At 40.0% G+C, this 57,671-nt stretch carries 58 protein-coding genes (1 of these 58 running past the window's edge); 10 read left to right on the top strand and 48 right to left on the bottom strand.

Annotated elements, in window-relative coordinates; translation table 11 throughout:
* The 3 genes from J7E37_RS09880 to J7E37_RS22260 form a co-directional block, all read right to left on the bottom strand.
* Nucleotides 1-163, bottom strand: the 5' end (the start) of a protein-coding gene (locus tag J7E37_RS09880) for a DUF350 domain-containing protein (RefSeq protein WP_192471644.1). The gene continues 236 nt to the left of window position 1, outside the view; 163 of the gene's 399 nt are visible here — the first part of the coding sequence; it begins with the start codon at nt 161-163; the stop codon falls past the left edge of the window.
* Nucleotides 164-178: 15 nt separating this feature from the next.
* Nucleotides 179-622 carry an aminotransferase yhxA gene (locus tag J7E37_RS09875; RefSeq protein WP_214779310.1) on the bottom strand — a complete coding sequence of 148 codons (444 nt, stop codon included), beginning with the start codon at nt 620-622 and terminating at the stop codon, nt 179-181.
* Between the two features lie 212 nt (nt 623-834).
* Complete coding sequence (locus J7E37_RS22260; protein WP_285290316.1) at nt 835-960, bottom strand: hypothetical protein; 126 nt, start codon at nt 958-960, stop codon at nt 835-837.
* An 87-nt stretch (nt 961-1,047) separates the two neighbouring features.
* On the opposite strand from J7E37_RS22260, the gene J7E37_RS09870 reads away from it, so the two are divergent.
* Entirely contained in the window at nt 1,048-2,022 is a 975-nt protein-coding gene (locus tag J7E37_RS09870; protein WP_214779312.1) for a LacI family DNA-binding transcriptional regulator, read from the top strand.
* 38 nt (nt 2,023-2,060) lie between these two features.
* Here the strand turns inward: J7E37_RS09870 and J7E37_RS09865 are convergent, their stop codons facing one another.
* The 9 genes from J7E37_RS09865 to J7E37_RS09825 form a co-directional block, all read right to left on the bottom strand.
* Nucleotides 2,061-2,627 (bottom strand): MEDS domain-containing protein, encoded by a 567-nt coding sequence (locus tag J7E37_RS09865; RefSeq protein WP_214779314.1) that lies wholly within the window; start codon nt 2,625-2,627, stop codon nt 2,061-2,063.
* A 238-nt stretch (nt 2,628-2,865) separates the two neighbouring features.
* Nucleotides 2,866-3,864 carry an NAD(P)H-dependent flavin oxidoreductase gene (locus tag J7E37_RS09860; protein WP_214779316.1) on the bottom strand — a complete coding sequence of 333 codons (999 nt, stop codon included), beginning with the start codon at nt 3,862-3,864 and terminating at the stop codon, nt 2,866-2,868.
* Nucleotides 3,865-4,243: 379 nt separating this feature from the next.
* Nucleotides 4,244-4,429 carry a hypothetical protein gene (locus tag J7E37_RS09855; protein ID WP_214779319.1) on the bottom strand — a complete coding sequence of 62 codons (186 nt, stop codon included), beginning with the start codon at nt 4,427-4,429 and terminating at the stop codon, nt 4,244-4,246.
* 82 nt (nt 4,430-4,511) lie between these two features.
* Nucleotides 4,512-4,580 (bottom strand): phage holin, encoded by a 69-nt coding sequence (locus J7E37_RS22475; RefSeq protein ID WP_353050008.1) that lies wholly within the window; start codon nt 4,578-4,580, stop codon nt 4,512-4,514.
* 632 nt (nt 4,581-5,212) lie between these two features.
* Nucleotides 5,213-5,788, bottom strand: a complete 576-nt coding sequence (locus J7E37_RS09845) for a glycerol-3-phosphate acyltransferase (RefSeq protein WP_214779321.1) — start codon at nt 5,786-5,788, stop codon at nt 5,213-5,215.
* Between the two features lie 630 nt (nt 5,789-6,418).
* The gene (locus tag J7E37_RS09840; RefSeq protein WP_214781581.1) at nt 6,419-7,687 is read right to left on the bottom strand and encodes an MFS transporter; all 1,269 of its coding nucleotides are present in this window, start codon (nt 7,685-7,687) and stop codon (nt 6,419-6,421) included.
* 214 nt (nt 7,688-7,901) lie between these two features.
* Nucleotides 7,902-8,135 carry a group-specific protein gene (locus tag J7E37_RS09835; RefSeq protein ID WP_214781529.1) on the bottom strand — a complete coding sequence of 78 codons (234 nt, stop codon included), beginning with the start codon at nt 8,133-8,135 and terminating at the stop codon, nt 7,902-7,904.
* 123 nt (nt 8,136-8,258) lie between these two features.
* Entirely contained in the window at nt 8,259-8,990 is a 732-nt protein-coding gene (locus J7E37_RS09830) for a ZIP family metal transporter (RefSeq protein WP_214781579.1), read from the bottom strand.
* A 90-nt stretch (nt 8,991-9,080) separates the two neighbouring features.
* Nucleotides 9,081-9,464: a VOC family protein gene (locus J7E37_RS09825; protein ID WP_214781527.1), complete on the bottom strand. Its 384-nt coding sequence runs from the start codon at nt 9,462-9,464 to the stop codon at nt 9,081-9,083.
* Between the two features lie 88 nt (nt 9,465-9,552).
* On the opposite strand from J7E37_RS09825, the gene J7E37_RS09820 reads away from it, so the two are divergent.
* A complete protein-coding gene (locus J7E37_RS09820) occupies nt 9,553-10,065 on the top strand; it encodes a CBO0543 family protein (RefSeq protein WP_214781525.1) in 513 nt (170 codons plus the stop codon).
* 165 nt (nt 10,066-10,230) lie between these two features.
* Nucleotides 10,231-11,181, top strand: a complete 951-nt coding sequence (corA, locus tag J7E37_RS09815) for a magnesium/cobalt transporter CorA (protein WP_214781523.1) — start codon at nt 10,231-10,233, stop codon at nt 11,179-11,181.
* A gap of 222 nt (nt 11,182-11,403) precedes the next feature.
* On the opposite strand, the gene J7E37_RS09810 is transcribed toward corA, so the two are convergent.
* The 3 genes from J7E37_RS09810 to J7E37_RS09800 all read right to left on the bottom strand — a co-directional run bounded on the left by J7E37_RS09810 (nt 11,404) and on the right by J7E37_RS09800 (nt 13,854).
* Nucleotides 11,404-11,598 (bottom strand): hypothetical protein, encoded by a 195-nt coding sequence (locus J7E37_RS09810; protein WP_214781521.1) that lies wholly within the window; start codon nt 11,596-11,598, stop codon nt 11,404-11,406.
* Complete coding sequence (gene spoIIP / locus J7E37_RS09805) at nt 11,591-12,721, bottom strand: stage II sporulation protein P (RefSeq protein WP_214781519.1); 1,131 nt, start codon at nt 12,719-12,721, stop codon at nt 11,591-11,593. Before spoIIP ends, J7E37_RS09810 begins: the two co-directional genes overlap by 8 nt.
* A 194-nt stretch (nt 12,722-12,915) precedes the next feature.
* Nucleotides 12,916-13,854, bottom strand: coding sequence for a magnesium transporter CorA family protein (locus J7E37_RS09800; protein WP_214781517.1), 939 nt, complete (start codon nt 13,852-13,854; stop codon nt 12,916-12,918).
* Nucleotides 13,855-14,177: 323 nt separating this feature from the next.
* Between J7E37_RS09800 and J7E37_RS09795 the strand changes: the two genes are divergently transcribed.
* Nucleotides 14,178-14,573 carry a hypothetical protein gene (locus J7E37_RS09795; protein ID WP_214781515.1) on the top strand — a complete coding sequence of 132 codons (396 nt, stop codon included), beginning with the start codon at nt 14,178-14,180 and terminating at the stop codon, nt 14,571-14,573.
* Between the two features lie 712 nt (nt 14,574-15,285).
* A complete protein-coding gene (locus J7E37_RS09790) occupies nt 15,286-17,403 on the top strand; it encodes a transglycosylase domain-containing protein (protein WP_214781513.1) in 2,118 nt (705 codons plus the stop codon).
* A 287-nt stretch (nt 17,404-17,690) separates the two neighbouring features.
* Here the strand turns inward: J7E37_RS09790 and J7E37_RS09785 are convergent, their stop codons facing one another.
* From J7E37_RS09785 to J7E37_RS09775, 3 genes are all read right to left on the bottom strand, one after another.
* Complete coding sequence (locus J7E37_RS09785) at nt 17,691-18,248, bottom strand: GNAT family N-acetyltransferase (protein ID WP_214781512.1); 558 nt, start codon at nt 18,246-18,248, stop codon at nt 17,691-17,693.
* Nucleotides 18,249-18,317: 69 nt separating this feature from the next.
* On the bottom strand, nt 18,318-19,262 hold the full coding sequence (locus J7E37_RS09780) for an ABC transporter permease (RefSeq protein WP_214781510.1): 945 nt from the start codon (nt 19,260-19,262) through the stop codon (nt 18,318-18,320).
* Nucleotides 19,259-20,203 carry an ABC transporter ATP-binding protein gene (locus J7E37_RS09775; protein ID WP_214781508.1) on the bottom strand — a complete coding sequence of 315 codons (945 nt, stop codon included), beginning with the start codon at nt 20,201-20,203 and terminating at the stop codon, nt 19,259-19,261. Before J7E37_RS09775 ends, J7E37_RS09780 begins: the two co-directional genes overlap by 4 nt.
* A gap of 209 nt (nt 20,204-20,412) precedes the next feature.
* Between J7E37_RS09775 and J7E37_RS09770 the strand changes: the two genes are divergently transcribed.
* Entirely contained in the window at nt 20,413-20,568 is a 156-nt protein-coding gene (locus tag J7E37_RS09770; protein WP_192471666.1) for a YpzG family protein, read from the top strand.
* Between the two features lie 162 nt (nt 20,569-20,730).
* Here J7E37_RS09770 and J7E37_RS09765 read toward each other — a convergent pair whose 3' ends face one another.
* The 5 genes from J7E37_RS09765 to J7E37_RS09745 form a co-directional block, all read right to left on the bottom strand.
* The gene (locus tag J7E37_RS09765; RefSeq protein WP_214781506.1) at nt 20,731-21,558 is read right to left on the bottom strand and encodes an undecaprenyl-diphosphate phosphatase; all 828 of its coding nucleotides are present in this window, start codon (nt 21,556-21,558) and stop codon (nt 20,731-20,733) included.
* 125 nt (nt 21,559-21,683) lie between these two features.
* A complete protein-coding gene (locus J7E37_RS09760) occupies nt 21,684-22,178 on the bottom strand; it encodes a GtrA family protein (RefSeq protein WP_214781504.1) in 495 nt (164 codons plus the stop codon).
* Entirely contained in the window at nt 22,135-23,169 is a 1,035-nt protein-coding gene (locus J7E37_RS09755; RefSeq protein ID WP_214781502.1) for a glycosyltransferase family 2 protein, read from the bottom strand. Before J7E37_RS09755 ends, J7E37_RS09760 begins: the two co-directional genes overlap by 44 nt.
* 18 nt (nt 23,170-23,187) lie before the next feature.
* The gene (locus tag J7E37_RS09750; RefSeq protein WP_214781499.1) at nt 23,188-24,858 is read right to left on the bottom strand and encodes a DUF6044 family protein; all 1,671 of its coding nucleotides are present in this window, start codon (nt 24,856-24,858) and stop codon (nt 23,188-23,190) included.
* A 220-nt stretch (nt 24,859-25,078) separates the two neighbouring features.
* The gene (locus J7E37_RS09745; RefSeq protein ID WP_214781498.1) at nt 25,079-26,323 is read right to left on the bottom strand and encodes an MFS transporter; all 1,245 of its coding nucleotides are present in this window, start codon (nt 26,321-26,323) and stop codon (nt 25,079-25,081) included.
* A 324-nt stretch (nt 26,324-26,647) separates the two neighbouring features.
* Here J7E37_RS09745 and J7E37_RS09740 point away from each other — a divergent pair, with 324 nt between their 5' ends.
* Nucleotides 26,648-28,390 (top strand): AAA family ATPase, encoded by a 1,743-nt coding sequence (locus J7E37_RS09740; RefSeq protein ID WP_215023768.1) that lies wholly within the window; start codon nt 26,648-26,650, stop codon nt 28,388-28,390.
* A gap of 64 nt (nt 28,391-28,454) precedes the next feature.
* Here J7E37_RS09740 and J7E37_RS22255 read toward each other — a convergent pair whose 3' ends face one another.
* The 3 genes from J7E37_RS22255 to J7E37_RS09725 all read right to left on the bottom strand — a co-directional run bounded on the left by J7E37_RS22255 (nt 28,455) and on the right by J7E37_RS09725 (nt 29,854).
* Nucleotides 28,455-28,637, bottom strand: a complete 183-nt coding sequence (locus tag J7E37_RS22255) for an STAS domain-containing protein (RefSeq protein ID WP_215023766.1) — start codon at nt 28,635-28,637, stop codon at nt 28,455-28,457.
* A gap of 2 nt (nt 28,638-28,639) precedes the next feature.
* Nucleotides 28,640-28,915, bottom strand: a complete 276-nt coding sequence (locus tag J7E37_RS09730; protein WP_214781493.1) for a YkvA family protein — start codon at nt 28,913-28,915, stop codon at nt 28,640-28,642.
* 177 nt (nt 28,916-29,092) lie between these two features.
* Entirely contained in the window at nt 29,093-29,854 is a 762-nt protein-coding gene (locus J7E37_RS09725) for a MerR family transcriptional regulator (protein WP_215023764.1), read from the bottom strand.
* 205 nt (nt 29,855-30,059) lie between these two features.
* Between J7E37_RS09725 and J7E37_RS09720 the strand changes: the two genes are divergently transcribed.
* Nucleotides 30,060-30,797, top strand: a complete 738-nt coding sequence (locus tag J7E37_RS09720; RefSeq protein WP_215023762.1) for a uracil-DNA glycosylase family protein — start codon at nt 30,060-30,062, stop codon at nt 30,795-30,797.
* 27 nt (nt 30,798-30,824) lie between these two features.
* On the opposite strand, the gene J7E37_RS09715 is transcribed toward J7E37_RS09720, so the two are convergent.
* The 10 genes from J7E37_RS09715 to J7E37_RS09675 form a co-directional block, all read right to left on the bottom strand.
* Entirely contained in the window at nt 30,825-31,460 is a 636-nt protein-coding gene (locus J7E37_RS09715; protein WP_215023760.1) for a hypothetical protein, read from the bottom strand.
* Nucleotides 31,450-31,974, bottom strand: coding sequence for a sigma-70 family RNA polymerase sigma factor (locus J7E37_RS09710; protein ID WP_251009590.1), 525 nt, complete (start codon nt 31,972-31,974; stop codon nt 31,450-31,452). The genes J7E37_RS09715 and J7E37_RS09710 overlap by 11 nt, the downstream gene beginning before the upstream one ends.
* 312 nt (nt 31,975-32,286) lie before the next feature.
* Nucleotides 32,287-34,572, bottom strand: a complete 2,286-nt coding sequence (locus J7E37_RS09705) for an ATP-dependent DNA helicase (protein ID WP_215023758.1) — start codon at nt 34,570-34,572, stop codon at nt 32,287-32,289.
* Nucleotides 34,573-34,685: 113 nt separating this feature from the next.
* Nucleotides 34,686-34,814: a hypothetical protein gene (locus J7E37_RS22250; RefSeq protein ID WP_285290315.1), complete on the bottom strand. Its 129-nt coding sequence runs from the start codon at nt 34,812-34,814 to the stop codon at nt 34,686-34,688.
* Between the two features lie 352 nt (nt 34,815-35,166).
* Nucleotides 35,167-36,399 carry a helix-turn-helix domain-containing protein gene (locus tag J7E37_RS09700; RefSeq protein WP_215023757.1) on the bottom strand — a complete coding sequence of 411 codons (1,233 nt, stop codon included), beginning with the start codon at nt 36,397-36,399 and terminating at the stop codon, nt 35,167-35,169.
* Nucleotides 36,400-36,579: 180 nt separating this feature from the next.
* Nucleotides 36,580-37,860 (bottom strand): S8 family peptidase, encoded by a 1,281-nt coding sequence (locus J7E37_RS09695; RefSeq protein ID WP_215023755.1) that lies wholly within the window; start codon nt 37,858-37,860, stop codon nt 36,580-36,582.
* Between the two features lie 430 nt (nt 37,861-38,290).
* The gene (locus tag J7E37_RS09690) at nt 38,291-38,842 is read right to left on the bottom strand and encodes an STAS domain-containing protein (protein ID WP_215023753.1); all 552 of its coding nucleotides are present in this window, start codon (nt 38,840-38,842) and stop codon (nt 38,291-38,293) included.
* Between the two features lie 181 nt (nt 38,843-39,023).
* Nucleotides 39,024-39,686, bottom strand: a complete 663-nt coding sequence (locus tag J7E37_RS09685) for a cobalamin B12-binding domain-containing protein (protein WP_215023751.1) — start codon at nt 39,684-39,686, stop codon at nt 39,024-39,026.
* Nucleotide 39,687: 1 nt separating this feature from the next.
* Nucleotides 39,688-40,056, bottom strand: coding sequence for a hypothetical protein (locus J7E37_RS09680; protein ID WP_214781479.1), 369 nt, complete (start codon nt 40,054-40,056; stop codon nt 39,688-39,690).
* On the bottom strand, nt 40,053-40,358 hold the full coding sequence (locus J7E37_RS09675) for an antibiotic biosynthesis monooxygenase family protein (RefSeq protein ID WP_214781477.1): 306 nt from the start codon (nt 40,356-40,358) through the stop codon (nt 40,053-40,055). The genes J7E37_RS09680 and J7E37_RS09675 overlap by 4 nt, the downstream gene beginning before the upstream one ends.
* A 172-nt stretch (nt 40,359-40,530) precedes the next feature.
* Between J7E37_RS09675 and J7E37_RS09670 the strand changes: the two genes are divergently transcribed.
* Nucleotides 40,531-41,316 (top strand): GNAT family N-acetyltransferase, encoded by a 786-nt coding sequence (locus tag J7E37_RS09670; protein WP_214781475.1) that lies wholly within the window; start codon nt 40,531-40,533, stop codon nt 41,314-41,316.
* Nucleotides 41,317-41,354: 38 nt separating this feature from the next.
* On the opposite strand, the gene ltaE is transcribed toward J7E37_RS09670, so the two are convergent.
* A complete protein-coding gene (gene ltaE / locus J7E37_RS09665; protein ID WP_214781473.1) occupies nt 41,355-42,380 on the bottom strand; it encodes a low-specificity L-threonine aldolase in 1,026 nt (341 codons plus the stop codon).
* Between the two features lie 134 nt (nt 42,381-42,514).
* On the opposite strand from ltaE, the gene J7E37_RS09660 reads away from it, so the two are divergent.
* A complete protein-coding gene (locus J7E37_RS09660) occupies nt 42,515-42,940 on the top strand; it encodes a CBS domain-containing protein (RefSeq protein ID WP_214781471.1) in 426 nt (141 codons plus the stop codon).
* A gap of 37 nt (nt 42,941-42,977) precedes the next feature.
* On the opposite strand, the gene J7E37_RS09655 is transcribed toward J7E37_RS09660, so the two are convergent.
* The 11 genes from J7E37_RS09655 to ccpN all read right to left on the bottom strand — a co-directional run bounded on the left by J7E37_RS09655 (nt 42,978) and on the right by ccpN (nt 56,685).
* On the bottom strand, nt 42,978-43,448 hold the full coding sequence (locus J7E37_RS09655; RefSeq protein ID WP_214781470.1) for an STAS domain-containing protein: 471 nt from the start codon (nt 43,446-43,448) through the stop codon (nt 42,978-42,980).
* Between the two features lie 126 nt (nt 43,449-43,574).
* Nucleotides 43,575-43,712, bottom strand: coding sequence for a hypothetical protein (locus J7E37_RS09650; protein ID WP_215023749.1), 138 nt, complete (start codon nt 43,710-43,712; stop codon nt 43,575-43,577).
* Between the two features lie 862 nt (nt 43,713-44,574).
* Complete coding sequence (locus tag J7E37_RS09645; RefSeq protein WP_214781468.1) at nt 44,575-45,183, bottom strand: hypothetical protein; 609 nt, start codon at nt 45,181-45,183, stop codon at nt 44,575-44,577.
* Between the two features lie 290 nt (nt 45,184-45,473).
* The gene (locus J7E37_RS09640) at nt 45,474-47,147 is read right to left on the bottom strand and encodes an ABC1 kinase family protein (protein ID WP_215023747.1); all 1,674 of its coding nucleotides are present in this window, start codon (nt 47,145-47,147) and stop codon (nt 45,474-45,476) included.
* A gap of 15 nt (nt 47,148-47,162) precedes the next feature.
* Nucleotides 47,163-47,546 (bottom strand): phasin family protein, encoded by a 384-nt coding sequence (locus J7E37_RS09635; RefSeq protein ID WP_214781464.1) that lies wholly within the window; start codon nt 47,544-47,546, stop codon nt 47,163-47,165.
* A gap of 166 nt (nt 47,547-47,712) precedes the next feature.
* Nucleotides 47,713-48,978 carry a LysM peptidoglycan-binding domain-containing protein gene (locus tag J7E37_RS09630; RefSeq protein WP_214781462.1) on the bottom strand — a complete coding sequence of 422 codons (1,266 nt, stop codon included), beginning with the start codon at nt 48,976-48,978 and terminating at the stop codon, nt 47,713-47,715.
* Between the two features lie 232 nt (nt 48,979-49,210).
* Complete coding sequence (locus J7E37_RS09625; RefSeq protein WP_215023745.1) at nt 49,211-51,787, bottom strand: helicase-related protein; 2,577 nt, start codon at nt 51,785-51,787, stop codon at nt 49,211-49,213.
* 186 nt (nt 51,788-51,973) lie between these two features.
* Complete coding sequence (locus J7E37_RS09620; protein ID WP_214781458.1) at nt 51,974-52,354, bottom strand: hypothetical protein; 381 nt, start codon at nt 52,352-52,354, stop codon at nt 51,974-51,976.
* Nucleotides 52,355-52,532: 178 nt separating this feature from the next.
* A complete protein-coding gene (gene ppdK / locus J7E37_RS09615) occupies nt 52,533-55,205 on the bottom strand; it encodes a pyruvate, phosphate dikinase (RefSeq protein ID WP_215023743.1) in 2,673 nt (890 codons plus the stop codon).
* 5 nt (nt 55,206-55,210) lie between these two features.
* Nucleotides 55,211-56,023: a pyruvate, water dikinase regulatory protein gene (locus J7E37_RS09610; RefSeq protein ID WP_214781454.1), complete on the bottom strand. Its 813-nt coding sequence runs from the start codon at nt 56,021-56,023 to the stop codon at nt 55,211-55,213.
* Between the two features lie 14 nt (nt 56,024-56,037).
* Nucleotides 56,038-56,685 (bottom strand): transcriptional regulator CcpN, encoded by a 648-nt coding sequence (gene ccpN, locus J7E37_RS09605; RefSeq protein WP_214781452.1) that lies wholly within the window; start codon nt 56,683-56,685, stop codon nt 56,038-56,040.
* Between the last annotated feature and the right edge of the window lie 986 nt (nt 56,686-57,671).

The following is a 57,671-nucleotide window of genomic DNA, read 5'->3' as shown; positions in this document are numbered from 1 at the left end:
CTAGCATTTTCCCTCCAAGTGAAAGAGCAGCTGTTATATTTCTTTTGCCAATCAGTTCAAACTCCTTAATTTTTGGAGTAGCCAGCACGAATAAGCCGACACCTGCCGTTAGCAAAAGCAATCCAAGTCCTAAATAAGCGGCAAAATTCAAATATAAATTCATCTTTGTTTCTCTCCCTTAACCGCCAGTAGTGCTTCTTGACCCGCTGCCGAATCCTGAACTGCCCTTTGGCGAAGTATTTTTATAATTACTGTCCAGTCTTGCTCCTTTGAATGAAGTACTGTTCTTGTACTTCATATAATCATTGCTCTTATAGAGTAATGATCGGTTCGCAAAGAACATACCAGCGAAAAAGTAATGTCCAAAATATGGAGAGTTGTTATCATCACATTCCCAGACACCATCTTCATTGTCCCATTCCCAGTCTGAACAATCGGTCCCTTCTGGTACGGGAGGAATATCTTCGTCCTGTTCAGAATTCCAATCCTGCCCTTCATCGCCGGATACATCCGGTTCCCAACCCCGGTCCGGAATGGCCTGTGGGTTGTTATTGCAACCCGCGAGCCCCACCATCAAAGCCGTAGCAGATATACTCGCGATAACCTTTTTTGTTTTGCCCATTTATTTCACCTCTTTCTTATTGACGTAAATATTTACGGAAGACCTGGGAAAAAGTTTCAAATTTCTTCTTACTTTCCAGATAACAACCTTCCTTTTATTGTAACACTTTCCTCTTGCAGTGATGCTGAATTCTTAAATTACTATGGCACTTCCTTCCTGCGCTGCACGATTAAAGTGTAAATGATCAGGGTTCACTTTTTTCCTGTTAACAATCAATCTTTCCCATAAAAAAATTCCTCGAAATTAAATTCCTTTATTTCCGCGTTTCCTAATGCGATTTTTGCTAAAATAATTTCAAATAGGCATAAGCCTGCTAACATAATAATTCCTGCAACCATAATGACAACTCCTTTGTAATATGTTTGCATATGCAATAATTTATGGAACGCGTTTCAGGTCAAGAATAATCTTTGCGAGGTTTTTAAATGGCTAATATCAGAGAAATTGCCCGACTGGCAGGAGTGTCGGTTTCCACAGTGTCACGCGTGCTGAATAACCATCCATATGTCACCCCGGATAAACGGGAAGCAGTATTGAAAACCATAAAGGAACTGGATTACAGTCCAAATATTAACGCTGTCCATCTGTCCCGAGGAAAGACAAATATGGTTGGAGTCGTACTGCCAACGATCAATCACCCATATTTTTCTGAACTCCTGGAAGGAATTGCCGAAGAAGCGATAAAGCATAGTATCCAGCTGGTTATCTTCCAGACAGGCTATAATCTTGAAAAGGAATTTGAAGCATTAGAACAACTTCGAGGCCACCTTATTGATGGAGTTATTATTGCTTCACGTGCTATTCCGTTTGATTCACTTATGAAGTATAAAGATACAGGACCGATTGTGTTATGTGAGGATTCTGATTTAGAGGAGTTTCCTTCGATATCAATCCAGCATGTTGCTGCATTCAACCTTGGATTGGAACATTTACTTTCCAATGGACATGAGAGGATCGCCATCTGTCTTGGAAGACTTGAAGGAACAAATAGCAAGAAGCGACAGCAGGCATATGAGGAAAAGATGAAGATGATTGGCCAGAAAGTTCATGGAGAGTGGATTATTGGTAACTGTTTACTTATTCAGGATGGAAAAAAAGTGGTGAATCAATTTCTAAAAATGAAAGAAAAGCCAACTGCCTTTCTAGTCGGTAATGATCAAGTGGCAGCCGGAATTATCACGGAAGCCATAAAACAAGGCCTTGATGTACCTGGGGATGTAGCTGTATTGAGCTTTGATAACCATCCAATATCTGAAATTTTGGGAATAACAACAATAGACATACCCACTAAACAATTAGGTACAGCTGCCTTTAATGCATTTATCAAGCGAACTGGCGTTGATACATATGCCAAGAAGGTCACTCTGCCATTTAAATTAATTCAGCGACAATCAGTTTAGAACCAAAAAACCTGCCATCTTTGGCAGGTTACTTGATACTATATTCTGCTTTTACGATTGATCTGCTCAACGGTATCGTCTGTCATATAATAATCGTGGCAAACCAGCAAAGTCTCTTTTAATGAATCAGGGACCCTCTTTGAGTCGTACCCACAAATGGTGATTAAATTTGTGGCCTGAAGCATTAAGTCCGCTTCTTTTTCGTATTCCCCAAGATTCTGGAAGATTTCCTTTTGGTCTCGCCATTCAACATGGGCCCAAGTCTGAATAGGAATATTATTTTGTAAAAAAGGCGCAATCATATTTTCTAAATAACTTAAAATTGTTTCTTTATGGAAATTGCCGCGATAGCAATAGAAGTCATAATTATTGATTGTGTGAATCATTTCCTGTTGTTCCTCTCCAAACTCGGCCTGGATTCTCTTCTGGATTTCAGGCATAATCCGGTCATTTTCTATGATCATGATGTGGTTGCCGATTCCGATAGCCGCCGTAATATATACTATCAAATTATCAACATATTTCTCTTCATTTTCGAATGTATAAAAAATATGGGCACCAGTTTCTTTCACACTTTGGAGCAAATCCTCGATTTGTTTTTGCATTGTATCAGTCTCCTCCTGAATTCAAGGGAAACAAACAATGAATTCGCATATTCGAAATATACCCTTTATATTAACATATTTCTTGTTATTAATCGATTAAACTTGTTTATGATTCAATCGAGCCCTGTAATATATATTTAAATCAGGAATTAAATATCCTATCACTTTCACAAGAATATTATACCATGGGGCCTGCAAAAAACTCACCGAACGTTAAATGTCCGGTGAGTGAACTTAGTTAGTCCATAACGAAAGTCTTTAGTTTACTGGCTTTAGTGTTCAAATCACTTAAAGCTTCTTTGTATTCTGTTTCTAACTGGCTAATAATTTCCGATGCGGACTGGATCTTTTCAATGGCTCCAACTCCCTGCCCTGCTGACCAAATGTCCTTCCAGGCTTTAGCATTTGTCTCTCTCTGCATCGTATCAAAATTAACAGTATCCTTTTTCTTGAGAGTTTCTGGGTCAAGCCCGGCCCTAACAATACTTGGCTTCAGCATATTCGCTTTGACACCTGAGAAAGCATCGGTGAGAATAAGGTCTTCTTGTGTTGCATCGACCACCATTTGACGATATTCATCATTCGCCATACTCTCTTGTGCCACTATGAATCTTGTCCCCATATAAGCAAGGTCTGCACCTGCTGCCTGGGCAGCAAGTACCGCTTTTCCAGTGGTGATTGAGCCTGCCAGAACAATGATCCCATCCCAGAACGTTCGTACAGAATCCACAAAAGCGAAGCTATTCAGTTCCCCAGCATGGCCACCTGCTCCATTCGCGACCAAAATCAGACCGTCAACCCCTGTCTCTGCGGCTTTCTTCGCGAACTTCACATCACTGACATCAGAGAAAACAAGGCCTCCATATTCATGGACAATATCTACTACTTTCTTAGGACTGCCAAGTGACGTGATAACCAACTGAGGTTTATGCCTTTTTATCAAAGCAAGCTCTTCTTCAAGCCTGCTGTATGTACTATGTACTACCATATTCATAGCCCAAGGTGCCACTTTCCGTTCTGGCTCTTGTTTTTTCGCTTCTGCTAAATCGGCATTCAACCTTCCCATCCATTCGTCAAGAACTTCAATTGGTCTGGCATTCGGAGCTGGAAATGACCCAATTACTCCGTTTTTGCAGCAGGAACTAACCAAATCAGGACCTGAAACAAGGAACATTGGGGCAGCTATTGCAGGAACAGAGAGTTGGTCCCACCAGTTTTCCGGAATAACTTTACTCATTGTATCACCCCTTCTACATTTCTAAATTTTCTGAATACCTATATCATAGTTTAACTTACAGCTTTTTTCAATCTTGATCAAAATTTATTCTTTTTAAAATGCTCTTTTCTCAAACTTTGTTGCTATTGACTACAAAATAGGATTGAATGGCCTATTGTTATTCGCAAAGTTACCTCTTTTGTGATAAAAGAGCATGCAAACTAAATACCGACCTGCAAAATGGCACATTACCTTAAAATCGGCTTTAGGATTTTAACAACAATCTTTACGATTTTAAAAACAGGCTGTTTTCGCCTTGATTGTTCCTGTTCATTCACGTACATTCTGTTTGAGCAAGCAATAAAGTTAACGAAAAGAAGCTTAAAAAAGAATCCCCACATCAATGCGAAGGATCCTTGCGATATTTCTGCTGAAGTTTTTTAAAGCTGTTATGAATCCGGTTTAAAATGGCATTGTTTCCCTTCTTCGGGTTTTTTAAATACCATCTCCAAATAAATTGACTTCCTTCTTCTATCAGCAGCAAAACAACGATTGGCAGCAGCAAGAGCCAAATCCAGTTCCACATATTTCAGGCTCCTTTCAAATGGATACAATATCCTATTCAATTCTTTACCTCAAAATGTGCGAATCCTAAACATAAACTGGTTTCAGTTTGGGTGCTTGTATTGCATTGCCCTTTTATTGTCTCTGCATCCTTTAGTGGTTGGGTCTTGGATGATTCCTAGCTAGGCAGGAATCATGAATACTCCGTTCACCAATATTGTTGCTGTTAATCATTAATTGCTTATTCAATGTATATAATCGAGTAAAAAAGCATCCGATTTTTGAAGAAAAAGATTACTAGAAACATTATTCTCTTAATGAGCACCGATAATTACCCGATCTTCCAGCGCAATCTCCCAATCAAGCGGAATAATCTCCCGAAAAAAGAGCGGAATTGCCCGAAAACCAACCATAATCATGCCGTCAACCATATTAAGGAAAAAAACAGAGTTATTTGGACAGGAAAATTCAAGCAATAAAAACATTTTTTTGTGAGTAAAAATGATAACTGGAAAAATCACTCCATCATATCATTAAAAACCTGGTAGATGTGCATCTTCATGCTTTACTACTTGCCAAGATTTGCGAGATCAAGGGCTGTTTTACCATCAAGTAATAGTGTAAAGAAAGCTGCCTTCCCTAACTTTTTCGAACCGAAATATTAATAAGATTAAAACATTAGCCCAGGAGTATTTCTGAAACTGACACTCCAATCAAAAAAATCCACCACTCCTTCCAACTTTTCCTTTCTATTTAATTAAATTACTCGCAGCTGGAATTGGTCTTCTGCTTTGTCCCTCTCGTATTAATTTTTCCTTTTTTTATCTAATCTTTCGGAAATATCTTCACGGTGAATGAATATTATGATCATTACGAGTATGGCTGAAACTAAAATGGCAAGTTGATGGATTGCCAGGAAATAAAAAAATACAGGAATTAAAACAAAGGAACCCAGTCCTGCAAATGTAAAACTCTTTAAAAAGGGATAAAGTAAAAGAAAACCCGAAATAATAACCAAGGCTGTTAACGGTTCGAAGGCGAGCATGCCTCCTATAAATGTAGAAATCCCCATTCCACCTTTAAATTTTAAAGTAATTGGCTTAACATGGCCAAGTATTGCAAATCCCAGTCCAGTTATTGTTAATTCAGGCGGCAGTTTTAAATATTCACCAAGAATGATTACTAATACCCCTTTTAGCGCATCACCAAGAAAAGTCAAAATAAATGATAGCTTTCCATGTACCCGGCCTGCATTCCTCGCCCCAACGTTACCGCTGCCTTCAACTCTTATATCCTTTCTCCCAAGGAACCTAACAACGAAATAGCCAGCCATCAAGCTGCCAACAAGATATGAAATTAAAAGGTAACTAAAAATAACCATGGCGACACAACCTGTCCTAATAATATTAGTAGAGTTTATTCGTTAAAAAGCCAATAAATTCCTTCAACTAAAATCCCAGAACAAAAAGCGCAAGCGCCTCGTTAAGCCCCGACAAGCGCTGCCCTCCTATGACGCCACGTCCTCCCAAAAGCTACCGCTTTCGGTCGTGCGATGATTCGCTTCGAAGCTTTCCTTATCCTGCGGCTGGAGGGTCTAGCACATCGTGTGCCTCGGAGGGCCTGACAGTGAAGTCGTTCTTTGCCTCATTGGCAGGACCGAACTCGAAAAGTATAGCCGACTGCTTAGAAACGCAGAAACTGGAGACTCCGACCCTGCCGGCGGAGTTGAAGTTTCGGAGTTTCTAGGAGGCGACACTAGACAATTCGAAAAGCGGAGGCGACTGCCCAACTCCGACAAGCGTTGGAGGGCCTGACAGTGAAGTCGCTCTTTGACTTCATTGGCAGGACCGAAACGTCTCGAGGAGTTAGGAGCCGCAGCTAGACAAGCGACTCGAGGGGCTAGGCGCTGGAGCTGGATTAAGAAAACTTCAGAGAGTTATCCACTACTCAATAACTTTTATAAATTCCTTAACCATAAAAAATCCCGGCCAGAAGAGACCGGGAATGATTTCTATCCTTGTTTTCCTATTTGAGTTGCCTGGTCCAGCAGATGGCGGTCCGCTTCCCTATCAATTTTCATATAGATATAGAATAGTAAAAATACAGCGCCAGATACCAATCTTAAGACTGCCGCAAGATTCATGGCCGTATCAATTGAACTTAATTGAAGCAGGTAAACCCCAACCTGCGGTGCAATAAAACCAATTATCGCTAACAGGATATTGTATTGTGCGATAAAGCTTCCCCGATTCTCCTCCTTCGTCACTTCCAGCAGCTGATTAAATAACAAAAGCACGGTTCCCGAAACAAACAGACCAGAAGTAAAGTTGACGAAGGTCAGGTAATACATATTTGTTGAGAGTATCGTTAGGAATGGGGCCGATGCCATTCCTACCGCTGTAATCGCCAGCATTTTTGCATTGCTGTGCTTGTCAGCCATCCTTCCCCACCACTTAAAACTGATGATCTGGCCAACTTGATTCGCCACAGTTATGATGCTGATCCAGAACCCAGTCATATGAGCGACTTTGATGTTGTAAATATTAAACAAAGGCCAGGCCAGCTGCCAGGCAAAGTTGAAGAACAAGCCGCAGATCAAGAAATAAATGAATGGTTTATGTTTATAAGCATCCCAGCCAAAATTAAATCGTTTCTTATCTCTAACAATTTCTTTCTTCTGTTCTATATGTCTATTTAAATACACTACTTCTACTATCCCAAAGAGGAATGCGAGAATGAAGAGGATTTGATATGGCAGTGGATCCGACTTATCAAACCATTGCAGCCCTACTCCAATCATCAATGTCGTAAACATACCAGCAATGGTCAGTATCCTGTTCCTCTCACTAAAAAAACTGCTCCTGCGGCTGTCTGAAATAAGGTCTCCGATAAATGACTGCCAGCTAAGCATCGCGAAGGAACCGGGAAGATTCATAAGGCCAATCAGTAATACAAATGTCCAGGCCCTGTATTCTTCCGGCAGGTAAATGACCAAAAACATTCCTGGCAAAAATAAACGAGTAAACAAAATCGAGGTACCAGTAAACCTCTTTTTTTCTCTCAGCCTGCCCATGATTACGGTAGCAAGGATCATAGCGAACATGCCAACTATTTGAGGCAGAGAACTGATTAACCCAACCTGATAATTCGTGGCACCAAGAACACTAATTGCAAATAATGCGAAGTAGTTATTGCTCATACTTGTGACAATTGTTGAAGCGACACCATTTATAATGCTATTCTTTTCATTCCTCTTAGTTATTTGTGAAGGACTTTCCATACATTCCTCTTCTTTCGAATCATTCAAATTATTTTGGATATCGAAATATCCACCTAATTTTACTCCTTCTGGTTTTTCCTGACAATATGTTTTTCTTTTACAAAATAAACAAAGAATCTTCTGGAAATTCATGTTTGCTTTCAATTCTTCTTTTGAGTTATTAACTCTGAATTACTCCACAAAAAAAAGGAGCACATGGCCCCTTTGCACTCAATTATACATTCTTTAGAACTAAGTTCAATCTATTGTTCCGTTCGCTTCTTTCTTCCTCTGTCGCAAGGTCATACTTCTTTAACAAATGAAATACCTCGTTCAAGATGTCCTGGGTATGTTCTTCCTCAAAAAATCGGTTGAACAATGGATGCATGTCCTGTGGAAGGAATTCCTTTTGTGATTGATATTTTTCCTGGACATCCGTTTTGCTGTGGTCAATATTGCATTCTCCCATAAATGATCCCTCCTAGTATATATACCATTAGAATACCAGACTCTCTTCGTTTTACCCAAAATTTTTATTCCGGCCATTTCCTGTCTAATGGAAGTTTTATGGCCTCGAATTCAAGGTCTTTTACTAACCGAAATGTATAGTGAGGTAGAGCATTGAAATCAAGCCGAGGATAAATGAATACGTTGGAAATTTCACATGATGATCTTCCTGGCTTTCCGGGATCAGTTCTTTGTATATGACGAAGAGCATTGCCCCCGCGGCAAAACTCAATCCATAGGGTACAAGACCTTCCACTTCAGAAGCGAGGAAATATCCAATTGCTGCCGTTACTATTTCTACAGCTCCCGTAAAGGTAGCAATCAAAAGGGCCTTCATCCTAGACATTTTCTGATGGATTAAATAAAGTCCAACGAGAAATCCTTCAGGTGCATTTTGCAGGCCGATTGCAAAGGCAATGATTGAACCAAGATTTTCTTCCCCGGTACCGTAACTAACTCCGACTGAAAGCCCCTCGGGCAAATTATGCAGTGTTATTGCTGTAATGATGACTAATGTTTTTCGATTAACACCTGATAAAAATTTAAAGTCACTTGTGTCCAGATCTTCCGTCTTCGAATTAATAAAATTTAATACAAATGTCCCTAATAACATACCGATGGATAATACCCAGATATTTGATGATTTCAAAGATTCTGGTATCAAACTGAAGGTTGTGGCCGCCATCATTATCCCCGAAGCATAACCAAGGAGTAATGATTTTAACCTTGATGAGACATTATTTAGAAACAAAACTGGAAGTGCTCCGATTCCTGTTGCCATTGCAGAGATGACAATCCCTAAAAATGCTTCTGCCATAACTTTTTCCAATGCCTCCTAATTTACAAAAGTAAAATACTTTTCCCTTAAATCAGGAAGTTACACTTGGAAAAAATTTATCAATGTCGTTCATGGTGCAACCAATTCAACCTTCATGCGATCAGGTCCTTCAAAAAATACTGCATAGTGATCTGTTCCCCCTGCAAAAGGGTGTCTATCTTGATAAAGGATGGTAAGATCTCTTTCCTTAAGTTTTGCCGTCATTTGATCCACCTGTTCTCGTGATTCTGCATAAAAAGCAAGGTGATTCAAACCCACGCGGGATCGGTGATATCCAGATTTAATAAACTTTTCTTCGGCTTGTACAAAAACTATATAGGTCGTATTAAACTTCCAACTTATGCCCCTATCCCATTCCTGATAGACTTCATATTTCAACTCACTTAGAAACCAGCCCCAAAATTCACTGGCTTTATTTAGATCTGTTACATTGATTTCAACATGGTGCAGCATCTCAAACATCCTCCTGGCAAAACCTTGTTTTGTATTTTGAACCCTGCAATTGGAAAGACTATGACAAAATAAAAAAGGAAGTCATGTTATGTTTCTTGCTATTACTGTGGCGGTGGTTCTGATACTTGCTTATTTTTTGGTTGACTGGAAACGATGGGAGAATTTCTATCCAACGATTCAATTTTATATAATATGTAATTTAATGTATAACTTTATATTCTTCAATCATACGTTATGGGCTTATAAGCCAAAATCACCTTGGCTGAATCATACATTCATTGAGTTGGCATTTAGTTTGATCATCATCCCCATCGTGTTAATGATCTATCTAAAACATATCCCAAAAAAGTTTAAAAATACTCTATCCTATCTAGCTGCATGGGTAACTATATTTACTGTTGTTGAATACTTTTTCCAAAGGACTGGAATGTTTATTTATGAAAATGGATGGGGAATAATTAATTCGGCTCTCTTCAATGTCATTATGTTTTCTGTTCTCGGTATCCACTATAAACGGCCTTTATATGGCATATTGCTTTCTATTCCCATTATAGCAATACTGCTTTTTTTCCATCATCCTTCATTCGGTGACTTGAAGTAACCTTCCTGTCTCTGCCAATTAATATGCTCATGGCTTCTGCTTTGATTCCTGGACATCATTGCTAATATAATAGAAAGAGGTTATTAACATCTTTGACGATTGCTTGCTTTGTCTAATAAGCAATCATAATAAAATGGCCTAGATTACAGTTTTCCGGGAGAATTTATGATACGTACAATTTCTGTTAGTCCTTCAGGGGACATCCAAACTGGTCTAAGCATCGACGCATTGCTATCAGACACTAATCATTGGTATTGGATCGATTTCAGTGAACCTACTGATGAAGAAATCCGATTATTGAACGCGCCATTACAGTTTCACCCTTTATCCATTGAAGATTGTATCCATACACTTCAAAGACCTAAGCTCGATTATTATGATGATTATCATTTTTTTGTTTTTCAGGCATTGAACGGGGAGTCTATGCAAAAAGAAGAGGTTGATTTATTCCTTGGACAGAACTACATTGTTACATACCATAGCGTCCGCACAAGTGAAGTAGAAGATGTCTGGAAGAGATTAGAGTTTGCAAAGGCACCTGGTGAATGGAACCCATCGATTGTTCTCTATCATGTTTTGGATAAGATAGTCGATAATTATTTTCCTCATGTATATCGAATAGAGGATTTATTGAATGATATTGATGAGAATTCAGCCGACCGGTCAATGGAGGAACTTCTTGAAGACTTATTTGATACTAGACATGAACTGCTCTCATTAAGGCATACCATCACTCCAATGAGGGATTTGGTATACAGGATGATTAATTCTCATCGTCTATCAGGAGTGCTTGAACAAAAAGAATATTTCGCCGATATTCATGACCATTTATTGAGACTGGCAGAAAAGGTGGAAGCAAGCCGTGAACTGACAACAGATATGCGGGACAGCTACTTGTCAATCAATTCACATGAAACCAATAGGGTAATGAAAGTGCTGACTGTGATTACAACCATTTTCATGCCCCTCACCTTCATAGCGGGAATCTACGGGATGAATTTTGAGAATATGCCGGAACTCTCCTGGCAATTTGGATACTTTGGAGCATTGTTTGCCATGTTTGTCATTGGAATGACCATGTTCTTCTGGTTCAGGAAAAAGGGCTGGTTTAAATAAAGGGCTCTTTTCTCAAACTTTGTTGCTATTGACTACAAAATAGGATTGAATGACCTATGTTTCTTCACAAAATAAAAGCATCTTATGAGAAAAGAGCTTGCACACTTAATACCGACCTACAAAATGGTTTTTTATCACGTTAAAATCGGCTTTAGGATTTTAGCAGGCTCTTCACGAAAACAGCCAAATAATGCAAAAACCATTGAAGCCACAGCACAGGCTTCAATGGTTTTTTTCGTTCTGCTTTTCATCGTCCTGCTGCAGGTTTATAAAATCCTCGATCAGGCATTTACTGCTTACCATGATTCCTGATAAGAAAAATGTAAGTGTAACCGTGAACGGAAAATAATAATACGATAACAGCGAAGTGGCTATCGTCCATACGAGCCAGAGATATTTTTCATGATATTCAGCCATTGACTTCTTCCGCCTCCCAGTAAAGCTGGCTGATCGCATCTGCTAACGCTTCTATTGTATTCTTCAATTCCCTCATATTGTTGTCAACACCGCCAACCTCTACTACCAGTGTGTTTGCATGCAGATCCTGATTGTATATTCCATCTACGCCGATTCCCTTTTTGGGTAATACTCCCTTGCTGATGCCTGGATAATTCTTATTAAGGATTTTATGAAGGTCGTTTGCGAACTTCAGGTTCTTCTGAAAGTTCTTATTTTCCTCGCCTATTACAAAAACTAATCTGGCATAAGGCTCATTATTGATCGTTGTTGTGGTCGAATCCTTCCTTACAGAGTCTCGGTGAAGATCAATAAAATATTCTAATTTCTTATTGCCAGCCATTGCCTCTTGAACCAATGACCGAGAAACTTCGTATGACTTATGTGTCAGCCATCCTTTTTTATCCAGCTCCTGGCCTATATTGGTCTTATCTACGCTTGCTCCAATCCCTCGCTTCTCCAATTCCGTTCCGAGCAAATCACCAACAATGGTGATATTCGTCTTTCCATCAACAGCTTCATTTTCATTCTCTGCCCCTTCCAGTCCAAGCAATGGCAGGTAGGATTCCCAACTATGAGTATGATAAATGAATACCGATTTTTCTGTTGGTGATGAACCGGTATATATTTTCCCGCTGTTCAGCTCCTTCAATTCATTCGCTGCCATATTCCTTTCCTGCAGCAGAACCTCCATTGGAGGAGCAGATTCGATTGGGATATCCGTAAAATCAACACCTTCATCGGCAATTAGAAAGTTTGAATCAAATGCCATAAACCCTGGGATTCCAGTCCTGACCAGACTCCTAAGATCATTCATCTCAATGTTTGTAAGCAATTTGAATCCAGTAGAAAATATGGGTAAATCAGCATTGGACCCTGTCAATGCATGTCCAATCAATGGGTTCTCATAACTTATGATCCTCAGGAAAACTTCTGCTCCAATATCTCCGTTTACTTTGAATTTAAAAATGCTGATGTTCGAAGAAGAAATGAAACCGGCTATTAGAAAAAAACTGAATGTGCAAACAATAATAATTAAAGTTGAAACCATTTTTCTATAAAGATTGACCCATATTCCAGCCATTCAATCACCCTTTTGCATGTGATACCAATTTGCAAGTACACTCTCTGTTAATCCATAGATATGTACAAATGAAGATTTTAGACTAAGGCTCTTTCTCAAATTTTGTCGCTAGCGACTAAAAAATAGCATTGAATGACCAATTTTTACGAAAAGCCTAGACTAAAAAACGCCTGGACAGATGTCCAGACGCTCAGTTAGAAATATTTCTTTTTCCAAAAAACAAATGCGGTTAATCCGGCTAATAAGACGGCCATACTGATTGCCAGGATAAACGCATACGGATTGTGTTGAAATGGAAGATCAACGTTCATGCCGTAGAAGCTTGCTACCATAGTCGGAAACGATAGAATAATAGTAATGGATGTAAGAAACTTCATTACCATATTAAGATTATTTGAAATAATAGAGGCGAATGCATCCATCATTCCGCTTAAAATGGAGCTGTATGTCTCAGCCATTTCAATGGCCTGAGTATTCTCAATGATGACATCCTCCAGCAAATCTTTATCCTCTTCATACATTTTCAAATAATTGAAGCGCATGATTTTGGCAAGCACGACTTTATTGGATTTAAGTGATGTGGTAAAGTAAACCAAGCTTTTCTCTAATGCGAGAAATGCATACAATTCCTTATTTTTCATAGATTGATGCAGCTCGCGCTCAATCTCATTTGTCTTTTTATTGATTTGTTTCAGGTATCGCAAATAATAAATTGAAATCACATAAAGGATTTGCAGGGCAAATCTCGTTTTCTTAAAAGTATAAAATTCCTTTACTCTGTTTGTCTTGAATTCATTCAATACAGGTGTCTCTTTTAGAGAAACAGTTATGATACAATTCGGTGTTTGAATGATTCCAACTGGAATGGTTTCATAGATCGGGAAGCCAGATTCATCGTGAGTGATGTATGGATAGTCAACAATTATATAGACAATTCCGTCTTCCTTTTCAATTCTTGGCCGCTCTTCATCATCAAGGGCATCCTTTATAAAATCAACTGCGACTCCTGTTTCATTCGCCACTTTGATGATTTCATCTTCAGAAGGGTGTACCATATTAACCCAACAGCCTTTTATAATTTCTTCAACACGTGTTAAATGTCTTTCTTCACTGCTTTTATAGATTTCAAGCATTCGATCAACCTCCTCTTCAATTATTGAGGAAGCCAACTACCCTTTTTCAGAGTTGATAGTCTTGCAGCATTCAATTGTATCAAATCTAATAGATGATCGACTTCCCCGCACCTTTCGGGATCAGGTTCTTTTGAATAACCCAAAGATACCAACTCCTTTCTTTTTTCGCCTCTTACATCTTACTCCTGACAGGGTAAAACTACAATGAGAACTTTAAATGAAAAATTAAATTTTGATAAAATAATTTACATAATACCCAATAGGGTATATATTAATAACACAAGAAATACCTGTTAGGGTATAAAACAGGAGGAAGATTTGATATGTTAAATAAAATGACAAAATCATTCATTGCTTTTGCAATGGTTTTATCTTTACTTGCTGTTGGTATTCCAAAGCAAAAAGCTGAGGCTGCAACTACAGCCGCTGATGTTCTGGTAACTGTAGGGCAGATGGGTGCTGATTCTTATTCACAAACATTGGACGGAGTTCTTTATACAGTTGACCAGATTGGCTTCATGGCTGACAGGATCCTTTGGACTCAAGAACAAATTGCCTTTATGGCCAACAGGATTGTATACGTAACAGAGTTTTCTCAGAATAACACTGTTAAAGTGATCTATATGGCAACAGCTTTATGGCCAACTGGAACAGAGGATGGCGGATACACTTATAAGGTATCTCTTATGCCGGTTGCGATGCTCCCAGCTGGTTGGTAAATAGTAATGTAAAAAGGCGAATCATAGGTTCGCCTTTTTATTTTTAACTAAAAACCTTCTTGTACAGCTTTCCGTCATTGATAAGAGGCAACGCCAAATCATCACTTGTTCTGCTGATATTCCTGTCTTCCAAAGTTACTGTATTTTTTTCGCATTTTTCATGACTAGCCTACAGTATTCCTACCCTTACATCCCGAGCATTAAAAATGTTTTTTTCCGTAACATTAACAATATATCGTCGATTGAATATTGGGTTTTGCGTAAGTACTCCACATTTTACTGTCCCTCATGAATCACCGTGATTGGTTCATAGGAATAAACAGCGCCACAAACAACATCTATGGGAGAATTGTGACCTCCCTGCCTAAGAGTACCAACATTTCTTCTAATAGTTTCATTTGTTGCCCCAATTGATTAGACTACATTAATTCGTTTTGATGTATTTTTACCATTTATGCCCACAACTCCACGTTTAGAGGAATACATAACATTTCATTATTTCCTTTCCCCTTTAATTGAGTAACTGAGCGAATTTCTGCTCACTGACATATCAGGCAACCATAACTCATAGTGTCTCCTGCCTCCATAGAAATGGCTGCAACTTTCCTGAAATCCATCAAATCATATATAATGGAATTTAAATTAGGAAACAGTCCTGATTCTGTCAACCTGAATATGTACTAAAACCTTCATTCTTAAAAGGAGAAATCATATGCACTTACTGCAAAGATTCTGGGAGGCAGTTGTTCGATTCTGGAAGCGACGCCACCTGACTCAAATCTCGTTATTAATCTTATTGGTTTTCATATTGTTGTCGATCCTTTGGTTCGCCTTTATTGCAAGCAGGGCAAATGTTCAGACCCTAAAGGATGGATTGAGCCAGGCTACCACCATTTATGATCAGAATGGTGATGAAGCAAGCAAGCTTGCTACCAACCGAACTGGTGGTGTGTCGATAAAAGATATGCCAGAGCATGTCCCAAATGCCGTCATTGCAATTGAAGATGAACGGTTCTATGAACATAACGGATTCGATATAAAAGGTATCGCCCGTGCTTTCTTTGGAAACCTTTTAGCTGGAGGAATCACCGGTGGTGGCAGTACCCTTACCCAGCAGCTGACCAAAAATGCTCTGTTATCTTCAGAGCGGACATACAAACGTAAAGCAGAAGAATTATTTTTGGCTGTCGAGCTTGAAAAGGTGTATGAAAAGGATGAAATCATAGAAATGTACCTGAACCAGGTATATTTCGGCAGTGGAGCATTTGGAATTAACAATGCCAGCAAGAAATATTTCGCAAAGGATATTCAGGATGTCACCATTAGTGAGGCTGCTTTGCTAGCCGGCTTGCTTAAGGCACCTTCTGCCCTGGATCCCTACAACAATTACGAGGCTGCCATCAAACGCAGGAATGTTGTTCTTTCTAAAATGAACGAACTAGGGATGATATCTGATACCGAGTACAAAAAAGCAAAGTCAGAGAAAATTGAATTGGAAGATGGGGGCGGTTCTCTCGCCGACCGAAAATACCCTTCATATGTTGATGCTGTTTTGGATGAAGCAACTAGTAAATATGGTCTCACACAGGATGAAATCATGACAAGAGGCTATCGAATTCATACTGAACTGGACCAGGACATACAATCCGGCCTGGAAAAAGTATACCGACAGGATTATCTATTCCCTGATCGGGCCAGTGATGTTCTAGTACAAAGTGGATCAGTCCTGCTTGATCCGGATAATGGAGGCGTCCGTGCATTGGTTGGCGGACGCGGCGAGAAAGTTTTCAGAGGATTTAACCGTGCAACCCACCTGAGGGCTCAGCCCGGTTCAACAATGAAACCACTTGCTGTATATACCCCGGCACTTGAAGAAGGCTATGAATATGACTCCATGCTTGTTGACGAGAAGATGTCATTTAAGAATTACAGTCCAAAGAACTTCTCTGATACTTACCAAGGAGAAGTTCCCATGTATGAGGCCGTGGAAAAGTCCATTAACATACCTGCAATTTGGCTATTGAATGAAATAGGTTTGAATAAAGGAATCGACGCTGTTAGAAGATTTGGAATCAAAGTGGAAAAAGAGGACCAGAACCTGGCCCTCGCCCTTGGAGGAATGCACAATGGTGTTTCCCCTCTAAAGATGGCTGAAGCTTATTCTGTCTTTCCAAATGGAGGGAAACGTCATGATGCCCACTTGATTACCAAAATTGTTGGTCCTACTGGCAAGGTCATCGCAGAACGTGATGGATCAACAACGCGCGTTACTTCCAAATCAGTTGCCAATGAAATGACATCGATGTTACTGAATGTTGTTGAAACAGGTACAGGGAAAGGGACAAATATTGAGGGTGTCGAGATTGCAGGGAAAACTGGCTCTACACAGCTCCCTTACGCAGATATCAACGGAACAAAGGATCAATGGTTTGTTGGGTATACACCGAACATCGTTGGCGCTGTATGGCTGGGATATGACAAGACAGACCGCAACCATTATTTATCCAGCAGCAGCTCAAGGGATGTAGTGCCTCTCTTCAGGGCAATCATGGAAGAGACAGTGCCTCACATTGAGCGGGAGGAATTCAAGGTACAATCAATCAACGAACGGAAGTCCGGTGCTGTTATTGATTATGAAGAAACAGAAAAAGCAATCAGGGAAAAAGCAACTGAACTGGAGAAAGAATTAAAAGAACGCGCTGGCAAGGTTGAAGAAAAACTGAAAGAGGAAGCGCCAAAATGGAAAAAAGTATTTGATCAAATGCAGGAAGATGCCGCTAAAGTCGGAGATAAGGTGTTTGATAAACTACGTGAGTGGCAAGGAGAATAAATGAAATTCGAGCAGCCTGAATTGGCTGCTCTATTTAATTGCTCGACTGCTGGTGTCAAATGGTGTTGTGGAATCATTTTTTCAGATTGGTGACTTAAATATCCAGTTTCTTGAAAATTCGGACACCAAGGGCCGTTGTTGGTGTCCTCAATATCCAGTTTCTTGAAAATCAGGACACCAATGACCGTGATTAGCTACCTAAATATCCATTCTCAAAAATAAGATCACCAACCGTCACGGTTGGTGACCTCTAAATTAGTGAAAAACAACTCCACTTGGCAGACCCTTTAGAATGTCTTCGAATAAATGCATGTATCCCTTAAATCCCCGTCAACGGAAACTGAATCATTCTTTAGGATTCCATCGAGAGCAAACCCGAGTCTTTCGGGGATGGCCCTGCTTTTAGTATTCAATGAATCACACCGTATTTCGATCCTGCGGGCTTTAAGCTCCCGAATGGCAAAATCAGTAATTCCCTGGACAGCCTCGGTCATGTACCCTTGCCCGCTATATCGAGTGTCAATCCAATAACCAATTTCAAATTTGGGTATGTCCCAGTTTATTTTATGTAAACCAGATGAGGCGACAAATTCACCGGTATCTTTCTTGAATACAAGAAGCCTCAAATCTGACCGATTTAAAAAATTCAAATACCCCTGTCTGATAACGACTTCTGTTTCTTCAACACTCTGTTCTTTTTGGGCAAATGGCATCCATGGCTGAAGTTCTTTTAATGATGCATTGATTGATTCACAGGTTACAGCTCCGTCGCCAGGCAGCGGCATTCTGATAAAAAGCCGGTCTGTTTCAAATTCAGCGGGAAAATCCAATAATATAGGATTCACCTTCACCTCTCCCCTTTCAATTTCCATTTAAAAAGAGCGGTCACAGGACCGCTCTATAACTTATTCTGCTTAAATACTGATATCCCTCTTTTGGAAAAAGAAAAAGGTGAGCATCATAAATATTGCGTAATATACAGCCAGTATGGCTAGCGATACAGGCATTGTAATATCCTCAAGAATTCTATCCTGAAGTGCATACACGGTCAAATCCAGATGCGGGAAGATCAGGAATTTCGCCCATGTATATTTATCAGCAAGCATCAGGATGATACCGCCGATTGTAGAAGAAAAGAAAAGAACGAATATCCCGATTCCCACCGCCAGAGCTTGGCTTTTAAATAATGTTGACAGCATAAAGGCAATTGTCATGATGATCAGCAGACTTGGAATGAAGTAAAGCATTTTTAACATGAATTGTGTACCAACTATGGCTACCTTTCTTCCTTCAAGCGTGATTTCAAATATCTTCATATTGTAATCACCACTGCCAAACAAAATCAATCCTATTATATACCCCGATACAATTAATGTCAGGACCAATAATAATGCATATATGATGACTGCTATATACTTTGACAACAGTATTCTCCATCGCTGATGTGGACGAATCAGCAGCTGCTTGATGGTTCCATCTGAGAATTCTGCAGCGACATTGGCACTGCCTACCACCACTACGAACAAGGTAACAAGTGAGCTCACACCCACTACTACGTCGTTCATGAAATGCCAGTTAGTCTTTTCATTTGGGTTAATATCCTGATCAAGAAATTGCTGTGTCTGCTCAATTTGGTTCTGAATCATTTTCTTTTCGTCATTAGAAGCAGAGGCCATCTGGTTTTCAAGCATTGTAATCTCTGTCTGGGTGTCCTGACGCCAATTTGGATTTGGATCTGCGCTGAATTTCATATAAATAATTCCGGCAATTAATACGGCCAACACGATTATGATCATATAGATCCAGCTTGCCATTTTGCCAAATATCTTCATTAACTCATTTTGGATTAAAGGAATCATATCATCTGCTCCTTCTTGCCTTTATTCGTGATTTCAAGGAACCGGTCTTCAAGAGTTGCTTTCACATTTAATATTTCGAAGACATCTATTTCATTTTCAACAAATAGCTTGTTAATCCTCGGGATTTGCTCTTTGCGCGCTGATAAGGTTATACGATTGCCTTTACTGGAGGTTACTTTTACATCTGTCATCTGTTCTGTCAAAAGCTTAGAAGCAAGGCGGGGATTCGATAACTCCACTTCTATTGTTTTAACCTCAATAGCTTCAGACGTTTCATTATCATTATACATAGAAGAAATATGTATTAATTTCCCCTTTTCAATGATTGCAAATCGGTCGCACATCAGCTGCATCTCTGACAATAAATGAGATGACACTAATACAGATGTTCCCTGGCTTGCAAGCAAGCGCAAATAATCCCTGAACTCACGAATTCCCTGTGGGTCTAGTCCATTAGTAGGCTCATCCAGTATGAGAATAGACGGTTTATGTAAAATCGCTTGTGCCACCCCGAGGCGTTGGCGCATTCCCAAAGAATAAGTGCGGACTTTATCATGGATTGCTTTTTCAAGCCCTACAAGCTTGGTCACTTCGTTTAGTCGTTCTTCCGTAATATCACTTAATGCCATACGCGCGTAATGTCTGAGATTTTTGTATCCACTAAGGTATTTGTAGAATTCAGGATTTTCCACTATAGCACCCAGTTCATTCATTGCTTTTGTAAAAGACTCATCCAAATCATGGCCATTTACAAGCACAGTTCCTCCTGTGCGATTAATCAAGCTAACAATCATTCGGATGATTGTTGTTTTTCCGGCACCATTAGGACCAAGAAGTCCAAATATTTCACCTCGTTCCACTTGAAAACTCACGTCATCAACGATTGTTTTTTTTCCAATCGTTTTAGTCAACTCTTTTACCTCGAGGGCAAATTGCGACATAGAATCTCCTCATTTCATAAATGTTATTTCATGGCCTCACAAAGATTAATACGATGAAAATTGTAAAAAGTTACAAAAAAAGCAAAAAAAGAATATCTTAACAATGCCCTCATTTTTATACTGTATATTGCCCACTCTTAATACAAACGATATAAATGATATTCGCTGGAATATCGTCTGTTTCAAAAATCCAATCATGAGGTGATTGTATGAGTTATAAAGATCATTTGGATCCACACTCACAACTTTTCCACCACACTTGGACTAGGCGCAAGCATACCAACTCGCAGGTAAATGGGGAAACCCAGGTAACAAAGAACACGCTGCTTGCAAGGAGTAACGCTAAAGCGCACCGCATGTTTTGATTTTTTGAAACTAAAAAGGGAAAAGGCGCGAATTGCGCCTTTTCCCTTTTAGCAGATTTCCTGTTTAAAATAAGCTCCCATGTTGCAGCCTTAATAGAAGGCTGTTATGGAGCAACAAAGTTTGAAAAAAAGCCTTATGAAAGGAACAAGCTTTATTAATCCTTAAAGAAAAATAAAATAAATGATTCCTGCCAAAATAATCCGATAGATCGCAAATGGCATTAATTTAATTTTATTGATAAGCTTCAAAAAGAATCTGATGAAAATCAACGCAAACACAAATGCGCTGATAAAGCCTACAGTGAAAAATGGCAATGCATCAATGGTAAAATACTGCCAGTTTTTTAACAGAGATATCCCGCTGGCGCCTAGCATGATTGGAACCGCCATTATGAAGGTGAAATCGGAAGCCGCGCGATGGCTCATACCGAGAAGTACTCCTCCCGCTATCGTGGAACCAGACCTTGAAAACCCTGGCCATAACCCAAGACACTGAAACAAACCTACTCCAAATGCCTGTTTATAACTGATTTGATCAACAACCTCAGTCTTAAGTGTTTTGGGTTGGAAGCGGTCTGCAATTATCAACAAAAAGGCGCCGACTACCAATCCGATGATGACAGTTTCTACGGAAAATAGATGCTCATCAATATAGTCCTCAAATAAAATGCCAGTCAACCCAGCAGGGATCAAACCTGCAATTACCTTAGGCAAACTCAGCCTCCCTTGGGAATCCCCGATTGAAACACCTTTTTCCAAACCTAATAAGTTGATGAATCGATCTTTGAATACAATTACCACAGCTAATATTGATCCTAATTGAATAACTACTTTAAAAGTATTGGCAACAGGTTCTGTAAACAATTGTTTAGAGTGTAACAGCAAATCATCGACAATAATCATATGGCCAGTGGACGAAACAGGTGCAAATTCAGTTAATCCTTCTACTAAACCGAGTATAAATGCCACAATTAATTCCCAAATGTTCATGAAGTGGTCTTGCTCCTTTAAGAGTTAAATTTAAAAGCTTGTCTCATAATTTCGAAAAACAAAAGCAAATGTACTTATTAATTTTTAACTTTAATTGGACATTTAGTCAATAAAAAAAAGCAGCATTATAAGCTGCTTTGAGTACTTCCCTTAAAAACAAGGAACTTTTGGCCAATATAGTTCGTGAGTGTGTAAATGATCGACCCTAGAAGGATTGCAGTATTGTCAGCGCCGATAAAAAATGGCCCTGCTGTTATCGCGTCCATTGTCCGGGTAATCAAACGGCTGATTGAGAAGGAAAGAAAATAACATGCCATCACAACTATAATGAATCTCGCTGCTCCAACATGAATGGGAACACTGCTTTTAAATGTGTAAATCCTATTCATTAAAAAGCTGACAGCAGCGCCTGCTGTATTTCCAGCGAATGTGGCATACCAAAACGGCCATTCCAGTTCATTTTTCAAAAAATACATCAGCCCCATTCCGACAATGGTATTGAGTAAACCGACCACCAGAAATTTAATAAATTCCGGAAAGCTTGCAGATCCAATTCCAATCCTTTGCGCCAGCTGGCTAGTTATTCTCAGATAGCTTCCGAGTTTCACTGATTGGCTCATAATCTGCTCCTTCCATGTTGATCAGCTTCCTCGATACAGGCAGATTATAGAGGTCAACATCAATAATATATTTCGGGCGCCGTTTAGTTTCTTTGTAAATTTTTCCTATATACTCTCCTACCAATCCAATCGCAATTAACTGCAGGCCCCCAATAAGCCATATAGAGGTTATTAAGGAAGTCCAGCCGAGTTCTGTATTCCCAAAAAGCTTCAATGTAAGAAAATACAAACCGAAAACAAGGCTTACGAAAAAAGAGAGGCATCCTACAATCATCACGAACCTTATCGGTGTCACTGAAAATGAAGTGATTCCATCAAAAGCAAACCCTAGCATTTTCTTCAAGGGGTACTTCGTTTCACCGGCATGACGTTCCTTTCTTTCGTAATAAACAATCGTGGAGTTAAAGCCTATTAATGGAACAATCCCGCGAAGAAACATATTGCTTTCCGAAAAATGCTCCAATTCTTCTACGGCCCTCTTGCTCATCAACCGAAAATCGGCATGGTTGAAGACTAGTTTGACCCCTAGCTTGTCCATGAGCTTGTAAAATCCTTCAGCAGTAAAACGTTTAAAGAATGTATCACTCTCCCTGCTGCTTCTCACACCATATACCACTTCGTAACCTTCACTGAACTTCCTTACCATTTCATTAATAGCATGAATGTCATCTTGCAGATCAGCATCAATGGTTACCATGCAATCGGATGCCTCTTTTGCTGAAAAAAGTCCGGCAAGTAAAGCATTTTGATGTCCTGCATTTCTTGAGAGCTTCAGCCCTTTAATCATTTCATTATCTAAACTGGCTTTGTAAATCAAGTGCCAGGTCCTATCCTCGCTCCCATCATCGACGAATAAGACTTTACTTTTTTCTGATACCATATTTTGCTTGATCAATTCACTTAGCTTTGCTGCCAACTGATCAATGGTCTCTTCCAAAACATCTTCTTCATTATAGCAAGGTACGATAATTGTGAAGATTGGCGGTTTCATTTATAAGCCTCCTTGGTGTTATAAAGCTTCATAGAGGTAAATTTTCCAGGCACTTTCCTTTGAATTAAAGATTTTATCAAGCTTCAGATTATTTTCTGATGCATTATCGATTGGGACTGAAGAGAAGATAAATTCCCCGCCCATTTCCTTAAACTGCTCTATGTTCACATCTATATTTTCGATTCTTCTCTTTGAGTTTTTTTTAAACATATAATGCTTTCCCAATTCATCGGTAAAAAGATAACAACGTCCGCCCCACTCATCAAAATAAACTCGGATCCGCTTATTTTTTTCAAGCTCATTTTCGATAATCTTCCTGAACTGATATTTATAACTTAGAGGATAAAAATTATTGTAGGTGTCCAGCGTGTAAAATCCATTATACTGAGCGATTGCTGGATGCAAGCCTATACTGGCAACACGATAGCTATCTTGGGGTTTTCCAATGTGATTTTTGATGGCCTCAAATTGTTCTTCTGCATAAAATTCTCTTACACTCGGTTTTTTTTGGAAAACAATCTCTTCATTTGTTAACAGGAGCAAGAATATTTGAGCAGCCATCAACCAGGGGATTGATTTCCGCATTATCTTTTCCTTCCAGAGAATTTTCAAACCGGTGGCAAATAGGATGTACAGGATTAATGGACGCAAGAAGTGATACCTGGCAAAATTAAATGTATCAAGAAAGTGGAACCTTTCCGTTAATGGGAGCCACCCTTTATAAAACCAAAAAGCATACCAGGCAGATAAGACGAAATTCAGCACAAATAAGAAAACAAAACTGCGCTCTTTCCCCCACTTCCTATGTTTCCAAATCAAAAATATCGCTGCGATTATAACTGGCAATATAATAATCGTATGTACAGTCATGACATGATGATGTCCTAGAATGAAATTTTTGAACGTAAGCCTGACGGAATGCCAGAAAGTAAGACGGGCATGAAAGTATTCATCTCTGCTATTCGGTTCCCCATCAAATAAAAAGGAATATACCAGTCTGTAATCAGTGATTAAGAAAACAGCAGTCATATAAGCTATTGAAAAAAAGAATCTCCAATTCCAGCCCTTACTGCGAATTACATCACTAAGCCAAAGTAAACCCATTGCACTGAGGAAAAAGAAAAAACCCAAAACGATACTTGAGTAAAATGGCAAAAGTGTAAGCGCAAGATAATGCGACCAGGCACCTCTCATCTTTCTGATATGCAAAAAAGCCCACAGTGCCAAGGGCATACCCAATGTACTAAGCATCCCTGACGGCCAAAAAGGGGTAAGCGCAAAAGCCAAAGCCGTCCCGACACGAATCAGGCTTTGATCGTCTCCCTTAATAAAGTGGTCCTTCAAAACCAAATACATACCGAGGAAGGCTATAAACCTGGTGATCGCCTGACTTATTCCATATGCAATCATGGTCGGGAACCACACATACAGCCATACAATCAGGCTATACTCAGTTCCAAGTGCATTCCTAGGCAGTCCATTGATGATTTGAGGAATCCTGGCCTCTATCGAACCGGCAATCTGGCCACTCTCAGCAAGCACCTTATACCATGCCAAATTCGAGTCAAGATTGTCATGGACCCGGATGTGAGCGTCGTCTCCTAAAATAAAATAGGGGGATAGGAAGAGTGAAATCACAATGAGAGAAAATATGATAAGTTTTCGCTCTTTATCCTGTAAGTAATACAAATCACATTACACCTCAAGTTCCATAGTTGCTTCTATTAAGGTTTGCACATTTCTTGAAACTATTCTCTGTATCTTTTGTTGCTTCCCTTTTCTTAATCATAAGTATTTCCGCTAATGAAAGGGTTTTATGTATGAAGGGGCCCAGATATTGCTGAATTCCAAGCCATATAGCTCGCAATAAAAAAGCTGTACTGGTGTAATATTAACCAGTACAGCTCGATTATCCCTCTTCTGTTAAATTGCTCTCTGCCTCAAGAATGAAAAGGTCTTTCTTTGACTGCAAAAATATGATCGATGTCAATGCTGCAGCCAGCAGCAGTCCCAGTGCAGAGAATGCGACGGTGACTGTTTGCAGTTTTATTACTTCTGCTAAATAACCTAATAATAATGTTAACACGATTTGAACCATTGCCTGAAAGAAGGCAAACGAACTGCTAAACCTGCCCATCAAGTCAACTGGTACATTGTTTTGGAAAAAAGTTGCGTAACCAGTAAAAGAAAATGGTGAAAAGAACCCAATAATGATAAAGCCAGCCACAGCTAGTGGTACCGTGTCTGAAGATGCAAGATAGAACATTAAGTACCCAGTTACCGACAAAAAAGAACCCATTCCTAACAGCAGTTTTATTGAAAGACGATTTGCCAGCGCTGACACTACAAATGAACCAGCCACATACCCAGCTCCTGTGAGGCTGACCAATAATCCATAATTCTCTTCAGATAAGCCGACAACCTGCTGTATGAAGGTTACCTCCTGTGAATCGAGGGCAAATGAAATTAAAGTAATGAACTGGAAAATAAGGAAAACCATTATAAATCCTGCTGCAGTTTTACCGAAACTGATGACAGCTTTCCAATCAGCAGCGATCATGTTCAGCGTAATCCGATCCCTAACCGTTTCATTGCTTAGCTTTTCATCAACATCCGGAAGGAAGTATATTGCCAAGGCGCATAGAAAGAAAGTTAGAGCATTAATATATATACTTGTATTTATGCTTCCATACATAATCAACAGCCCTGACACACTCGGTCCTATCAGCATGGCACCAGATGTTGCAAAGGAAAAAATCGAATTAAAACGTTTTCTCTTTTCGGGTGGTACAAGCTTGGTTATGTAAGTTTCTGAAGTGGGCCCAAAAAATGCACCCGCTATATTCGTTAAAAACATAATAAGATAAATTGGAACAAGCGAAGTAAATAATGGGATGATTGCAATTAAAAACCCTCGAAGGATATCAATGAATATCATTAACCTTCGCTTATTGACCCGATCAATGACGCTGCCTGCCCAAGTATTAGTTAAAAGGATGGCTAAGGGCCTGATTATGAATAATCCTGCTATCGCAGCCGCAGAGCCTGTTAATTTTAACACTAATAAATTTATAGCTACAAAATAAATCCAGTTACCTATGTTTGAAACTCCAATTCCCAGAACTAAGAGTATGGGATTCTTCCAGCCTTTCAAACTGACCCCTCCCGAGTACAGAATATAAATGTAAAAAACTCTTCTCTATTTCTCTTTCCATCCTATCTTCAACTTCCAAAAGTTTCAAGAAGCTATTTAATTAAATTCCATTTTTTTACTAAAATAAAGAATTGTCACAATTTGTCCACATAAATTTTCCCAACATAACTTCCGAAAACAGGCTCTATACCCGGAGTCATAAGTACTTTAAACATCAAGCCTATTGATTTCATTTATTTACCAGTGCTAGTCATACAATTTACCCATTACTAACATAGGTATATTCCTTATAATGATAATTAGAATTGATAAGGAGCTGAAACCATGAATTCTAATCCGAAGTTTGTTTCTAAGATCCTTCCGCTTTTCGCGGTGTTTATGGTTATAGTTACGATTGCAGTGACATTTGTCGTTCAAAATACTGATGATAAAGTATCTATCCCTTTTTCTTCTCTTGTCAAGACTATAGAAGGCCTTAATGGCAGCGAAGCAACTCTTACTGAAAAAATGGATGGAACTCTAGTACTTAAAACTAAAGATTCAACATTTGTTTCCCAAGTTCCTCCCGGCAGCCAGATGGTCGATAAATTAATAGAAAAAAATAATATAAATTATGATTATATGAATAACAGCAAATATGGTGCCTGGATCCTCGGTGGTGTGCTATTGCTTCTGCTGGGTACTGCGTTTGTAATCCAAAAGAAAACCGGGGGTATTGGTACTGGCAATAGAATGAAGAATAGTTTATCAAAGCCTAACCCTCTGCCTTCCATTACTTTAGAAGATGTTGGTGGATTGCAGGAAGAAATGAAGGAGGAAATCTTCCAGACTCTATCAATCTTGAAAAACCCTGAAAAGTCTGCAAAGATGGGCATTAAGCCGCCTAAGGGCATATTGTTGTATGGACCTCCAGGTACAGGTAAAACCTTGCTTGCTCAGGCTATTGCTCGTGAATTGAATGCCAACTTTTTTTCAGCCAGCGGATCTGCATTTAATGAAATGTTCATTGGTGTAGGTGCTTCACGTGTCCGAAGCTTATTCCAAAGTGCACGCAAGCAAGGGCCTGCAGTCATTTTCATCGATGAAGTCGACGCTCTTGCAGGAAAGCGTAAGCCTCATGGCGGTGAAGAAGGTGAGAAGACATTGACAGAACTTCTTGTCCAGCTTGACGGCGGACATTCTAACGATGGAATTCTTTTTATTGCAGCTACAAACAGAAAGGACATGCTAGATGATGCATTCCTTCGCCCTGGCCGTATCGATTTCTCATTCAATGTACCTCTTCCTGATACAAAAGGGAGAAGGGAAATCATTAATATTCACATTAAAGGAAAAAACCTTGCTGATGATGTTGCAGCATCACTGGATGACCTGGCTGAAAGTACTTCTGGGTTCTCAGGCGCCGAGCTGCATTCGTTGTTTGAAACTGCAAGCAGACGAGCATTAAGGAACGGCCAGGACTTCATTTCAAAGAGTGATATAGATTACTCTCTTGATCGGACAATCCTTGGAAGTACTTCCCGTACCCTTCAGGATGCAGATACAAAGCGCAGGGTTGCCATCCACGAGGCGGGGCATGCACTAGTATCTGCCGTCACAAAACCTGGGTCTGTCCGAAAAGCAACGATCATCCCTAGGGGTCAGGCACTGGGATATGTGGCACCGATTCCGAAAGAACTTCACTTGTCGACACATAGTGACTTAATCGACCGTATCGCCATGATTCTTGCCGGTGGTGTAGCCGAAAGAATGATTCTCGGTGAACACAGTATCGGAGTAAGCGGTGATGTCCAGCAGGCTAAACAGATTATAGAGCAAATGGTCGACACTGGCTTACTGCAGGAAGGTTTCACACTAACATTCAGCAAAGGCTTAAAAGAAACAAAGATGCAAGAGCTTTTCGATGACGCTCTAGAAAAATCCGAAATAATCATAAATGCTCACAGACATCAATTTGATGTACTAGTAGAAGAATTACTAAAGAAAGAAACACTTGAAGGCTCAGAAGTAGATGATATTGTCCAGGATAAGACCGGGTTTCGTCAAGATCAATATGTAATGGCATAACAAAAAAGGCTTTCCGCGGAAAGCCTTTTATTTTGGTTCTTTTCTCATGCTTTGTTGCTATTGACTACAAAGTAGGATTGAATAATCTTGGCGATTCTAATCTGATTCCGAAAAGAATTGTTTTTCCTCCGATTAATTTAAATGATTTTAAAAGTTGGAATATTTGATGGGCAACCATAGTGTCGTTCAGTGCCACACTTGAAAGATCGATAAAGAGATGATGATGATCCCCCTTGCTGAATTGCATACTTATTCCAGTTTATGTTTGTCCTTTAACTCAGGCGGAGCCATTTTTATAATCTGTTGAAAAATGATAAGCAGCACACCTACGTCATCAACAACACCAATGAAGGTTAAGAAGTCGGGAATGATATCGAATGGCAGAAGAAAATAGCCAATGATCAAACCTGATGAAATCAATTTTTGCTTTAAAGGAACTAACCCCGAAGTAAAAAACTCTATTAAAAAAGGGATGAATCTTTTCACTTTGAATACAAGCCTGATTCTTTTAAAAAACTTTTTCATAAAAGTTCTCCTTTCAATTCGTACTATCCACATACACTTTTTATTGATTTTTAAACATTGCAAGTGAATCTGACTATCATTAATACGTCCCAAGAATAGATATGTTTCATATCAGGAACCAAAAAAACAGCCAAACTTAATTGACTCCTTTCCGAACTTTATAAAAACCACATTAAGTTATTTTTCCTGCTGATCGCAATAGAAATGGATCGCTTCTTTAAAGAATGCTGCTAGTCCTTGCTGGTGTTTATCTATATTCTTTGTGAACCGGGGGTCAGCCACATATAAATCCCCCAGCCCGCGATATATATCCAGTGTGCAATCATAATAATGGTCAGTGATAAATTGGCGCCAATCTGCTACAGCCTGCTGTACTTCTTGAGCTTCTGGACCCTGGTCCATTCTGGCAATAAGCTGCTTATAAATTTCATCTGTCTTACTCTGGATTTCTGCCCAGTCTTCAGCTGAATATCCAGCAGTCCTCTTCTCTACGTTTTCGACGGTCTCTTTACCATACTTCTTCTTCGCTTCCTCGCTATATTTCTTCTGGTGTTCTTCTATTTCCTTCATGTTAAATCCTTTGAACATATCCCTATCTGCCATTTGATAGCCTCCTTCTATTGAATCAATTGTCCGTTTAACTGTCAGGATCATCTCTTCTAATCGCTTTTTTTTGGCTAAAAGCAATTCTCTATGTTTTTTCAAATTTTCTTTGCGGTTAAACTCCGGCCGTTCAATAATTTCCTTGATTTCTTGAAGAGAAAAGTCCATTTCCTTGAAAACTATTATTTGTTGAAGGCGCTCAAGATTCCCTTCTGAGTATAGTCGATACCCGGCATAGGTCAATGCTTCTGGTTTGAGTAAACCAATACGATCATAATGATGCAGGGTACGTACGCTCACGCCTGTTAACTCCGCAACTTCTTTTACTTTATACATTCCTCGATCACCTCCACATACCAATCTTAAACTATGACGCAGCGTCATGGTCAATATTTTTATTAGTAGCTTTTTTAAAATTAATTGAAGAAAAAATACATACACTTTAATAGCTTGTCCGGAGTAAAGCCTTATCTATATAATTGAATATGTTTGAAGAGGAATAACAGAACTAAGCAACTTTTTAATGGCATGGGGGATAAGCATGGACAAACTGGAGAAGTACATCGATAAAATTGCAGATCTTCCTTTAAAAGAGAGTTATTCTCGAGGTGAAATTTTAACATCGGATTTCCTGATGGCCAGGGAAAATAACATTGAGATTTACTATTGTACACATAACGAATATATCAATAAAAAGGCCAGGGTGTTTATAATAGGAATTACACCAGGATTTCAACAAATGAATAAATCGATTGCTGTTGCCCGTAAATGTCTGGAGGACAACATTTCAGTTGATGACATTCCTTTTATTTGTAAGCGTGAAGCACGGTTTTTCGGGATACTTCGCAAAAATATCACCCAAATGCTAGACGATTTAGGCTTGAACATAAGGCTGGAATTGGAAAGTTGTGAGGAGCTTTTTGGCGATAAGGATTTTTTGCTCCATACTACGTCTATGATTCCATATGCCGTCTTTGTCAATGGCAAGAACTATGGTGGACATAGCCCGAAAATCCTGAAAAATGATTTATTGACTCGTTATTTAGCAGAATACTTTGAACCCCAGGCTGCCGAACTTAGGGATTCATTAATTATCCCTCTTGGAAAAGGAGTTGAAGAAGTTTTATCCGTATATATACGGGAAGGCATATTTAAAAAAGAGAACATTTTATTAGGCTTTCCACATCCTTCAGGAGCGAATGGCCATCGCCTGCAGCAATTCAGGAAGAATAAAGAAAGAATGAAAGTTATTATTAAGGATTTTTTCCAAAAAAAATAAAAGACCAATGCTCTTGGTCTTTTAGACTCACTCAAATGGAATTTGTTCCTGATACGCCTTTTCGTATTTTGTTATCAGTTCCTCTTGATGTGCTTCACCGTTAATTAAAATGTCTCCATAAACCGGAACTACGGTATGCCAGTCATGTTCTTCATTCTTCCTGGATATGAATAAGTAGCTTTCTCCTTCCTTGAGCAGCTGGTCATTTTCCACCAGAATCAGGTTCTTCCCTTCATAACCACCTTGCTGGCTGACCGTTACCTCACCTTGCAATTCACCCTTGATGGTCTCTGCTACTTCCACTTTGAACTGCGTTTCAAGCATTCCTCTTTCTTCAGAAGTTCCAGACATCTTTGTGACTTTTCCAACAAACACATTGTCAGCCCATCCAACAAGCCTTTGTGGGTCAGTCACATCAAAAGCATGACTGGTTTGTACCGTTTGAATCACGGGATTTTCAGGAGGTTGATCAGAAAGCAATCCAGGACCGGCGATTCCCAAGGCAATGATCGCAGCAAGGCCGGGGGCTGCAAAGGCGAGCAATTTCTTTTTATTGCTTTTTCCTATCTCCGTTTTTGCCTTTCCAATCCCAATTCTGCTCCGGTCACTCAATTCTTTCGGTATTTCAATTTTATTCATTTCTGTTTGGATTTTATTGCTCATTTGCCTCATCTCCCTTCAAATCTTTGCGAAGCTTGCCCAATCCCCGGTACAATATTGTCTTTGCTGTACCTAGTGGTATATTCAATGTTTCCGAAACCTCTTTTAAAGTCATGCCTTGATAAAATCGAAGAAGTATTACACTTTTTTCTTCCTCGCGCAGCTCTTCAATCAATGCTTTTAAAGTAATTTCAGATGTTAAATCTTCATCAATCGCTCCGGAAATAAATTCATCAAAATCGGGCTTCAGCGGCACAACTTTTTTCCTTTTTCTAAGAATGTCGAGAGAACAGCTGATGGCTATTCTGATCAGCCATGACTTAAAGTATTTGGGCTCTTTCAGTTCTTTAATGGATTTGAAAGACTTGTACGCAGTTTCCTGTACAACATCCAAAGCGTCATTCTGGTTTTTGACATATATAAACGCCATCTTGTATAGATCTTGCTCATATTGCTGGAAAAGCTCGAGAAATGCTTTGTCATTTCCCTTCTGTGCTTTTTTTATCAACTTCAGCAATAGGTGCACCCCCTTGTTACCGTTCTTATTCATTAGACGGAAGATTCACTTATTTGGCTTTTAATTTTTTACAAAAATTTAATTAAACGGCTTTGTTAAATTTGGCTGTTGATTTTCGTTCCAGGCGCTTCGCTTTCCGCGGGCAGTCCGGGAGCCTCCTCGGCGCTTTTTGCGCCTGCGGGGTCTCCCGTGACTTGCTCATCCCGCAGGAGTCTTCGCGCCTTCCACTACAATCAACAGGAGCTTAAAATAACATTATTGGGTTTTAACAGAGTTAAACACCAAAAAACACCCATACTACAGGGTGTCTCGCTATAAAATCGCATATCTTCTCCATACATCTGGAAGCAAAGACTGATATTTATGCTGTAAATACCGATCATCGATCAATATAATCGTTCCTGTATCTTTTTCTGACCGTATCAATCTGCCGCCAGCCTGAAGCACTTTGTTCATGCCCGGATATACATAGGCGTAATCAAATCCATTTTTCCCTTCGGAGGAAAAATGCTGTTTGATCAAATCCCGCTCAAAGCCGATCTGAGGCAGACCAACACCCACTACCAATACACCATTCAGTCGATCACCCTTTAAATCTACTCCTTCTGAGAAAATCCCTCCCAGGACAGCGAAACCTACCAGAGAACCTGATCCGCCTGGTTTGAAAGATTCCAGAAACGCTTCACGTTCGGCCTCTCCCATTCCTGTTCCCTGAACAATAGTAGGTACCCCGTAATTGCCATGATTCCAGTCTTCCAACACCGAATTAAGATATAGATAGGAAGGAAAAAAGATTAGGTAGTTGCCTGGCTTGCTTTGAATGGTTTTGATTAATGTTTTAACTATTGGTTGTATCGAGTTTTCTCTATCCTTATATCTTGTTGATAAAGGATGGATCATTACCTGATTTTGTTCTTGTGAAAATGGAGAAGGAATTCTGACAACATAATCATCATCGTCTCCACCTAACATGTCACGGTAATATCCAATAGGACTCAAAGTAGCCGAAAAGAAAACACGAGCCTTAAAGCTTTTACCTGATTGCTTGATTAGATAAGAAGGATCAAGGCAAAATTGCTTTACTATAACCTCATTCCTTTGGACCTCTGCATATAAAATGAATCGGTCGTCGAACAGCTTGCTGATTCTTTGCCAATTCTGCGCCGCAAAATAGGTCTCAAGCAACTGCTCAGGATCCTCAGATCGATCGCTAAGAAGCTCCTTTTCTGCAAGGTCGATAAATTCCAATACCAACTGATTGAATTCCCCTAATGGTTCCTTAAACACCATTGTTTTTGAAGGTTCCGCATGCTTTTTTATTTCGATAAAGCAGTCATTTATTTGCTTGCAAATCCTATGTATGTTTTCGTTTTTCCCCTTAAATTCCCTTTTAAGCTGCAAAAATGCTGTCTTTTCTAAAGTGGATGAAAACATATCCCTTCCTCTGTCAACCAGGTTGTGAGCCTCATCAACAAGAAGGACAGTTTCTTTCTTTTGGTCATCGAATAAACGCTTCAACGAAACTTTTGGGTCAAATATATAATTATAATCACAAATGACTGTGTCAGCCGCGTATGCTAGGTCCAGAGAAAATTCGAAGGGGCAGATTTTATGTTTGAGGGCATATTGTTCAATACATGGTCTATTTAAAGAATTTTCATTTTTTAAGATATCGAGTATTGCGCCATTGATTTTGTCATAGTAACCGTCGGCAAACTCACAATGCTCCTTATTGCATATCCCCTGCTCAGTAAAGCAAACTTTGTCCTTTGCCGTTATGGTCACTGCTTTCATTTGAAGGCCATTAGCAAACAGTTGGCTAATAGCTTCCTCCGCTGTTTGCCTGGTCGTTGCCTTGGCAGTCAGATAAAAAATCTTTCCCAGGTGTTCCTCGCCGATTGCTTTAACAGACGGGAAAATTGTAGAAATGGTCTTTCCGATGCCAGTAGGAGCACTTGCGAAAATGGTCTTCTTTTCCTGAATGGTTTTGTATACCGATCCAGCAAGCTGCCGTTGCCCTTGGCGGTATTGAGCAAAAGGGAATGCCAACTCTTTTATACTCTGATTTCTATTCCGTTCATGCTTTAAACGCCATTTCCCGTAAGGAGCAAATGCAGATACCATGGTCAACATTGCTTCTCTTATTTCATCATAGGTCCGAGTCTTAATGAATCTTTTCACTTCACCGGAGGATTTCTGTACGTATGTAAGCTGGATATCGATACAATCCAATTCATGGTCCTCCATGTACATGTAAGCATAGCATTCTGCTTGGGCCCAGTGAGCCAGATTACTGTCTGCATTGATCATTTCAAGGCTTAAAGAGGTTGACTTAATTTCATCTATGGTAATACGTCCATCATTTACAAGAAGCCCGTCACAACGGCCTTCAATAATAAAATTAAGGTTTTCATATTCTATTTCAGTCTTTAGAGAAACTTCACTTTGATCTTGTTCGTTATATGTTTTCTGGACTTCACGATGGATTCGAGAACCTTCGGTAAAAGATGAAGCTGTTCGGAACCCGGATACGATACTTCCACTTTTGTATACATACTCAGCCAAAGTTCTCACCGATATCTTCATTACATTTTCCATCCACTCACCTGGCCCAATCTAAAAATTAATATAACTAATTATAGTACATATGTTCTAATATATCCATTCATATAAAAAGTCCGTCCCAGTGAAACCTGGAACGGACTAATATCTTACCAATGGCGAGTTATTTCAAGCAAAGTGTCAATCTCAATTGGGTTCAGTGTAAAACTCAGATCAGTTTCAGCAATTTCCGTTGTCTCTTCCAACAGCTCGTCAATATCCATGCTAAATGTTCCCATACCGAACCTCCTCTTTTATGCTGGACAGAATCTTTGTCCGGCTTCGTGAAAATAGTTCGTTTATTATATGAGGGTTCTGGGGGTAATTTAACAACGTGAAAATTTTCCCAAGTTTTGCAGATGATTGAGAAACTCATCGAAATATTAAGAGACTTAACAAAAGGGATTTGTTTCTAAGTAGCCAAGACAGCCTGGGATATACTCAGAGAAGGATATTGTCAAAATAAAAAAAGGCCAAAAATCGGCCTTTTTTTCTGCGGCTTAATATGGCGGCAGGATTGGTGGCATGCCGGACACAAGTACTCCCAGTGCCATTGCGCTTGTCATTAGAGCATACATTTTCTTTTTCATTTTACATTCCTCCATTGCTAATTTTTTCAATATATTTTACTGCTTGATCAAACCTACCTATATTTCGGTAATGGTTTGATAGCATTTTGTAAAAACAAATTAATTCTTCACTCTTTCCATCACTTTCCTCTAAATAAGGTATTACCTTATTCTCTGTGTAGGCAAGTGACTTTTCTGGAGAATCGAGAGCCATGATATAGTAATTTGAAAGTATCCTGTATTTCCTGTTATCCAGCTCTTTTGACAAATCGAATGACTCCTGAAAGGCATCTTTCGCTCTCTCATATTCTTTTAACTCGAAGTTCATTTCTCCAATAGTATAAATGGTAATTAGATAGTTTAAAGTATTCTTTGGTTGAAGAGATTTGCTTTTTTCGAGGAAGTATAAAGCCTCTTTAAAGTTATGAACCTTTTTCTGTAAATATCCCATATTATGATATATTTCTGGTAACATGCTCTCTTCATTCAACATTTCTGCATTCCTAATTAAATGTTTGAAATTTTCTTGGGCTTCATCGTAAATTTTTGTGTTAGTATAATTGATCCCAAGCAGCATCATAACGTGAAGAATTTTCTTGAAATTATATTCAAGCATAAATTCCTGCAGAGCAAGCTTTCCAAAATGGATTGCATATCCTGGTTCTTCTAATAGAGTTTTAGCTATTGCTCTGTGGTAAAGAATTTCTCCGCTAGCAATCTCTATTTTGGAATCCTTGCCAATGGAATCTAAAAGTTCATCTGCTCTTTTGTATGATCCCTTCTTTAATAACCATACAGCATACAGATAGGAAAATAAAGCCATCTGAGGTTGGGAAAATATTTTCTTCTGTTTATTCAAGAGTTCATATTGTATCTGTGCCTCTGGAATCAACCCTTTAAAAATCAAGTATCTAAATTTAGTTAATTCATATGTATGTAGATTCGTAGTAAAAGGGATAATCCCTTCAAATTGTTTCAATCTTTCCATCACTTCATCGGCTTCATCATTCAAAAAATAATCAATTTTCTCATTCAGCTCCGCCACTAGCTGTTTAATTTGATCTTCATTTTCAGTAATGGAAGAAAGGTTGACGCCAAGTCTTTCTAGCAAGAGGCCCATTGTTTCTTCATTGGCTTCCTTTGAATTGCTTTCGATCTTGCTTAAATGGGGAACTGAACATATGCCATTTGCCAGTTCCTTCTGTGTTAGACCTTGCTGAATTCTATAAAATTTAATGAGTGGTCCAAACTGCATACATTCACCTTCCGTTTTCTTTTAATCTACCATCTTTTTTAACTTTTTAAACAGTGCAAAAGTACTATTTTTTAAAAATTCTATATTTTATAAATTGTTTCTTCATATAGTACAACAAATAATGAAATAAAGCCACCCGGATCAATCAACCCGGATGGCTGGCATGGATGTGAGGTTGAATTACCTTACGCGTGGGAAACCAAAACCTGACGCGTAGTCATCGCCAGTAGCTGCCCCTGTTCCACCTTTAATGTCATATAGCTTCGCGCGTCTTTGAATTTCAGAACGAAGCTGAGAGTTGCTCCAAGTCTTATTCGCAGACCATAGTTTAGCCGCTAGGCCCGAGATGTGTGGCGTCGCCATTGATGTACCGCTCATTGTCGTATAGTTTCCATCTACAGATGTTGAATAAATTCCGCCTCCTGGTGCAGCTACTTCAACGTCCTTTTCCTGGATATAGTAGTCGCCGTCCGTATAAGGGTTTCCACGAGAAGAAAAGTCAGATACTTTATGTGTACCATTTACGAATGCATTATCCAGTGACGCTACAGCGATCGCATTTGTTAAGGCGCCAGGATAACCAATCGTGTTCGCGCTTGGTCCACTGTTACCTGCAGCTGCTACAACTAATGCACCTCTGCTGTATGCATAGTCAACAGCACTTGCAATCATGGAATCCTTGCCGCTAGAACCTAATGACATCGAGATGACAACTTTGGTTCCTGTACGAACGCCTTCATCCGCAGCATGACGGATTGCCCCCGCGATATCATCTGAGTATCCAGAACCATTATCGCCTAATACCTTATAGCCCCAAAGTTCTGCTTCCGGTGCTACCCCATACACTCCTGCTCCGTCGTATCCACCATTGGCAACAGCTGTTCCGGCAACATGTGTGCCATGGCCTTGTCTGTCGGTACAGGATCCATTGACCAGTGAAGAATACGACTGGGTGAAATCCTTACATTGTTCAACATTGTCAGTCAAGTCAATGTGATTGCGGTTGATCCCTGTGTCAAGGACGGCTACCTTGATGCCATTCCCGCCGCTTGTCGATTGTATATAGTTATCATTATAGATTGCTTGAATGCCCCATGGAGTCTGGTCAGATGGATAAGATGCCTGGGCGGTATAATCACCCTTGCCTTTACCGTTTCCATTCCCTTCTACCCGGGCGTCGATTGTATGGGTGCCAACCTGGGAAACTTCGATATTCTTATTTTTCAATAAAGCCTGATATTGCTTGCTGTTTACTTCTGTTGTAAATCCTTGATTGCCAAAGTCCCAGCGCTTGCCATATTGTTCTTTCACTTTTGCTTGTTCTGTACTCGGACCCTTAACTAAAACTCGATAAGTATCCTGGCTTTCTTGTACTCCTGCACCAAAAGCCCCTGTCGCAAACATCGAAACACCCATTGCTAAACTAAGTACTGCGGATCCGAGTATTCTCTTCTTCTTCATTCTTTTGCTCCTCTCACCTTTGAAAGTTTTACAGCTTGCCGGCTGCAAAAATAAGTATATTTTAAATTTTCAGCTAATATCAACAGATAACCGAGCCATTTGGATTGGGAAAAATGGTGTATAAAAACTTTGTATTGGCACTTACTTGGAATAGGTTTACCATTTCCATTTCCAATTCAAAAACCATCTCCCTGCTGGAACTTTAATTCGCTAAGACTGTTTTCTTCCATATATGTATCACTTACTAATACTAATGAAAGATACTGCTGGCATAAAAAAAAATGGTAAATCACCCTTCGGAAATATTGGGAAACCGATTGCTCTCACTAAGATATTTTAGGGAAAAAGACATTAGACACGGCAAAAAACACATCCCTCTGAAGTACCAAACAAAAAAAACACTCCGATAATTATTATCGAAGTGTTTTTCCTAAAAAGATTTATTAAATGCTTTGCTGAGAGTATTTAAAAAAGGCACATCTGGGACAGTTTTTGAATTATTAAGGTAAAAAGCATGATTCGGCTTTACCCCGATAATACATGGTTGAAGCCCCATCAACTGTAGTTCCTTAACAAGTGCAACGAACGCTTCGACGCCTTCGTTTGTTAAATTTCCGACACCATTAAAATCGAACAGGATCTCATGATAGCCGCCATCTTGTGATTTTTCCAATACTCTCTTTTCATTTTGGCTGACCATTTGATTATCCAGGTTCCCAAACAGAGGCACCAATGCTGTGTTTTTTGTTAACTTAATGAATGGGCAGGAAAGACTCTTAATCTCGAAAAGGGTTTTTTCCACCAGTTCTTTTTTTTCAAGCAGTTCAAGATTTGTATCTGCCAGCCGTTTACGGTGATTTTCAACTATACTTTCTAATTCTATAAGGCGATGGTCTTTTTCAATACAAATGATATGACCCCGCCCCTCATTCCAATTTACACTTAAGTCAAACAGCGCATATGGGGATTCTTTGGTTTTCATGATCAATTCACCTTCTGACCTGCCTTGCAAATTTCCCAATATGGTTTTTGTTTTACCCTGGCTTTCCCTGTCCACAAGGTCAAGAAAGTTTTTCCTTATATAAAATATTTCTGTGCTTGCTTGAGAAAAATCAAGGACATTATAGTCACGGTCTATTAAAAAATATGGTTGTGGCAAATATTTAAGATCCCGCATTTGATTTAACTCCATGCCTATGACGGTCAAGCCAATTATTTACGTCTTCCAGGTCTTTAAGGAAAAGCGTATTTTCCGAACCATATCGATCAAATTCATACTGACTTAACAGTCGCCCACCTACAATTACGGCTGGATGGTTTGGAAGCTCTTCCAATTCTTTAATATAAGGGCGAAGGTGCTCTGCATGGTAAAGAATTGAAAAAGAGAGGCAAATAGCATCTGGCTTCCATTCCTCAGCGGCTTTCTTGATATATTCCAGCTGCAGATTTGGACCATGGTATTTTGTTTCCCAACCATATTCAATGAACAGCTGGCTAGCCATTTTCAGACCAAGGTAATGCTGTTCATTTTCAACACAAAGAAACATCGCTTTTTTCCCAATGGAAGGAATCGGCTGATCTTTTCCCTTTTGCCAAATGTATCGTGCCAATAAATAATCACAGGTTGAAGTTGCCAGATGCTCATCGGCAACAGTGATTTTATTGGTCTCCCACAAGTGACCGATATGTCTCATTGCAGCAGTAATGATGTTTTCATAAATATATAAACTGTCTTTTGATGCTGTTATCTCGGCTTCTAACAATTCCCAGGAGGCATCTTGATGGCTCTCGAGTAACAGTTGTGCAAGCTCAATAGCCTTTTCCATGTCACCCCACCTCACTATTTTTACTTGCATCACTTGATAATGAATCAATCGCGCTTTCAAGCATGTGGATAAATACTCTCCTATGTTTGTCATCATTCGACTTTTCAAAAGCACTTATCAATCTTTGAAAATTATCAATAAGATGCTCTGTCTTCATCCCTCTTGAGGTCAGGATGCCATTTAGCCAATGGGCATAATCAGTGAAGTATTTTTCCTCATCCATGCTAGCAGCAGTTTGGAGATACTTTATATGATGCTCATTGTCCTCTTTGCACTTTTGTCTTCCGCGTTCTCCATATTTTTCGAACAGGATCGGATAATCCCTGTAAATCCCATCGGTAACTTCTTCTATAATTAAATCGTAATTCATTCAGCCACCACCTTGTATCGCCCGACTGTTGGGCGAATTGAGGCCAGTTCCTGGTCTGGATAATTTTTTTCAAGTTCATGAACTTTTTTATATGCGTCACTCGTAATGTACTTTACGTAATTTCCCTTTGTATCCCAGCAGATTTGTACGGTCAACTCTGAAGGTTTTTGTTCATTTTGCAGCAAATGAAAGGAAATGAATCCTTCATACTCATCTACCAGTCTGGATCTTTTTTGATAGATGCCAATCACTTCATCAACCTTGCCTTCTGGTATGTTCACAGTTGAATGAACGATATACATACTCCATTTCCACCTATTTCCCTTTGAGACATAGTACAATTATACATATCTAGGAGTATCCATTCAAATTAACTACTTTCACAGTAGAAATAGGACTTCACTATTAAAAAAACTTGTATTTTTCTAACTTTTAAAATATTATACTTAAAAGCTTTGAAAGGGAGAAAATGGTATGATTAGAAAATTAAAAGCAAGTGATAACGATAGGGTTATGGAGTTTTTAAAAGAAGAAGCTGCATTGAACCTCTTCATAATTGGTGATATAGAGGCGTTCGGATATGATTCTGATTTCCAGGAGCTGTGGGGTTTTTTTGGAGAAGATCACGATTTATCTGCGGTTTTGCTTCGGTTCCACAACTCTTTCATACCTTATGCTAAAACCGGCACAATACCCGTGAAAGAGTTTTCCAAGATTATAAAGGCTTACCCAGATAAAATTTTCTTATCTGGAATAAGTGATTTAGTTGAAAAATTCGAGAATATACATGGGATCGATCTTGGCAAAAAGCAAGTGACATATTTCGCCGAATGTAATACTGATAAGTTTTTGGAGCAAACAGAATTTGAAATTAAACAAGCAAATACTGAAGATGTGGATCGAATAATCGAATTAAGAGCTGGGATTGAAGAATTTCACCCAAACCCGAATGCACGTGAAATATTGCGGCAATCTATGGAAACAGGTACCGGAAGAACCTATTACCTTGAGCAGGATGGTCAGATGGTTGCTTCAGCTTCCACGGCTGCTGAAAATTCGATGTCTGCTATGATCGTGGGGGTATGTACGCACAACGATTATCGCCGAAAGGGACTTGCAACCGCTGTGATGCAAAAACTTTTCAAAGACGTCATGGATGAAGGAAAGTCTTTATGCCTCTTTTATGACAACCCTGAGGCAGGCCGGATATATAAGCGGTTGGGCTTCGTGGATATCGGGTTGTGGACCATGTTCCGGTAAAAAAAATAAAGCTGGATGTAAGCCATCCAGCTTTCGTCTTATTGTCTTGCTGCCGTAATGATCGCTTCGATTGCCGCCTGAATTTGATCTTCATTAACATCGTAATGGGTTACAAAACGAACATAAGTAGGGCCAAACGTACCGGAGATGACTCCTTCAGAGCGAAGCCTCTCTACAAATATATCGGAAGTGATGTTCAAGCCTGCTACATCTGCAACGACAATATTTGTTTCCGGCTGCCTGGCAAGCTTCATTCCAGGGATCGATTCGATTGCTTCTGCCAGTACCCTTGCATTCCATTGGTCTTCTCCAAGCCTATCTTTCATTTTCGTCAGGGCAATCAAACCAGGTGCAGCAATCACACCAGCCTGCCTCATACCGCCGCCAAGGCGCTTCCTCCATTTACGGGCTTTTGAAATAAATTCTGCATCACCGGCTATGATTGACCCAACTGGTGCTCCGAGTCCTTTTGAAAGACATATTTGAACTGTATCTGTATTTTTTGCGAATTCCTTCACACTCAAACCCGCAGCCGCTGCGGCATTGAACAATCTGGCACCATCGAGATGGACCGGGACTTTATTGGCCTGGGCAATACTATAGATCGCTTTCATATTTTCAACTGGAATAACTGCTCCACCTGCCCGGTTGTGCGTATTTTCCAAACAAATCAACCCTGTTTCTGGATAATGGATATCCTCAGTTCGAATTGAATTTAAAACATCATGTGGATCCATTGCTCCCCTGTGCCCTGGAATGGTCCTGGTCTGGACTCCAGCAAGGGCAGCTACTGCACCAGATTCATAATAAAAAATATGGGATTCTTCCTCCAACAGCAATTCCTGTCCTGGCCGGCAATGCGTTAGAACTGCAATTTGATTTCCCTGTGTTCCGCTTGTAACAAACAAGGCCGCTTCCTTGCCAAGTATTTCAGCTGCCGTTTCTTCCAACTCCCTGACTGTTGGATCCTCTTTATAGACATCATCACCCACCTCTGCTGTGTACATTGCTCTACGCATTTCTTCAGTAGGTTTTGTGACAGTATCGCTTCTTAAGTCAATCATTACTTCCCCCTCATTTCTATGTAAATTCGTATTTATTCATATTCTACCAACAGAACCTGCAAAAAACTAACAGTTTCTATTGGACAGCATTCGGGTATCTGTTTTATATACACTAAAAAAAGGAGGAATACAGTATGAATATCGAAAAAGTTATGACTAGAGACGTAGAATATTGCAGTCCTGATACACCCATTCACGAGGTAGCCTCTAAGATGAAGGATCTTGATGTTGGAGTAATGCCTATTTGCGAGAATGATCAGTTGACAGGCCTGGCTACTGACAGAGACATTGTTTTGAAGGCAGTCGCGCAAAACACTTCAATGGATACACCCATATCAGAAGTCATGACAACCGATCCAGTGCGGGGCACTGTCCATATGACTGCTGAGGAGGCCGCAGATTTGATGGCAGACGTACAAATACGAAGACTCCCAATTGTAGAAGACGGTAAAATGATTGGAATTGTATCATTAGGAGACCTTGCCGTGACTGAAAGGCTTGATGATGAAGCAGGACAAGCTCTTGAGGATATTTCAACTCCGGCTGAGCCTGAAAAGTAAATAAATTTTAAAATACCCCGCCGGCCGGCGGGGTATTTTATTCTGATTCTGTCATTTTCCTGAATTCCAGCCCTTTTTCCTTCATCAAGTGCTTTAAGGCTGCTTGAAAGGTTGAAAAAGATTGTGCTTCTAATTTTATTCCATCAAGGACCATCCGCTTGACCAATTCTGGATTCATTCCAACAAATAACGTTTTGACACCCATCAATGAAATAGCAGAAGCCATTTCATGAAGTTCCCTGCCTACTTCTTCAAGGCATACATCCTCAATTCTTTCTCCACTGATATCAGTTAAGTCTATAATTGCCGTTTCTATGTCCTTATTATGGATAAAGTTGAGAATTTTTCCTCGTATTTTATCAAATCGCTCTGCTCGAATTAACCCTGTAATAGGTACCAGTATGGTCTGAGGAACAATAGAAGGAATGATTGGCGCGGACATTTCAGAAATAATCGTCTCATATTCTTGAATTTTTTTCTCTAGCTCCTTGAGTCTATTTGTTTCCAAAATTCCAAACCCCTTCAATGACGTATTTCACCTTGCTTTTACTATGATACCTTTTCAGGAATATTTTGTATAGAAAAAAACTGCTTCTCTTAATGAAGCAGCAAGTAAAGGTCCCCCTATTGATTCTTAATTTATTACATTTATTAAATGCATGATATCTTCATAAATTTGTTCTTGATATTCGTCATCACAGCATCTTTTATAATCATCGATCAAACGTCCAAGTTCTTTAAGAAAAATTAATTTTTCATCTTCATTAATCATGGCAGAATTCTCCTTAATAGGATAAAAGTCATGTGTATATTTAAATTTATCATGATTTTTTCCCTTAAAACAACCATTAATTTTTCCTGACCTCATTATTATATTTTGCATATGTGGAGAAACTATTCATAAATACTTCAATGTTTCGTGTTTATCTAAGAAAGGAGCAACCATGTTACATAATATATTTCGGCTGAGTATGCTGTTAATATCCTGGGCCACTTTACTCTTATATCCGAAACGTGCCTTCAAACTGTTTCTTCCTGTCACGATATTTGTTACAGGTTTAGTATGCATTTTATTGCTATTATCCCGCCCCTATAAGCTATGGGAAGTTTCCGGAGGTATTGGGACCCGAATTTTCAATGACCTTTGTTTCACTTTAGGCCCTTTTTTTGTGACGAACCTGTGGATTTTCCGTCTTGCTTATGGAAACATCTGGCAGTATTTAGGTATAAATCTGGTGATTGATTATTTATTAGCATTTCCCATCACTAAGTTTTTTAAGAAAATAAACATCTATCAATTAGAACGGCTGAAACCAATATATTTTTTCAGTATGATCTATTCATTTGCTATTTTCGCCTACGGCTTTCAGTATTATTTTCAAAAGTCGAAATGATAATCGCTAATTACAGCTGCTTCGGCAAGAAGTTAATAAAAGGCTTTTTTCGTAAAGAATGTTGTACGTAATATAAAGCCATTTTGCAGGTCGGTATTAAGTTAGCTTGCTCTTTTCTCACAAAAGAGTCTAAATTGCGAAGAAAATAGGTCTTTCAATCCTATTTTGTAGTCAATAACAACAAATGTTGTGAAGAACCAATAATAAGACCCTTCCATCAATCGGCGGAAGGGTCTTCGTCTATTCTTCATCTACAGTAATATTCTCCATAACCAGTTCGACCCCTTTTGTATTTTCAATATAATTGATTACAGGGTCGATTTCATTCCGAAGTTTTGGAGTCAAAGGCAGTTCAAGTTTTTTTTCTTCATAAGTGAAAATCACTTTATCGGGTGTTAATGTACCAGCCTCTTTTTTGTTAATTTGTTTCATCGACGTAATTTCATCCCAGTGATATACCGTTTTTTCCAATTTCCAGAGCTCATCATAATATAAGCCATTTTTGTCCATATAATAATAATTGTCTAAGCTCAAGTAACCTCCTGAAGCCATGAATAGCAGGGTGAAAACCGAAGCAATAAAAAGATTGAAACTTCTCTTTTTGGATTCATCTGTTTTGAATAGATAAATAGCCATGATGATCAGTAACACAGGTATAATTAAAAACACCACAATCATCATAATATAGGATGACATAGGGCTGTCAAAAAACCAGTGCGATCGGTCAAGGTAAACTGAATGGTGAATGAAAGTAACGATAAAAATACTAATTGGTATAGATGCGAAGAGAAGAATAACGGCGACTGTTATCATCAAGCTCCCCGCTCGGTCAGCATTATGTGCACTCAAAATATTGTTCCCCTTTTCTGTTTCTCTATATTTCTATAATATGTATTCAACCACAAGTAAAATTTGTCCTTCAAAAATCAGAAAAAAGGACTACATTTTTTTGTAGTCTTTAACGAAATTAGTGCCTTGTCTTATTTTTATATTGAAAACTTGAATGAGTCAGTTCTGAACGATTAAATAGATCGTGTAGTTTGAATCAAATCTTGCAAAAATTCTATGTCCCAATAATGGTTTGCAATCGTTTTGTCCCTGCAAAGACCTCGAAACCCAATGAAAAAACGTTGCCTTTATTAAAACCTTCCCGACTTTAATATAGAATAAATAATCCATAAAAACATTCCGAATGCAATGATAAATCCTACTTCGATTGCCGGTACGCTTGTCAGTATAGTATTATTGCCAAAAGTTGCGCCGACAATCAGGCCTAAAACAACAATACTGAAGGCAAGCAGTGTTAAACTGAAAGATACCTGGTTGCTGATCCGGTCAAATTTATGAAGAATCCGATTGATTTCCGATAAGCTGATTTCAAATTTCAAATCTCCTTTGGAAGCCTGATTCAAAACATTTTCGACCTGATTCGGAATATTGGTAAATGTATCAGATAAGTCCTCCGCTTTATTCCAAAGCCTTTTGCCCATTTTAATCGGGTCGTACCGCTCCCTCATTATCTGTTCTCCATAAGGCCTGGCTAACTTTATCATATCAAGGTTTGGATCGATTTCAGAAATGATGGCTTCAATCGTAATTAAGGCCTTCCCCATCATCGTCATTTCCTTCGGCAGGATGATTCGATGTTCCTGTGCCGCAGCAAATAGCTCCTTGACCGTCAAACCCAAGCTTAGCCCTTCTTTTGATGACCATTCAACCGTTTTCCTTATTCCATCTACCCGGTCATAAAAGTGCTGTTCATCAATATCGGATGGAACATAAGCCATACTGAAGATAGACTTGACAATCCGGTGGGTATCCTCCTGCATAATTCCCATCATCATTGATGCAGAATCATATCTCAAGCTTGCTGAAAGCCGGCCTACTTGTCCAAAATCTATGAAAATAAGCTGTTGAGCTTCTGGGTTATAAAGGATATTACCAGGATGTGGATCACCGTGAAAAAAACCTTCCCTTAAAATTTGGGTTATGAATGCACTTACCAATAAATCTGCGATCCTCTGTTTTTCCTCGTCTTTAATAAAAATTGTATTCAACTCGTTGAGTTTGATTCCTTCAACCTTTTCCATGGTCAGAATCTGAGGAGTCGAGTATTCATGAAAGATAACTGGGACCTTTATAGATTCGCAATCTTCAAACTGCATTTGAACCATGTCCGTATTCCAGGCTTCTTCCGTATAATCCAGCTCCCTGCGGATTGATTCTGACAGCTCTTCAACCATATCAGTGATATTGTAATATTGAGCCCAGTCATAACGCTGCTCGATTAGCCTCGCAATATCCCTTAAAATTTCAAGATCCGTATGGACTGTCTGCTTGATTCCTGGCCGCTGGATTTTCACCATCACGGATTCGCCTGTTGACAAAACCGCTTCATGAACCTGTCCAATCGACGCTGCCGCTACGTAATCTTCGTTAAAATATTGGAATACATCCTCAACAGGTCTGCCAAACTCATGGTGAAGCTTTTCCTTAATTTCATCTACAGGCACTGGGGGAACCTGGTCCTGAAGCAGTTCCAATTCCTTAACGATCTCTTGAGGAAGCATATCACTTCTGATACTGAGAAGCTGGCCAAGCTTTATAAAAGCAGGCCCCAAATCCTCCAGCATACACCTTATACGGTTACCGGCTTCCCTGGTGTTCCCGCTTTTCACATCTGCAGCGACTCGATCCTTCAATGACAGGATATGAAACAGCCCCACCTCTTCCAGTACATAGCCAAATCCATATTTCACAAATGATGAAGCTATCTCTCTATATCTATTTAATCGTCTCAATCGGTCCGTCAATTCCATCACCCGCTGCTATTCAATGTCTTTTGAAAATCCAGGCGGAATATTTTCCATTCCGTTTTCAACCTGGTCAATATCTTTATTTAACCTGCTATTTCGAAGCTGTGAAATTTCTTCCTGCATTAACACAAGCTGTGCCTGGATCGTGTCTAATTCTTCCCTTGTTACAAAACCAAGCTCAGTCAGCTGGTTTCTGGCCATCTTCCTGAATTCCTCATTCCATTCACCGCTTTTCGATTCGCCTTTTTTGAAAAAGTCATCAAAAATAGTGTCTGCTTCAGCCTGGGTCATACTCCCCTTCTCAACCAGCTTCATGATTGTTTCATCCACCTTTTCCTTACCGGCAACCGCAGCTCCCAGCCCTAACAAAAAACCGCTCTTCAGAAAATTATTCATTAAAAGAACCTCCTCTTTTAGAAATCAATTTACTTATTGATACCCCAAAATGGCGAACAATCACCCATATAAATTAAAAAAGCACCTGTTTATATTTCTGAACAGGTGCTTTTGTCATAATGGGTTCCTTGGTCCCACTTTGGCTAATTGATTTCCTTATTTAGAGTCACAGTTTGATAACATCCGCTTTGTCGAGATAAGCCCAGTTTTGCGGAGCCTTCAAACTAAGCTGCCAATATGTTGTTCCATTGAGCTGATATAAATCAATTAGTCTGTACTTTTCGATATAGCTGCGAATGTCTTCAAACCAGACGATATGCTCTTCGGCTCCTTTCCAATACCTGAACCATGGTGATCTGGCTGCCGTATCATATTGGATGACCGCACCAACAGAGATACCAAGATTCTGTGCGTCCAGGACGGAAAGCGCACGATATTGATTGGTCGAAACCACTTTATCATGCCCGTAAAGGGGGAGACCGATTTGCAATTTTTCACGAGGAATCAAGGTCAATGAATATCTGACGACAAGTGCGATCCACCATAAAGGAGAAACAGGATCAGGCGGGCCTCCCGGGTATCCGTAATCAATCGTCATAACGGCCACAATATCAGCAATCTCCCCAATCGTTTTATAATCATAGGCTCCGATAATTGGATTTGTCGGGATATCTTCAGTCTTAGCATGGACGTTCACGTGTAATATGAGATTCCCCATTGCCCCCTTCAGTTCCCGCAGAAAGGCATTGAAATCTTCCCTTTGCGGCGGCGGAATAAATTCAAGGTCGACACTAATTCCGCTATATCCTCGTTGAGTTGCTAAATTAACAAGACTAGCAACGAGGTTCCTTCGGTATGTGGGGGACGACAATACATTGCCCGCAAGCTCTTTGCTGAAACCGGCAGCAGTAGTGTTTTGAATCAATAATAAAGGGATGATATTTAAATCCCTGCTTTTACGGACAATGGGACCGTCATTCCCTATGACATAGGCATATCCTTCTTCTGTAAAGGAAAATGCCACAACAGCAACAAATGTAAGATGAGGAGCCATTTTCTCAAGTTCAGCCAGAAAAGTTTGAGAGGAGCCAGGTACGATGAATCCAAGTGTAGAAAACTGTGGTTTAACAGGTGAAGGAATATTGATGTTCTGGCCAATATACAATCTGTTGGGATCCATTCCCGGGTTTGCACTGACAATGCTGCTAATATTAGTCATGAATTGAGAAGAAATTCTCCAAAGTGTATCGCCAGCTTTGATTTTATAATAACGAATGATAGGCTGCTGATCTGGAATATAAAGAGCCAGTCCTGGAATGATTAAGCTGGTGGAAGGAAGTCCATTGACGTCGACAATACTTTGGATCGATACACCATATGTTCTGGCAATTGCCCAAAGATTTTCACCCGATCTAACTACGTGGACAGTCATCTGATCACACCTTTTTATTTTTCCTTTTATAATCATATGGCGATTGAGCTATGATATAGTACTGTCAATTATTAAAGGGTGGCTGTTTCTCAAAGACACCGGCTTTTGGAGTCCCATCCCGAAACTCGGAGCTTTCCAAATTGATAAAAAAACTTTCGGAATAAAGGTTTCGATTAAAAAACCTTAAAAAAGAAGCAGGGCTTCCGATTGAAAGCCCCGCTTACACAACTGATCATCTCCAGCGATCACTGTTGTCCGCCCTTTTCCTGTTTCTTGCTGAATAGCAGGAGTCACAGATCTGATATGGAGAATCGACATGGATTCCCTTTCCACAATGCCTGCATTTCTTTTTATAATTTTTGACTTCTGACTTTAAAAACTCGTGAACATCGTCGCTTAATTCAGTTCGAACCCTTTCCCAATAAACAGCCTCCGTTTTTCTGCCAAGCTTATATAAAAACAGCAAATGGAGCCCAATTGCTTTATAAGACAGCTCCAGTTCCTCCAGGGAGGCAGTTTTGACAGGCGGTTCCGGCAATTCTGCACCCGCTACAATTGCCTTGATTGTTTCAAGCCATTGTTCAATAAGAGCTGGTTCTTTTGATGAAAAAGGCAGATGAAGAAATCCATACAGCTCCATCATCGGGAGTCTTGCTTCAATTTCAGTATCCCTGACGTATTCATAAAGCTCTCTTTCTTCCGATAACGAAGCTTTGCTAGTCCCTTTAGGGCTCTCGAACTTATTCCATAGTTCAAAGAAAACAGCAAGCGAACGGTGGTATTTCTGAAACCTTTCAAAAATGCCCGCAGTCGGGGCAATTGAAAATGTCTCCACAGGCTTATCCTCTTTTTCAAGAAGCTTTGTCATCAAGCTGATATCCGAGGTAAAAGCTACTCGGCCGACATTGTAAATACCTTTTCTGCCGGCACGTCCCGCTATTTGCTTTACTTCCTGGGTAGTGAGCCTCCTTCGCCTCGTTCCATCGAATTTTTCATTTTCCAAAAAGACGATTCTCCTGATTGGCAAATTCAGCCCCATGCCAATTGCATCGGTTGCCACAACTACACTTGTTTCTCCTTTGATGAAACGGTCAATTTGCTTTTTTCTTGTCTCTGGCGGCATGCTTCCATAAATCATGCTCACCTGGCGACCGCTGTTTTGCAGTCTTGACGCATTCTCAAGCACCTGTTTTCTAGAAAAGCAAACAAGTGCATCGCCTTTCTTTGTATGCTTCAGGCTGAACTCATTGTTCTCAACCTGGAGGGGGATATCACGGCTGTATTCATAAATATCTGCCACACCATCGTCCAGCAGGTCCATCATCATTCCCTTGATATTCCTGCTTCCGATGATATGGACCTCCTCTGCATTAGCTTTAGTGATAGCTTTAAACCAGGAAAACCCTCTATCCTTATCAGCGATCATCTGTGATTCATCAATGACAACCACTTCATAAAAGTCCTTTTCGTAAAACATTTCAACTGTACAGGATATATGGTTGGCTCCCTCCACTGGCTTTTCTTCCTCGCCTGTTTTCAGGGAACATGGAATACCCTCTGTATTGAGCTTTTCATAAACCTCAAGAGCAAGCAGACGAAGCGGGGCAAGATACAAACCTGTTTTTGCCTCCTTCATCCTTTCCAGAGCGTGGTGGGTCTTTCCCGTATTTGTTTCACCGATGTGAAGTATATACCTGACATTTCTTCTCAGCGAAGGATTGTATTCGCGGCCAAAAATGTCCTCCAGCATGCGAGCTTCTTCTTCCCTTTTCCGTTCAAGCTCTGCCTGCTCCTCTGCCTTCCTTCGTTCCCTATCTCCAAGGTCTCTTTCGTATATTGCTTGATGTTCTTCCTCATCAAATTTAATTTCAGCCAAATCGAGCAAATCGGTTACATACTCTTCCTGCAGCTTAAAAAGAAAACCATCCAAATAAACTTCAGCTAAATCATTAATAATTCTTTTTATCTCTGCAGCTGAAAGTTTGTCCTTGAACAGTTCCTCATATTCCCTGAAAATATGCTGATCGAGATGATCCAATACCTTCTCAGCTGCTATCTGTGTAAAATATTCTAAAACTTCATTTGCGAAATGATACTGGTAGGTCTCATACTCAAAATAAAATCGCCCAAAACTCGCTGTTTGGTGGATTTGACCAGTCAGTTCATCATAAAAGTCAGCCATTGTTCTGTAATCAGCAGGATTGAACGCTCCAATCACGGTTAATTTTTCTTCCAGCATGTATGTGTCGATATCCTCGAATTTTTGATTTTCGATTAAGATTATCTTTAGTTTCTTTGCCATCTCATGTCTGATTTTAAGGAAGGCTGATTCTTGAAAGTCACTTAAGACCATATGGGAAACGTTCTGGATTTTCTCCTTAATGCCTGCCTTTTGCTCAAGCAGCCTGTCTTCCTCCACTTTCTTCAGGAACTTTTTTCTTGCATGATGATATTGTGCTTCCCAACTGTGCTCATCAATCGCGGACTTGATCCATTCCATTGTGTTGAAGACTTTATAGCCTCTCATTTCATTCCTGAAAAGCTTGTTGATCAGCTTCCGGTCCACACCTTCAACAACATATCCCCGCTCACTTAAAAAAGCCTTCTTATCACGCTTCGAAAAGTCATTAGTAGACTTTGTCAGCCACACATTCATCCAAATCTGGCTGATATAAGTATGCCTTTTATCTAAATACTCCGCGAAGTCAGGAAGAACTTCCTGTTCACCAAGGAAATTTTCGATATCATCCATTATCTTGGTTTTTGTGTTCTCCACTGCCTGCTGGTGGATTATTTCAATTTGTTTCATATATGAACCCCTTATTATATGTAAAGTGAAAATGTTTTGTTTCGGCAGCACTTTTTCAGGAGGTCTATGACCCCACCCATGCTGGTTTGAGCAGAAAGCTTTTATAGCTATATAAATAAAAGGCCGCACAACAAAATGTGCGTGCCCTTCCATTTAATATTCTTCATAAATCAGTGGAACGGCTTACTATGCGTTCTTCAACTTCAACTTTTTCATTACTTTGGTCAGAACCTTTTTGTCGTCCTTTGTTACACTTTTAGGTTTAATCGGTGAAACTGGTTTAATTTTATCAACGTTATCCACACTTAGGATTTCAAGGTAAAACGGTGTGGTTTGGCGATTTCCCTTCAGATATCCCTTTAGTATTTTCATTTTGTCAGATGTCCCTGTCATAGCACCTTGATAATCCCATTCTATTTCATTTTTGTATCTTGAATCCATCTTTTCTTTTAAAGCAAAGGCTTCTGCTAGTGCATCCTCCGGTGTAATAAAATAGGATTGTGTTCTCCTCAATCCCTTCTTTTTGCTGCCATCGCCCGCTTTTGCTTGATATAGTTTTACTAACATTTCCCTCATCCTCTCTGGTTTGGTCTCACGCCTTCTCATGGTAAGTGGAAACACCAGAAGACCCGAGGAATTACGTATATATTTAGTATACCCTTTTTTCCATCAGTTACCTATTAATAAGGAAATTAATGATAGTAAAAAAAAGGAGCGTGTTCTCATTACACGCTCCAGTTCAAAATTATTTAGAAATTACTGCTTCTTTTTCATTGTTACTCTCATGGCGGATCGTTGCCTGGGCAGCAGCGAGTCTTGCAAGCGGTACTCGGTATGGCGAGCAGCTTACATAGTCAAGTCCTGCATTGTAGCAAAATTCAATCGAACTCTTTTCACCGCCGTGCTCCCCGCAAATTCCTGTCTTTAGGCCCGGCTTAGTCTGACGGCCAAGTTCCACACCAGTCTCAACCAGCTTGCCCACTCCCTCACGATCAAGCACAGCAAACGGGTTTTCGGGCAGAACCTTTTGTTCAATATACGCTTGAAGGAACTTTCCTTCAGCATCGTCGCGGCTGTAACCGAATGTAGTCTGTGTCAGGTCATTCGTACCAAATGAGAAGAAGTCAGCTTCCTCGGCAATCTGGTCCGCAGTCAATGCTGCCCGCGGTATCTCAATCATTGTTCCAACAGTATATTCAAAATCTTTGCCAGTTTCCTCTTTTATGCTTTGCGCAGCTGCATTGACCAGTTCACGCATTTCCTTTAACTCATTGACATGGCCAACCAGCGGAATCATAATTTCAGGCTGGGCATTGATTCCTTTATCAGCTAAATTTGCTACAGCATAGAAAATGGCTCTTGCCTGCATTTCATAGATTTCGGGATGAATCATGCCAAGTCGGCAGCCACGGTGGCCAAGCATCGGATTGAATTCGTCCAATTGCCGTACCTTCTTAAGCAACGCTTCCTTTTCCTTTAGCTCTTTTGATTCAGGGTCCAGGATTTGCAGTTTCGTAATCTCGACAATTAGTTCTTCTTTATCTGGCAGGAACTCATGTAAAGGAGGATCCAGCAAACGAATGGTTACTGGCAGCCCCTGCATGACTTCAAGGATTTTTTCAAAATCCCCCTGTTGCATCGGCAATAGTTCATCAAGTGCTGCATTTCGTTCTTCGAATGTTTCTGCAAGAATCATCTTCTTGACAATCGGCACTCTTGCTGCGTCCATAAACATATGCTCCGTTCGGCATAGACCAATTCCGCCTGCACCGAATTCCAAAGCCTTGGCAGAATCCTCAGGATTATCTGCGTTGGCACGGACACCAATCTTGCGCTCTTCATCAGCCCATTTGAGCAAAAGCTGGAACTCTTCGGACAGCTCAGGTTCAATCATTGGGATTTCACCGAGCATAATTTCACCCGTTCCGCCGTCAATCGTAATGATCTCACCATAATTGACTACCGTTTCACCAACACGGAATTGTTTTTCGTGCAAATCGATTTTCATCGCTTCGCAACCACAAATACAAGCCTTGCCCATCCCCCGTGCCACTACAGCTGCATGGCTTGTCATTCCTCCTCGGCTAGTAACGACAGCTTGTGCTGCGATAATGCCATGGATATCGTCTGGTGTTGTTTCAGGTCGTACCAAAATGACCTTTACGCCTTCGTTAGCAAGCAATTCTGCTTCATCCGCATCAAATACTACTTTTCCCGTTGCTGCGCCAGGTGAAGCAGGAAGACCTTTGGCCAACTGATTGCGCTCGAAATTCTCATCGATCCTGCGATGCAGGAGCTGGTCAAGCTGTTCCGGGTCAACACGAAGCAATGCAGTTTTTTTATCGATGATTCCTTCTTTGAACAACTCTGTAGCGATGCGGATGGCAGCCTGTGCAGTGCGCTTCCCGGTCCGTGTCTGAAGGATGAACAGTTCTCCGCGTTCAACCGTGAATTCGATATCCTGCATATCCTCATAATGCTGTTCGAGACGGTTACAAGTATCGACAAACTGCTGATAAACTGCAGGCATTTCATCCTTTAACGTCTGAATTGGCTGTGGAGTCCGGATGCCTGCGACCACATCCTCTCCTTGTGCATTAATCAAATATTCACCATAAAGGATGCTTTCTCCAGTTGATGGGTCCCGGGTAAATGCTACACCTGTTCCTGAGTCATTGCCCATGTTTCCAAAGACCATGCTCTGGATGTTAACAGCAGTCCCCAGATGTGAAGGGATTTTATTCAAACGGCGGTACACGATCGCCCTCTGGTTGTTCCAGGAATCAAATACAGCGTTTATGGAGAGGAATAGTTGTTCTTTAGGATCCTGAGGGAAAGGCTTTCTTGTATGTTTGGTCACGATATTCTTATAGCCCTGGATGACTTCCTTCCAATCCTCAGCAGTCATTTCAGGATCAGCGGCGTAGCCTTTCGCTTCCCTGGTTTCTTCCAGTAATCGCTCAAAAAAGAAGACATCGACATCGAGTACGACATCACTGAACATCTGGATGAAACGTCGGTAAGAATCATAAGCAAATCTAGGGTTGTTCGTTAGTTTTGCCATACCCTCGACTGTTTCGTCATTCATCCCAAGGTTAAGAATCGTATCCATCATCCCCGGCATTGAGAATACAGCTCCGGAGCGTACAGATACAAGCAAAGGGTTCTGGGGATTTCCGAGTTTTTTTCCAGTTTTCTGTTCCAATTCACCCAGTGCTTCTAAAACCTGTGCCTGAACTTCAGCAGGAATGGTCTTTCCAGCATCATAATAAGCGTTACATGCCTCCGTGGAAAGAGTGAACCCGAAAGGTACAGGAAGGCCGATATTGGTCATTTCTGCCAGGTTGGCACCTTTTCCTCCCAAGATTTCCTTCATCCCGCTATTTCCTTCATTAAAAAGATAAACAAATTTAGACATCAGCCTTAACTCCTCTCACTTTTTAAAATATCGAGTATCAATCCTGCTGTTTCTTCGATAGCCTTATTTGAAACATTGATGACTGGGCAGCCCACACGTTTCATGATTTTTTCTGCATAATCAAGCTCTTCCAGTATTCGTTCATAGCTTGCATAGTTTGCCCTGGCCCCCAGTCCAAGCGCTTTCAGCCTTTCCGTCCTGATTTCGTTCAGTTTATCCGGCGAGATGATCAGACCGACACATTTGCTTCTGGATATCTGGAACAATTCATCTGGCGGCTTTACCTCTGGAACGATTGGCACATTGGCTACTTTGTAACGCTTGTGAGCAAGGTACATTGATAAAGGTGTTTTTGAAGTCCGAGAAACGCCCACCAGTACAATATCCGCTCTTAAAATGCCGCGCGGGTCTCTGCCATCGTCATATTTGACGGCAAATTCAATGGCTTCAATCTTGCGGAAGTATTCATCATCAAGCTTACGCATCATTCCCGGTCGATGGTTTGGTTCCTTATTGAACTTCTTTTCAAAGGCATTCATCAGCGGATTCAGCAAATCAACTGCATAGATCCCTTCCTCCTGTGCTCTTTTATCCAAATAAGCCTTGAGCGCTGGAACAACGATCGTATAAGCGATAATTGATCGTCCTTGCTTCGCAACCATGATGACGTCTTCAATGTCTTCCTCGTCTTCAACATATGAATTTCTTCTGATATCAACCTGGCCGCCATTAAACTGGGTTGCCACAGCCTTGACAACAAATTCTGCTGTTTCCCCGACTGAATCGGATACCACGTAGACAACTTCCTTCATATCCAAAATACGCTCACTTCCTAGACAGATTTTTGCTCAGCTATTTCTAGATAAACCTTTGTAATGGTTGTTTTGGTTATTCGTCCGATGACTTCATATGAATCTGGTTTATGCTTGAGTTCCCGGACGACAGGGAGAGAATCAATTCTGTTTGTCACAAGCTTTTTAGCAGCCTGGACGAGTGTTTCCTCTGGCTTCACAGTTATAATGTTTGGCATCCTTGTCATGATGACGCTTACAGGAAGATCCTCGAGATTCTTGTTTCCGATAGCGGCCCTCAACAGGTCTTTCCTTGATATGACGCCAGCAAGGCATCCTTCAGAATCAACAGCATATAGAGTCCCTACATCTTCAAGGAACATCTGGACGATGCCATCATAAACAGAGGAGGACTTTTGGACGACAATCGGATGGCCTTTATAGTCATTGACTTTAAGATTAAGAACTTCTGTCGGTTCAAACAGTCTTTCTTTATCCTTATTGAAAAAATAGCCAACTCTCGGCCTTGCCTCCAGACTGCCTGCCATTGTCAGGATCGCCAGGTCTGGCCTGAGAGTAGCCCGGGTAAGCTTAAGCTTCTCGGCTATCTGTTCACCAGTTATCGGACCATCCTCCTTGACAATTTGAACGATTTCTTCCTGCCGTTTTGTTAGTTTAATAGAACTCACCACCAACGTACCCCCAATAATTAATATGTAACATTATCAAGGAATTTTTTAATGTGTTATCCTTATCAACTTATAGTATATAACATTTAGCCAAAAAGCAAAAGAAAAGGTTTTGATAATTCTTTGAATATATTAAAATAGCCTGGTTTCTTGCGTTTAAATGGGTTACACGTTTATTTTGAATGCTTAAAATATGTCATACTGTTTGGAACAGACTAAGGCTATAAGTCTTAGAATAGGTGTCCGAGTCTGGTCCTGTTTCGGACAATTCTGAAGGAAATCAGTGAAAAGCTGTCTGAACTTGGGGCTGCTTCTGACAGCTTTGAAGCAAATCCACGAAAAGCTGTCTGAACTTGGGCCTACTTATGACAGCTTTGAAGCAAATCAGTGAAAAGCTGTCTGAACTTGGGGCTGCTTCTGACAGCTTTGAAGCAAATCAGTGAAAAGCTGTCTGAACTTCGGGCTGCTTTTGACAGCTTTGAAGCAAATCCACGAAAAGTTGTCTGAACTTGGAGCTACTTATGACAGCTCTGAAACAAATCAGTGAAAAGTTGTCTGAACTTGGGCCTACTTATGACAGCTTTGAAGCAAATCCACGAAAAGTTGTCTGAACCTGGGCCTACTTATGACAGCTTTGAACCAAATCCACGAAAAGCTGTCTGAACTTGGGCCTACTTATGACAACTTTGAAGGAATTCACCGAAAAGTTGTCTGAACTTGGGCCTACTTATGACAGCTTTGAAGCAAATCCACGAAAAGCTGTCTGAACTTGGGCCTACTTATGACAGCTTTGAAGCAAATCCACGAAAAGTTGTCTGAACTTGGAGCTACTTATGACAGCTTTGAAGCAAATCCACGAAAAGTTGTCTGAACTTGGGCCTACTTATGACAGCTTTGAAGGAAATCGGTGAAAAGTTGTCTGAACTTGGAGCTACTTATGACAGCTCTGAAACAAATAAGTGAAAAGTAGTCTGAACTTGGGCCTA

Origin of the sequence: Bacillus sp. ISL-39 (assembly GCF_018613295.1) — a bacterium.
Lineage (GTDB): Bacteria > Bacillota > Bacilli > Bacillales > Cytobacillaceae > Mesobacillus.
The sequence above is the reverse complement of the archived record's forward strand: the minus strand, read 5'-3'. Positions and strand labels throughout refer to the sequence as shown.

Excerpts from the sequence above, each read along its gene's own strand:
- J7E37_RS09685 (WP_215023751.1), bottom strand. The coding sequence starts at position 39,686 with ATGGAAAAGGCTATTGAGCTTGCACAACTGTTACTCGAGAGCCATCAA.
- J7E37_RS09825 (WP_214781527.1), bottom strand. The coding sequence starts at position 9,464 with ATGCTGCACCATGTTGAAATCAATGTAACAGATCTAAATAAAGCCAGT.
- corA (WP_214781523.1), top strand. The coding sequence starts at position 10,231 with ATGATACGTACAATTTCTGTTAGTCCTTCAGGGGACATCCAAACTGGT.
- J7E37_RS09720 (WP_215023762.1), top strand. The coding sequence starts at position 30,060 with ATGGACAAACTGGAGAAGTACATCGATAAAATTGCAGATCTTCCTTTA.
- J7E37_RS22260 (WP_285290316.1), bottom strand. The coding sequence starts at position 960 with ATGGTTGCAGGAATTATTATGTTAGCAGGCTTATGCCTATTTGAAATT.
- J7E37_RS09855 (WP_214779319.1), bottom strand. The coding sequence starts at position 4,429 with ATGTGGAACTGGATTTGGCTCTTGCTGCTGCCAATCGTTGTTTTGCTG.
- J7E37_RS09690 (WP_215023753.1), bottom strand. The coding sequence starts at position 38,842 with ATGAAAACCAAAGAATCCCCATATGCGCTGTTTGACTTAAGTGTAAAT.
- J7E37_RS09670 (WP_214781475.1), top strand. The coding sequence starts at position 40,531 with ATGATTAGAAAATTAAAAGCAAGTGATAACGATAGGGTTATGGAGTTT.
- spoIIP (WP_214781519.1), bottom strand. The coding sequence starts at position 12,721 with ATGGCTGGAATATGGGTCAATCTTTATAGAAAAATGGTTTCAACTTTA.
- J7E37_RS09875 (WP_214779310.1), bottom strand. The coding sequence starts at position 622 with ATGGGCAAAACAAAAAAGGTTATCGCGAGTATATCTGCTACGGCTTTG.
- J7E37_RS09635 (WP_214781464.1), bottom strand. The coding sequence starts at position 47,546 with ATGAATAATTTTCTGAAGAGCGGTTTTTTGTTAGGGCTGGGAGCTGCG.
- J7E37_RS09800 (WP_214781517.1), bottom strand. The coding sequence starts at position 13,854 with ATGCTTGAAATCTATAAAAGCAGTGAAGAAAGACATTTAACACGTGTT.
- J7E37_RS09830 (WP_214781579.1), bottom strand. The coding sequence starts at position 8,990 with ATGGCAGAAGCATTTTTAGGGATTGTCATCTCTGCAATGGCAACAGGA.
- J7E37_RS09625 (WP_215023745.1), bottom strand. The coding sequence starts at position 51,787 with ATGAAACAAATTGAAATAATCCACCAGCAGGCAGTGGAGAACACAAAA.
- J7E37_RS09865 (WP_214779314.1), bottom strand. The coding sequence starts at position 2,627 with ATGCAAAAACAAATCGAGGATTTGCTCCAAAGTGTGAAAGAAACTGGT.
- ltaE (WP_214781473.1), bottom strand. The coding sequence starts at position 42,380 with ATGATTGACTTAAGAAGCGATACTGTCACAAAACCTACTGAAGAAATG.
- J7E37_RS09755 (WP_214781502.1), bottom strand. The coding sequence starts at position 23,169 with ATGAAACCGCCAATCTTCACAATTATCGTACCTTGCTATAATGAAGAA.
- J7E37_RS09675 (WP_214781477.1), bottom strand. The coding sequence starts at position 40,358 with ATGTATATCGTTCATTCAACTGTGAACATACCAGAAGGCAAGGTTGAT.
- J7E37_RS09660 (WP_214781471.1), top strand. The coding sequence starts at position 42,515 with ATGAATATCGAAAAAGTTATGACTAGAGACGTAGAATATTGCAGTCCT.
- J7E37_RS09760 (WP_214781504.1), bottom strand. The coding sequence starts at position 22,178 with ATGAGCCAATCAGTGAAACTCGGAAGCTATCTGAGAATAACTAGCCAG.
- J7E37_RS09695 (WP_215023755.1), bottom strand. The coding sequence starts at position 37,860 with ATGAAGAAGAAGAGAATACTCGGATCCGCAGTACTTAGTTTAGCAATG.
- J7E37_RS09795 (WP_214781515.1), top strand. The coding sequence starts at position 14,178 with ATGTTAAATAAAATGACAAAATCATTCATTGCTTTTGCAATGGTTTTA.
- J7E37_RS09835 (WP_214781529.1), bottom strand. The coding sequence starts at position 8,135 with ATGGGAGAATGCAATATTGACCACAGCAAAACGGATGTCCAGGAAAAA.
- J7E37_RS09740 (WP_215023768.1), top strand. The coding sequence starts at position 26,648 with ATGAATTCTAATCCGAAGTTTGTTTCTAAGATCCTTCCGCTTTTCGCG.
- J7E37_RS09845 (WP_214779321.1), bottom strand. The coding sequence starts at position 5,788 with ATGGTTATTTTTAGTTACCTTTTAATTTCATATCTTGTTGGCAGCTTG.
- J7E37_RS22255 (WP_215023766.1), bottom strand. The coding sequence starts at position 28,637 with ATGCAATTCAGCAAGGGGGATCATCATCATCTCTTTATCGATCTTTCA.
- J7E37_RS09700 (WP_215023757.1), bottom strand. The coding sequence starts at position 36,399 with ATGCAGTTTGGACCACTCATTAAATTTTATAGAATTCAGCAAGGTCTA.
- J7E37_RS09840 (WP_214781581.1), bottom strand. The coding sequence starts at position 7,687 with ATGGAAAGTCCTTCACAAATAACTAAGAGGAATGAAAAGAATAGCATT.
- J7E37_RS09705 (WP_215023758.1), bottom strand. The coding sequence starts at position 34,572 with ATGGAAAATGTAATGAAGATATCGGTGAGAACTTTGGCTGAGTATGTA.
- J7E37_RS09765 (WP_214781506.1), bottom strand. The coding sequence starts at position 21,558 with ATGAACATTTGGGAATTAATTGTGGCATTTATACTCGGTTTAGTAGAA.
- J7E37_RS09725 (WP_215023764.1), bottom strand. The coding sequence starts at position 29,854 with ATGTATAAAGTAAAAGAAGTTGCGGAGTTAACAGGCGTGAGCGTACGT.
- J7E37_RS09790 (WP_214781513.1), top strand. The coding sequence starts at position 15,286 with ATGCACTTACTGCAAAGATTCTGGGAGGCAGTTGTTCGATTCTGGAAG.
- J7E37_RS09730 (WP_214781493.1), bottom strand. The coding sequence starts at position 28,915 with ATGAAAAAGTTTTTTAAAAGAATCAGGCTTGTATTCAAAGTGAAAAGA.
- J7E37_RS09860 (WP_214779316.1), bottom strand. The coding sequence starts at position 3,864 with ATGAGTAAAGTTATTCCGGAAAACTGGTGGGACCAACTCTCTGTTCCT.
- J7E37_RS09820 (WP_214781525.1), top strand. The coding sequence starts at position 9,553 with ATGTTTCTTGCTATTACTGTGGCGGTGGTTCTGATACTTGCTTATTTT.
- J7E37_RS09680 (WP_214781479.1), bottom strand. The coding sequence starts at position 40,056 with ATGAATTACGATTTAATTATAGAAGAAGTTACCGATGGGATTTACAGG.
- J7E37_RS09715 (WP_215023760.1), bottom strand. The coding sequence starts at position 31,460 with ATGAGCAATAAAATCCAAACAGAAATGAATAAAATTGAAATACCGAAA.
- J7E37_RS22250 (WP_285290315.1), bottom strand. The coding sequence starts at position 34,814 with ATGGGAACATTTAGCATGGATATTGACGAGCTGTTGGAAGAGACAACG.
- J7E37_RS09770 (WP_192471666.1), top strand. The coding sequence starts at position 20,413 with ATGAGTTATAAAGATCATTTGGATCCACACTCACAACTTTTCCACCAC.
- J7E37_RS09650 (WP_215023749.1), bottom strand. The coding sequence starts at position 43,712 with ATGATTAATGAAGATGAAAAATTAATTTTTCTTAAAGAACTTGGACGT.
- ppdK (WP_215023743.1), bottom strand. The coding sequence starts at position 55,205 with ATGTCTAAATTTGTTTATCTTTTTAATGAAGGAAATAGCGGGATGAAG.
- J7E37_RS09775 (WP_214781508.1), bottom strand. The coding sequence starts at position 20,203 with ATGTCGCAATTTGCCCTCGAGGTAAAAGAGTTGACTAAAACGATTGGA.
- J7E37_RS09630 (WP_214781462.1), bottom strand. The coding sequence starts at position 48,978 with ATGACTGTCCACGTAGTTAGATCGGGTGAAAATCTTTGGGCAATTGCC.
- J7E37_RS09870 (WP_214779312.1), top strand. The coding sequence starts at position 1,048 with ATGGCTAATATCAGAGAAATTGCCCGACTGGCAGGAGTGTCGGTTTCC.
- J7E37_RS09810 (WP_214781521.1), bottom strand. The coding sequence starts at position 11,598 with ATGGCTGAATATCATGAAAAATATCTCTGGCTCGTATGGACGATAGCC.
- J7E37_RS09620 (WP_214781458.1), bottom strand. The coding sequence starts at position 52,354 with ATGTTAGTAAAACTATATCAAGCAAAAGCGGGCGATGGCAGCAAAAAG.
- J7E37_RS09780 (WP_214781510.1), bottom strand. The coding sequence starts at position 19,262 with ATGATTCCTTTAATCCAAAATGAGTTAATGAAGATATTTGGCAAAATG.